This is a genomic window from Streptomyces sp. NPDC042371, from assembly GCF_056437465.1.
In genome coordinates this window covers 849,552-906,788 of record NZ_JBWKAP010000001.1, presented here as the reverse complement: position 1 = coordinate 906,788, position 57,237 = coordinate 849,552, and the positions used below count along the sequence as shown (strand labels likewise).

Below are 57,237 nucleotides of genomic sequence, written 5' to 3'. Positions count from 1 at the left end.
GGGCCAGGCGGAGTATCGGGGTGTCGGGGGACGGGTCCTTGGAATCGCGGATGGCCACAGTTCCGGGCACGTTGCAGGCGACTTCTACGCACTCGTGCGTGTCTGTGCTGTAGCTGGACTTTGCGAAGTCGAAATCGGGCACGGTTCACATTCCCTTACGGATGCTGTCGATAAGCGTGATGGAGTCGCGTGGGGCCAGGCCAAGCCGGGACGTACGGTCGAACAGGACGCTGAACGTGTTGCTCTCCACCTCGTCCTCCACCCAGGCCATCCCCGTGATGGTGTCACTTTGGACCACATCAAGGGCCTCGTCCTCCGCGAAGGAGATGATGCTGAACGGCCCCGCGATGCATGGGTGCGCGCCAGCACGGAACGGAAGCACTTGCAGGCGTACGTTCGGCAGTTCAACGAGTTCCAGAAGGCGCTCCAACTGGGCCTGCATGACAGCGGGGCCGCCGACCTGTTGGCGCAGGGCGGCCTCCCAGATGACCGCGTACAACTGGAGAGGCCGCTCGCCCAAAAGCCGTTCCTGACGTCTCTGTTTGACGACGGCCCGACGTTCGATGTCGTCTGGATCGACCCAGGATCCCTCGCTGACGCAGAGCGCGCGGGTGTACTCGGGGATCTGGAACAGGCCGGGAATCAACGATGACTGCCAACTGCGGACGCGGTTGGCGACGTCTTCCATCGCGATGTACTCGGCCATGACGTCGGTGTCGGGTGAGATGGTGCGCCACCACCCCTTGGCCTTCCGGCGCTCCCGATCGAGCTTTGCCAACTCCAGGAGTCGGGTTACGGACTTGGAGTCCTCCAACCCGTAGAACTCGCACAGCACGCGGATGTCTGGGTCCCGCATCGGCACCCAGCCTCGCTCCATCTTCACGATCTTCGTGCCGGTCGCATTGATGGACTCAGCGGCCTGCTGCTGGGTCTTTCCTGCGGCATCGCGCAGTCGGAGCAGTTCTCCACCGAGCCTGCGGGCCAGGACAGTTGAGACCTGTCCCTGTCGGGGCTGAGTTGATCGCATCACGGTCACAGTGTGTCCCACTGCCCTCGATGCGATGGCGACTTTCACTCGTTCAGGAAGAACTTCCTGAAGTTGATTGCTCTCAGAGTTTTATGACCGCTACGTTCAGTGCTCAACCGCTAACCCAGCGGCGCGATTTCGCGGAAGCGCACCGTCCTGCCCCCTGCAAGGGACCCGCGGGAACGGCAGAGCCACCGTCGCCCCCGACCGCACAAGGAGGTGCGCGTCACCATGGCCGAACCAGCCCGCTCGGACCCGGCGCCCCAGCCAGCCGTACTCCAGGAGGACCGTCTCGACTACACCCCGCAGGCCCGCAGCGTCGGCCTCGCCCGCCGCAGGGCCGCCCGCCTCGTCACGGAGTGGGGGCACTCCGCCCTCGCCGGTGACGCGGCCCTAGTCGTATCCGAGCTGATGACCAACGCCCTCCTCCACGGCAGCCTCCGCGACCGCCTCATCCGCGTACGGATCGCCCTCACCGCCGACGCCCTCCGCGTTGAGGTCACCGACCCGCGCGGCGAGCGCCTGCCGGAGCCGCGCGCGGCGGAGGGCGGGGACCAGTTCGGGCGCGGGCTGCTCCTGGTGGGCGCGCTGTCCGACCGCTGGCGGTGCGAGCCGTGCGCCGCCGGGAAGACGGTGTACGCGGAGTGGGACGTCCCGGGCGGCCGCGCGATTCGTGGCGTCGTGTGCGATCTGGCGATGGACACGAAGGGGCGACTGGAATGGCGCTAGCGTGGCCATGTGCCGCACGAGTGCTGGAAGAGCAGAAGGGACGGTCACCGATGACCATGCCGCATGTGGACGGGGACAGCCCGATCATCCCTGCGCCCGAGCTGACGCTGCCCGCGCTGCGACAGGCCGTCGCGATAGTTGCTCCTGCCCGGCTCCCCGAGTTCTTCGAAGACCTTCAGAAGGCATTCGTACGTGCTGGGGACGAGGACAGCGTCGTCCCGATCCGGATGTTCTACCGGCAGTGGGCCGTCGTGGTCGAGATCGAGCGGCACCCTGATACGGCCCGGCGCCTGCACACCGCCGAGCAGGCACTGAGCAGCCCTGACTCCGAGGAGCGCGACCGGGCGGTACGCGAAGCCGGTGACATCGTGCGCGCTGCACATCGCGAGGTCGAGGGTGGCTGAATGGAGTTGGGAGTACTACCAGGACGACCTGATGGACGGGCTGCCGCACATCGCACGCGGTGAAACCGAGCGGCTGGCCAACGAGATCGCCATCCGCGAATCCATGGTCTTCCTGGAGGGTGCCGCATACACCGGGCCCGGTCCAGGTCTGCGTACCGAAGCGCGAGGCAAGCTCATGCTCAGCTACCTGACCGATGTGCGGGGAGAGCGGGTCGTGGTGGTCTCCAGGTGAGCTGGTTCGGATGACAGGGCGATGAGATACATACGTGAAGGGGGCGCCCGGAAGAATTCTCCGGGTGCCCCCTTCACGTAAGGACGAGAAAGACCTCTACTTCGCCAGGTTCGGCGGCGGAGGCGGTATCGGGGACGCCGCCAGGGACTGCGGGGACGTCGCCGAGGCGTAGGCGGAGGGGGCCGAGACGCCTGCCGAGGGGTCGGGCGCCGCCTCCTCCGCCGCCAGCGGCAGGCCGCCCACGATGCGGATGCCCGCCTCGTCGAACGCCCGCTTGATGCGCCAGCGCAGCTCCCGCTCCACGCCCAGGGACTTGCCCGGCATCGTCTTCGCGGAGACGCGGACCACCATCGAGTCGAGGAGGACGCTGTCCAGGCCCAGGATCTCCACCGGGCCCCACAGCCGCTCGTTCCACGGCTCGTCCTTCGCGATGGCCTCGCCGACCTCCGCCAGGGTGGATTTGACCTTCTCCAGGTCCTCGTCAGGGCGGACCGTCACGTCGACGCCCGCCGTGGACCAGCCCTGGGAGAGGTTGCCGATGCGCTTGACCTCGCCGTTGCGGACGTACCAGATCTCGCCGTTGTCGCCGCGCAGCTTCGTGACGCGCAGGCCGACCTCTATGACCTCGCCGGAGGCCACGCCCGCGTCGATCGAGTCGCCCACGCCGTACTGGTCCTCGAGGATCATGAAGACGCCGGACAGGAAGTCGGTGACGAGGTTGCGCGCACCGAAACCGATCGCGACGCCCGCCACACCCGCGGAGGCGAGCAGCGGCGCCAGGTTGATCTCGAAGGTGCCGAGGATCATCAGCCCGGCCGTGCCGAGGATCAGGAACGAGGCCACCGAGCGCAGCACCGAGCCGATGGCCTGCGAGCGCTGGCGGCGGCGCTCCACGTTCACCAGGAGCCCGCCGAGCGCCGTGCCGTCCACGGCCTGCGCCGTGCGGTTCATGCGGTCTATGAGCTTGGTGATGGCGCGGCGCACCAGGACGCGCAGGACGACCGCTATCGCGACGATCAGCACGATGCGCAGACCGATGCCGAGCCACGTGGACCAGTTCTGCTCGACCCAGCTCGCCGCGTTCGTGGCGCTCTCCTGAGCGTCCTCGAGCGTGGGCGGCTTGGTCTTTTGCGGGTCGTCCGGGTCCGGTCCGGCTGCCGACAGGACGGACAGGAACACGGCAGGTACCTCCAGGTATCGCGGCCTGCCCGGCGAACGAAGAACCGCCATCTAAGCGGAACCGGGGGAACCGGGCAGACCCACCACACTAACGGGGCATCGTGTGTGGATCGTTGTCATGTTCTAGGGAGAGACGGTGCTCACCGGGGAAGAACGAGGAAGAACCGAGTGCTGTCCCCGTACCGCGTCCGCTGTGGTCGAAAACACTTCAAGGCCGTTACGGGCACATGCTGGCGCTACGACCAGGCATGAGGGGAGACTGACTGCAGATCGTCCCGGCGCGAGCCACGCGCCGCCGGCGTACAAGGAGGCATCCGTGCCGCATGTCCTGGTCCTCAACGCGTCGTACGAGCCCCTCGGCGTCGTACCGCTCCGCCGCGCGCTCGTCCTCGTCCTGGAGAACAAGGCTCTCTGCCTCGAGGAATCCGGCGCCTTCATGCACAGCGCAACGCGCACCGTCCCCGCACCCAGCGTGGTCCGCCTCAAGCGGTTCGTCCGGGTCCCTTACCGGGGGCCTGTTCCGCTGACCAGGCGGGCGCTGTTCGCCCGCGACGGCGGTCGGTGCATGTACTGCGGTGGCGTCGCAACCAGCGTCGACCACGTCATTCCGAAGAGCCGAGGCGGCCAGCACGCCTGGGACAACGTGGTGGCTTCCTGCCGCCGCTGCAACCACGTCAAGGCCGACCGGCACCTCATGGAGCTCGGCTGGCGGCTGAGGCACAAGCCCGCGCCGCCATCGGGCCTCGCGTGGCGCATCATCGGGACCGGACATAGGGATCCGCGCTGGCTGCCGTACTTGCAGCCGTTCGGCGCGGAGGACGCGATGGCCCGGATCGACGGCATTTCTGCCTAGCAATCGATCCGGGCTTTGTTGTACGTGAAGTGATGTACGTGAGGTGTCGTACGTGAAGTGGTGCATGTGAAGGCGTGCGGCGGACGCGTACGACGGGCGTGTGGCGGTCGCTATTTGTCGGCGACCGCGTACGCCTCCACGGACCAGAGCGAGTAGCCGAAACGCGTGGCCCGCCTGTCGCCCTGCACGCGGACGAAGCGGGTGTCGCGCGCGTCCATGCGGACCGCCTCACGGCCGCCCCCGCCGTCCCGCACGGTCGCCGCCGTGCGCCAGGTCCTGCCGTCGGCCGACGTCTGCACGCGGTAACCCGCCGCGTACGCGTCCTGCCAGCGCAGCACCACCTGGCCGAGCCTGACCGGCTCCGCGAGCTCCACCTGCCACCACGCGCCGTCCTCGGCCGGGGACGACCAGCGGGACTCCGGGTCCCCGTCGACCGCCGCCGACGCGGGGAAGTCCTTCGTCTCGTCACCCGACGACGACGCCTTCGCGCCGCGTGCCAGGTCGGGCCCGGCGGTGCGCGGGAAGGCACGGACCGAGACCGTGCGGGTCTCGTCGCCGAAGGTCACCGGGATGTCGTACGTTCCCGCGCGCGTGCCCGCGGGGACCGTGATGTCGAGGGGCACGTCGACCTCCGTGCCGCGCGGCAGCGTCGACTCCCCGGGGACCCGCACCTCGATGCCCCCGGGAGCCTTCGCCCGGAGTCGGCCGCGGACGTCGCCGGGGCGCAGCGAGCGCAGCTTCGCCGAGACGCGCAGCGGGCCCCCGCCGATCTCCGCGTCGGCCTCGGTGCGGGCCAGCGAGAGGCGGGCGTCGGGGGTGTCGGCGAACCAGGGGACCAGGTGGCGGACGGCGCCGACTGGGCTGTCTGGGCCGTCTGGGCTGTCTGTGCCGTCTGTGAGGGCGGTGCGGATCGCGTCGGCGCGCAGGTCCTTGTGGTGCTGCTTCGTGAGGTCCAGCTCGGTGAAGCCGCTCTCCGAGAGGGCGCCGACCCGCCGCCAGCCCTCGCCGGGGACGTGCGCCTCGACGGTGCCCTCGGTACCGGGGTCGGTCAGCGCCGTCACCGCGGTCAGCGGGCGGACGCGGCCGAACCGGGCCGTCGCGCCCTGCGAGGCCCGCTTCCCATCGGTCCCTGCCCAGGCGGCGTACGCCTTCTGCGTACGCGCGAGGAACGGGTCCAGGACGCCCTCGCCGACGGTGACGCCGCTGGTCCGCAGCTCCTTGCGGAGCTTCGTCAGGGCGCGCGAGCCCCGCCAGGCGGCCGCGCCGTCACCGGTGGACTGCGCGGCCAGCAGGTCGACCGCCCTCTCGCCCGCCTCGCCGTAGCGCGCCAACTGCTCGATCCAGGGGCGCACCTCGGCGTCGAGCTCGCTGTCGGCCAGGCGGCGCGGCGCCTCCCGCATCACGGTGAAGGCGGCCCGCAGGCTCTTCGCCGCACGCTCGTTCCGGGCCCGGTCCGTCGTCGTACGGGCGTCCCAGAAGTCGCGCATGAGCGGCCGCAGATACGCGGACTCGTCGGCGCCGAGCACGGACGAGGCGTCGTTGCCCGCCAGGGCCCGCAGCGCGCCCCGCGCCTTCGGGTCGCCGCCCGCGAGGTCGTCGATGGCGGCGAGCCAGGACTCGTGGGGGCGGTAGGCGCGCGGGTTCCAGGCGTAGTCGGCGGCCGTGAAGAGGGGGATGCGGGAGGCGGACGGCTGCTCCATGGCGTTGCCGAGGAGGGCGGCCGAGCCGGTGGCGACGGCGGGCTCGCGGCCGGTGTAGGGGCCGAGGAAGATGCGGTCCTGCGCGAAGTCGTTGACGGGATAGTTGTCCATCGTGACCAGCGGGTGCGGGCCGAACGCCCGGCGGGCGCCCGCGAGTTCGCGCCCCGTGATGGTCCTCGGCACCACGCCGACGCCCGTCCACGCCACCTCGACGCGGCGGTCCAGCGCGTGCGAGAGGGCCGCGCGGTACTCCGTCGTCCCGTCCTGGAAGTACTCCGTCGGCATCAGGGAGAGCGGCCCGGCGCCGGGGTGGCGCGCGGCCAGGTGCGCGGCGACCGCGTCGGCCACCCGGGCCTGCGCCTTCGCGGCGGCCTCCGGACCCGACCCGAAGGTCTCGGCGTCCTGCTCGCAGTGCCATTCGCTGTAGCTGACGTTCTGGAACTGCAGCTGGAAGGCGCGCACGCCGAGCGCCCACATGGCGTCGAGCTTGCGGGTGAGGTCCCTGACGTCCCGATCGGACGACAGGCACATGGCCTGGCCGGGCGAGACGGCCCAGGCGAGCGTGACGTGGTTGGCCTCGGCGCGCTTGGCCAGGGCACGGAAGTCGGCGCGCTGGTCCGCGGGGTAGGGCTCGCGCCAGCGGGCCTGGCGGTACGGGTCGTCGCCGGGGGCGTAGAGGTACCGGTTCTGCTTGGTGCGGCCCATGAAGTCGAGCTGGGCGAGGCGCTGCTCCCGGGTCCATGGGGTGCCGTAGAAACCCTCGGTGAGGCCGCGCACGGCGGTGCCCGGCCAGTCCCGGATCTGTACGCCGGGGAGGGTGCGGGGACGGGGGCGGTCCGCCGCGGGGCCGGTGAGCTGTCGCAGGGTCTGGACGCCGTGGAAGAGGCCGTCCTCGCCGGTGCCCGCGAGGGCGACGGTGTCCCGCCCGTCGACGCGTCCGACGGCGAGCCGGTATCCGCCCTTCGGCAGGTCGCCGAGCTCACGGGCGCCCAGCGAGCGCAGCGCCCGGTCGGCGCCTGCCCCTCCGGCCCGGACGACGAGGCCGCCCGCGGGCAGCGGGTCGCCGTCGCGCACCTCGGTGACGTGCCGGGCGCCGGAATCGCGGAGGAGGGCGCGGAGGGCCTCCAGGGCGTACGGGTCGATGGCGGGGCCGGAGTAGGAGGCGGCGCGGCCCGGCTCGGCGCGGGGGACGACGAGCACGACGTAGTCGCCGAGCGTGACGGCGCTGCCCGAGGCGCTCATCGACTGGGGGCGCGGCCAGACGGACGGCAGCCGGGAGTCGCTCCTGGGCGCGCCCCTGCTGGCGTCGTCCGGGGAGCCTGGGGAGCCTGGGGAGCCTGGGGAGCCTGGGGAGCCCGGGGAGTCCGGGGAGTCCGGAGAGGTGGCGGGGGCGCCGGGCCCGCCGGGTGCCCCCGGGCTCGCGAGGGCGCCGGGCGCGCCGCCGAGCGCGCCCGCGATCACGGCGACCGCGACGGCGGTCACGCCCTTCCTCCGCCGCACCTGCACGGGCCTTGCCCCTGTCTCTGCCCCTGGGGTCCTTGCGGTCCCTCGCGTCACATGTGGCAGCGAGCCCACCACTGCGGCGGCGGGGGTGTCAACGGGGCCGGGTACCGGGCGGGGGATTCTTCGCGGAACCTGCGCGAATCGGGGGGTGGAGGCCCTAGGGGGCCTACCGGGGACCGGCCGCCGACGGGGTCCGCCGTGACGGACATCTTCCCGGGAGCCGCAGGGCCGGAGCCCGTTCTTCCGGGGCGGGACGGCCCCCGTGAAACAACTTCCGTAGCAAGAAAGGTATGTGACCAGGGTCACGTTGTGGCACCGTATACGTCTGCGCGCCCGCGCACTGGGTAGGGCTGCCGAGACCTGCCCCCTGAGAAGGAGCTCCCACGTGGCCGCTTCCGCAAATCTTCTGCTGTCCGCGCTCTCCAAACAGGTCTCCCACCCCGACTCGGGCCTCGACGGCTCCTGCTCCTGCGGCTGCATCGAGCCGCCCCTCACCAGCGAGCCCCCGCTCGCCGACGCCGCGCCGCTCACCAGCGAGCCGCCCCTCGCCGACGCCGCCCCGCTGACCAGCGAGCCCACCTCCACCGGCATGGCCTCGGGCCTGGACTTCATGGGGGTCTGATGCCCCTTGCCCGGCTGGCCGCTTCGTACGGCGTGGCCACCTCCTACTCCCCGTCCCCGGGACGCACCGTCCCCGCCACCGAGTCCGCGGTGATCGCCGCCCTGGCCGCGCTGGGTGTGGACGCGAGCACTCCGCAAGCCGTCGAGGCGGCGCTGTCGGCGCGCGAGGCCGAGCAGGCCGCCCGGCTGCTGCCCCCGACGGTGGTGGCGTGGACGGACGGTCCGCTGCCCCCGTCCCTCGCGGGGCTGCCGCCAGGCACGCGGGTGCGGGTGGAACAGGAGGAGGGCGGAACGGTCGAGTGGGAGGTCCCTGCGGCGCGCACCCCGCGGCTCCCCGAGGCGCTGCCCACCGGCGTCCACCGGCTCCGCGTACGCCCCCCGGGCCCGGGGGAGGGCGCCGAGACCGGAGAGGCCGGAGAGGCCGGGGAGACAGCCCACCTCATCGTCGCTCCACGGCGGCTCGCAACCCCGGCGCGACGCACGCACGGCCTGCTCGTCCAGCTCTACTCGCTGCTGTCCCGGCACTCCTGGGGCATGGGGGACCTCGGTGACCTCGCCGAGCTCGCCGCCTGGTCCGGCCGCACGCTCGGTACGGGGTTCGTCCAGGTCAACCCGCTGCACGCGGCCGTGCCCGGACCCGTGCAGGGGCCGGGCAGCGATCCCTCCCCGTACCGCCCCTCCTCCCGCCGTTTCCCGGACCCCGTGCACCTGCGCGTCGAGGCGGTCCCCGAGTTCGCGTACCTGACGGGCGTGGCGCGGGACCGGGCCGACGAGCTGTGCCGCCGGGCCGCCGCGCTGCGCGAAGGGGTGCTTCGGCGGGGCGCGCTCATCGACCGCGACGCGGTCTGGGCCCTCAAGCGCGAAGCGCTCGAACTGCTCCACGCGGTCCCCCTCGGCCCCGGCCGCCGCGCCGCCTACAACGCCTTCCTCGCCGAGCAGGGCACCGCCCTGGAGGACCACGCCACCTGGAACGCCCTCGCCGAGACCTACGGCCCCGACTGGCACTCCTGGCCCGCCGCCCTCCGCGACCCGGCCTCCCCGGGCACGGCCCGCGCCCGGCGCGAGGCGATGGACCGCGTCGACTTCCACAGCCGCCTCGCCTGGCTCACCGACACCCAGCTGGCCGCCGCCCAGCGCACCGCGGCGGATGCGGGCATGGACATCGGTCTCGTGCACGACCTCGCGGTCGGCGTGCACCCCGGCGGCGCCGACGCCTGGGCCCAGCAGCGGCACTTCGCCCCGCGCATGTCCGTCGGCGCCCCGCCGGACGCCTTCAACGCGCGCGGCCAGGACTGGGGCCTGCCGCCCTGGCGCCCGGACCGCCTCGCCGAGTCCGGCTACGCCCCGTACCGGGCCCTCCTGCGTGGCCTGCTCAGAAACGCGGGCGCGCTCCGCATCGACCACGTCATGGGCCTGTTCCGCCTGTGGTGGATCCCCGAGGGCCGCGAACCCATCGAGGGGACGTACGTCCACTACGACGCCGAGGCGATGCTCGCCGTCCTCGTCCTGGAGGCGCACCGCGCGGACGCCCTCGTCATCGGCGAGGACCTCGGCACGGTCGAGCCCGGCGTCCGCGAGACCCTGCGCGAGCACGGCGTGCTCGGCACCTCCGTGCTCTGGTTCGAGCGGGACTGGGAGGGCACGGGGCGCCCGCTGCCCGCCGAGGCCTGGCGCGCCGACTGCGTGGCCACCGCCACCACGCACGACCTGCCCCCGACCGCCGCCCGCCTCACCGGCGAGCACGTCCAACTCCGCCACGACCTTGGGCTGTTGACCCGCCCGCTGGCGCAGGAGCGGGCCGAGGCCGCCGCGGACGTGCACGAGTGGCTGGGGCTGCTCTCACGGCTCGGACTGCTGCCCGGCGGCACCGGCTGCGAGGAGGACGAGATCCGTGCCGTGCACCGGTTCCTGCTCGCCACCCCGGCCCGCATGATCGGCATCTGGCTCCCCGACGCGGTCGGCGACCGCCGCCCGCAGAACCTCCCCGGCACCTGGGACGAGTACCCCAACTGGCGTCTGCCGGTCGCCGATGCCGCCGGACGCCCCGTCACCCTCGAAGAACTGGCCGCCTCCCCGCGTCTGCACGCCCTCATGGCGGTGTTCCGTGACGGCGAGTGCGCCCGTACGGCACCCCCGGGCGCGCACCCCGTTTAGGAGTTCGCTACGTTGGCACCGTGGACAAGAAGAACGCACTGCGCGCCGGCGCCCTGGCCTCCGGCACGACGCTGATGATGCTGCTCATGTCGTCCCCCGCGTTCGCGGCGCGAGACGACGGTGACGACCCGGGCCCCGGCCTGAGCGTCATCGACACGCTCGGCCTGTACGTCGCCGCGCCCATCGTGCTGTTCCTGGTGATCGCGGGCCTCGTGATGGTCGGCGACAAGTCCCGGAAGCAGCAGAAGCAGGGCTGACCGGCCCTCGCTCCGACGCACCACTTCACGCCGAGGGCACCCTGTCGCGTACGTAGGTACATACGTCGCCGCAGGGTGCCCTCGGCGTGCTCACGGCCGCTCGGCCGTCAGTTTCACGGTCGCTCGGCCGTCAGATAGCGCTGCAGCGTCGGCGCCAGCCACTCCGTGATCTCCTCGCCCGACAGCGCGGCCGACGGCGGGAAGCGCAGCACGTACCGCGTCAGGGCGACCCCCAGCAGCTGTGAGGCGCAGAGCGCGGCCCTTGCCGGAGCTTCGGCCGGGTCGGGGCAGACCTCGCGCGCCACCGGCAGCAGCTGCTCCGCGAAGACGGCCCGCATGCGCTCGGCCCCCGCGTCGTTGGTGATGCCCACGCGGAGCAGCGCGGTGAGCACCCCGTCGCCCTCCCAGACGGTGAGGAAGTGCCGCACGAGCACCCTTCCCACGTCCTCCCGCGGCACCCGGCCGACGTCCGGCAGCCGCAGGTCCACCGAGGTGGCCGCGGCGAAAAGCCCCTCCTTGTTGCCGTAGTAGCGCATCACCATCGACGGGTCGATGCGTGCGTCCTTGGCGATGGCGCGGATCGTCGCGCGTTCGTACCCGTCCGCGGCGAAGCGCTCGCGGGCCGCCGTGAGGATCCCGGCGCGGGTGGCGTCCGAGCGGCGGGGCGCTTCGGTGGTTCTCTCCGTCATGCCCACAAACGTAGGCCAACGGGCGTTGACAGTCCATGGGTGCGGTTCTATGTTGGCCAACAAGCGTTGACCAACAAGTGTTGGGACCATGAGCGCCGGAGGCGGCCATGAACGGTACGACGGACAGCGCACACACCACCGACCCCACCGACACCACCGGCACGGTCGTGGTCGTCGGCGCGGGCCCCACCGGCCTGCTCCTCGCCGGAGACCTGGCCGCCGCGGGCGTCCCCGTCACCCTCGTCGAGAAGCGGGCGCCGGGCATCAGCAACCTCTCGCGGGCGATGGTCGTGCACGCCCGCACCCTGGAGCAGTTGGACGCGCGCGGCCTCGCCGACGAGCTGGAGGCCAAGGGCGAGCCGCTCGACCGGCTGCGCCTCTTCGACCGCCTGTCGCTCGACCTCGCGCGGCTGCCCTCCCGCTTCCGGCACGTCCTGGTCCTCCCGCAGTATGAGGTCGAGCGCGTCCTGGAACGCCGGGCGGTCGACGCCGGGGTGCGCTTCGCGTACGAGACCGAGGTCGCCGGGCTCACCCAGGACCAGGACGGCGTCACGCTCGAAGTCCGCGGCCCCGGCGGCGGATCCGGCACCCTGCGCGCCACGTACGTCGTCGGGGCCGACGGCTTGCACAGCGGCGTACGAGCGGCGATTGGCCTGCCCTTCCCCGGCAGGTCCGTCATCCGCTCGCTCGTCCTCGCGGACGTCAAGCTCGCCGAGCGGCCGGACTCGCTGCTCACCGTCAACGCCGACGGCGACTCCTTCGCCTTCATCGCGCCCTTCGCCGACGGCTACCACCGCGTCATCGGCTGGGACCGCTCGCGCAACGTCCCCGACAGCGAGCCGCTCGACCTCGACGAGGTCAAGGGCATCGTCCGGCAGGCGCTCGGCCGGGACTTCGGGATGCACGACGCCCGCTGGATGTCCCGCTTCCACAGCGACGAGCGGCAGGCGCCCGCCTACCGCGTGGGCCGCGTCTTCCTCGCCGGGGACGCCGCGCACGTCCACTCCCCGGCGGGCGGCCAGGGCATGAACACCGGGCTGCAGGACGCCGCGAACCTGAGCTGGAAGCTGGCCGCCGCGGTCAACGGCCGCGCCCCGCAGGGCCTGCTGGACACGTACGAGGCCGAGCGGCACCCGGTCGGCAAGGCGGTGCTGCGCAGCAGCGGCGGGCTCGTCAGGCTCGCGATGGCCAAGCGCCCGTGGACGCGCGCGGCCCGCGCCGCCCTCGCCACCGCCGTCAGCCGGGTGCCCGCGGCGCGCGCCGGGGCGGCGGGTCAGATCACCGGCATCGGCATCGCGTACCCGGCCCCCAGGGGTGCCCACCGCCTCGTCGGGCGCAGGGTCCCGGATGTCGCGCTCAAGGAGGGGCGCCTCTACGAGGTCCTGCGGGCGGGCGAGTTCGTGCTGATCGCCCCCGAGGACGAGAAGTGCGAGACGGGCCACGCGATCCGGGCCCACTGGTCGAGCGGCCGCCGCACGACGGTCCTGGTCCGCCCCGACGGGTACGTGGCGTGGGCGGCGGAGGAGACGTGGGCGGAGGAGGTGGAGGCGCAACTGGGGAAGTGGACGCTGAACTAGAGCACCATCACCCATTCACCCAACCATTCTCTGCTGCTTAACATTAACCGCGAAAAGTTTCGATGGACGTGATGAATGATGGGGTGCGACGGTTGTCCCGAACATGACCGAGACGCCCCGCGGAGCCGGGGAGACAGGCAAGGGATACCTCGTGACCGTCCTCGACCGGACCAGCACCCGCACCGCGCAGACGCAGCCGACCGAGCCGGTCACCACGGCGGGAGCCGTGGGCCCCATCGGTGTCGGACTCGCCCTCGCGGCCCTCGCCACCGTCGTCTGGTCGGGCAGCTTCGTCACCTCCCGCGCCCTGCACGATGCCGTGCCGCCCGTCCAGCACGCGTTCTGGCGCTGGATCATCGCCATCGCCGCGGTGGCGCCGTTCGCGGCGCGGCAGACCTGGCGGCAGCGGAGACTGCTCCGCGAACACCTCAGGTTCCTGCTCCTCGCCTCCCTGCTGGGCGTCACCGTCTACAACACCCTGGTGAACCAGGCCGGTATGACGACCACCGCGGGCAACATGGGCATGATCATGGCCGCGTCGCCGGTCCTGATGGCGGTCTACGAACGGGTCGGCGGCGCCAGGCTCGGCGCGCGGCGGATCACCGGCATGCTCGTCGCCTGCGCCGGGGTCCTGCTCCTGGTCAGCAAGGGCTCGCTCACCATGGACTTCGCGGTCGGCGATCTCTGGATCATCGCGGCCGCGCTCTCCTTCGGCTCGTACAGCGCACTGCTCAAGCGCAAGCCCGCGGAGATCGGCGGGCTCCCCTTCCTGTTCTCGACGTTCGTGCTCGGCGCGCTGATGCTGCTCCCGGTGTTCGTGACCAGCTACGTACTGCAGGGCGGCTTCGAGCCGACCGCCGCCACGGTCTCCCCGCTCCTCTACGTCGGCGTGGTGTCGTCGGCGGTCGCGTTCTTCGCCTGGAACAGGGCGATCTCGGTCATCGGGGCGGCCCGCGCCGGGGTCGTCTACTACCTCCAGCCGGTCTGCGTCGCCCTGCTCTCCTTCGCGGTCCTCGGTGAGGCGATGGGGTGGCTGCAGGTGCTGTGCATGGGCCTGATCCTGGGCGGCGTCGTGCTCGGCGCGGCCCGCACGAAGTGAGCCAGGGGGCGCGGCCGGTGGGTTCCGCGCTTCTGACCAGTCGGTACGTTGGGCTCATGAGCGAGTGGGACATCAAGAAGCTGCAGATCCTGCGCACGCTGAGCGAGCGGGGCACGGTGACGGCGACGGCGCAGACGCTGCAGATGACGCCGTCGGCCGTCTCCCAGCAACTGTCCAACCTCGCCAAACAGCTGGGCGTACCGCTCCTTGAGGCGCACGGGCGCCGGGTCCGCCTCACCGACGCCGCGCATCTGGTGCTGCGGCACGCGGAGGCGGTCTTCGCTCAACTGGAGCGGGCGGATGCCGAGTTGACGGCGTATGTGCAGGGTGAGGCGGGGGAGGTGCGGGTCGGGGCGTTTTCGACCGCGGTGCCCGCGCTGGTCGTGCCCGCGGTGCGGGCGCTGCGGGCGGCGGCGCCCGGCATCTCCGTACGGGTACGGGAGAGCGAGGCGGCCCAGGCGTACGAGCTCCTCGCGGCCGGTGAGGTCGACATCGCGCTGTCCCTGGCGGTGCAGGCCCCGGCCGCGGTGGACGCGGACACGCGCTTCACCCGGGAGTCACTGCTCGCCGACCCGCTGGACGTGGCGCTGCCCGGCGACCACGGGCTGGCCTCGGAGGCGGGCCTGCGCCTCGCGGACCTGGCGGGGGAGCCGTGGATCTTCGGCGGGAGTGGTCCCTGGTCCGAGATCACGCGGGCGGCGTGCGAGAACGCGGGCTTCACTCCGGAGCAGGCCCACTCGGCGTCGGGCTGGACGTCGATCCTCGCGATGGTGGAGGCGGGGATGGGGGTGGCGCTGGTCCCGCGGATGGCGGCGGTACGCAGGGACGGCGTGGTGATGCGAGAACTCTCCGAGGACCACCCGACCCGCCACGTAATCGCCGCGGTCCGCCGCGGCGCCTCAACAGGCGCGGCAGTCTCCCGAGTCCTGACCTCCCTCAGAGAGGCAGTCCCCGAGAGACACATGTAGCTCGTGACCGCCAGCGGGCAGTTAAGGGGCGCGAGGAACGCCGCGAGCAACCACACACAACCCGCAGCCGACGCCCGACCGCAGGCGCCCCAGGGGCGCGGGGAACGGCGCGAACAACCACGAACGACCCGCAGCCGACGCCCGACCGCAGGCGCCCCAGGGGCGCGGGGAACGGCGCGAACAACCACGAACGACCCGCAGCCGACGCCCGACCGCAGGCGCCCCAGGGGCGCGGGGAACGGCGCGAACAACCCCCACGACCCGCAGCCGAAGAGCAACCGCGGACGGCCGCAGGCCGGAGATACCCCCAGCCCGCCGCCGCCCGCGGCACGTAGGGGCTAGACGTCCGCAGACCGCGCCCGCAGGGCCCGCTCAACCCCCGCCCGAGACTCCGTGACCAACCGCCGCAACGCAGCAGAAGGCTCCGCCGAAGCAAGCCACGCATCCGTCGCGTCCAGCGTCGCCCGGGAGATCTGCAGCGACGGATAGAGGCCGATGGCGATCTGCTGGGCCATCTCGTGGGAGCGGGAGTCCCACGCCCCCTTCACCGAGGCGAAGAACTTCTCCGCGTAGGGAGCGAGGAGTTCACGCTGCTCGGTCTGGACGAAGCCGCCGATCACCGCTTCCTGGATCGCGTTCGGCAGGGAGTCGGACTCGACGACCGAGGCCCACGCCTCCGCCTTCGCCTCCGCGGTCGGCCGCGCCGCCCGCGCCGACGCCGCGTGCCGCTCGCCCGCCGCCGTCTTGTCCCGCTCGAGCTCCGCCGCGATGCCCGCCTCGTCGAGGCGGCCGGTCGCCGCGAGCCGCGCCACGAACGCCCAGCGGAGCTCCGTGTCGACGGCGAGGCCGTCCACGGACTCCGAGCCGTCCAACAGCCCCTCCAGAAGGGCCAGGTCCGCGTCCGTGCGGGCCGTCGCCGCGAACGCGCGGGCCCAAGCCAGCTGGTGGTCGCTGCCCGGCTCCGCCGCCCGCAGGTGCTCCAGCGTCGCCTCCGTCCAGCGGGCCAGCGCCGCGTCACGGCCCGCCGGGGCCGCGTACAGGTCGAGGGCCAGCTTCACCTGGCGGTGCAGCGACTGCACGACGCCGATGTCGGACTCCTTGCCGATGCCGGACAGGACCAGGGAGAGGTACTCCCGCGTCGGGAGCTCCGCGTCCCGCGTCATGTCCCACGCCGACGCCCACGACAGCGCCCGCGGCAGCGACGCCTCGAAGTCGCCGATGTGGCCGGTGACGAAGGCCAGCGACTCCGTGTCCAGGCGGACCTTCGCGTACGACAGGTCGTCGTCGTTGAGGAGGATGACCGCCGGACGGCCCTTGCCCACCAGCGCGTCCACGGCCGTCAGTTCGCCGTCGACGTCCAGCTCCACGCGCTCCGTGCGGAGCAGCTTGCCGGACTCGTCGTCGAGGTCGTAGAAGCCGATCGCGATGCGGTGCGGGCGCAGGGTGGGCTCGCCCTTGGCGCCCTCGGGCAGCGCGGGGGCCTCCTGCTTGACCGCGAAGGACGTGATGACGCCCCGCGTGTCGACGTCCACGACCGGGCGCAGGACGTTGATGCCCGCCGTCTCCAGCCACTTCTTCGACCAGGTCTTCAGGTCGCGGCCGCTGGTCTCCTCCAGGGCGCCGAGCAGGTCGGACAGGCGCGTGTTGCCGAACGCGTGCCGCTTGAAGTAGGCCTGCACGCCCTGGAAGAACTCGTCCTCGCCGACGTAGGCGACGAGCTGCTTCAGGACGCTCGCCCCCTTCGCGTACGTGATGCCGTCGAAGTTGACCAGGACGTCGTCCAGGTCACGGATGTCCGCCATGATCGGGTGGGTGGAGGGCAGCTGGTCCTGGCGGTACGCCCACGTCTTCATGGAGTTGGCGAAGGTCGTCCAGGAGTGCGGCCACTTCGACCCCGGCGCGTACGCCTGGCAGGCGGCCTCGGCGTACGTGGCGAACGACTCGTTCAGCCACAGGTCGTTCCACCACTCCATGGTGACCAGGTCGCCGAACCACATGTGGGCCAGCTCGTGCAGGATCGTCGCGGCCCGCACCTCGTACGCGGCGTCCGTCACCTTCGAACGGAACACGTACTGGTCGCGGATGGTCACCGCGCCCGCGTTCTCCATCGCGCCCGCGTTGAACTCCGGCACGAAGAGCTGGTCGTACTTCGCGAAGGGGTACGCGTAGTCGAACTTCTCCTGGAACCAGTCGAAGCCCTGCCGCGTCACGTCGAAGATCGCGTCCGAGTCGAGGAACTCGGCGAGCGAGGGGCGGCAGTAGATGCCGAGCGGCACGGACTGCCCGCCGGGACCCTCGTACGACGAGTGCACCGAGTGGTACGGGCCGACGATCAGCGCCGTGACGTACGTCGACATGCGGGGCGTCGGCTCGAAGGACCAGATGTCGTCCTTCGGCTCCGGCGTGGGCGAGTTGGAGATCACCGTCCAGCCGCTCGGCGCCTTCACGGTGAACTGGAACGTCGCCTTCAGGTCGGGCTGCTCGAAGGAGGCGAAGACGCGGCGCGCGTCCGGCACCTCGAACTGCGTGTACAGATAGGCCTGCTGGTCGACCGGGTCGACGAAGCGGTGCAGGCCCTCACCGGTGTTGGTGAAGTCGCAGTCGGCGACGACCTTCAGCTCGTTCGTGCCTGCCTGCAGGTGCCGCAGCGCGATGCGCGAGTCGCGGAACACCGCGCCGACTTCCAGCGCGTGGCCGTTCAGGACGACCTCGTGGACCGCGGGGGCCACCAGGTCGATGAAGGTCTCGGCGCCCTCCTCCGCGGAGTCGAAGCGCACCGTGGTCACGGACCGGTAGGTGCCTCCCTCCTGCGCGCCGGACAGGTCGAGATCGACCTCGTACGAGTCAACGGTGAGCAGCTTCGCCCGCTGCTGCGCCTCTTCGCGGGTCAGATTGGTGCCGGGCACGCGGTCATCTCCTCGGGTACGACTTGTGGTCTTGTGGCTGAGAAATATCAGGTCGTCGGGGGTGCGACTTGTGGTGTTTCCGGCCATCCTTCCATGCCCCCGGGGATGGCCGCCCGGCCCATTGTTCTCCCGCTGCCGTGCGGTTACGCTCCGCGCGTTCGCACCCGTCCCGACAGGCCGCAGACCACGGCCGCAAGGGCGGGGCAGGGACCACAGGGGGATACGGGAGATGCTGGGGACCGAGAGGCCGGCCGACACCGGCCCGGCCGCACGACGGCCATGACCGACGTACTGGTGGCGGGCGCGGGCATCGGAGGGCTCACCGCCGCGCTCAGCCTGCACGAGGCGGGCATCGGGGTCCGGTTGGTGGACGCCGCGGAACAGCTGCGCCCCGTCGGCGTGGGCATCAACCTGCTGCCGTACGCGGTGCGGGAGCTGACCGAACTGGGGCTCGGCGACGAACTCGCGGCGACCGCCGTCGCCCCCGACGAGATGGTCCACTTCGACCGGCACGGCAACCGCATCTGGGCCGAGCCGCGCGGCCTCGCCCTCGGCTACCGCTGGCCCCAGTACTCCGTCCACCGCGGCGCCCTCCAACTGCTCCTGCTCGACGCGGTCCGCGACCGGCTCGGCGACCTCGCCGTGCGCACCGGCACCGCCTTCGTGCGCCTCGCCGAGCGCGAGGGCGGCGGACTGCGGGTGATCCTGCGGGACATCTCGCGGGCCAGGGAGTACGGCGTACGGGTGCGGGCCCTGGTCGGCGCGGACGGGCTGCACTCGACGGTGCGGGCCGTGCTGCACCCGGGCGAGGGGCCGCCGCTGTGGAACGGCATACGGATGTGGCGGGGGATGGCCGAGTGGCACCCCGTGCTGGGCGGGCGGACCGTCGCGGTGGCGGGCAGCAACGCCACCGCGAAACTCGTCGTCTACCCCGTCTCGCAGCCGTTCCAGGAGCGGGGCAGGGCGCTGCTCAACTGGGTGGCGGAGGTGCGGTTCCCGCCCACGCACCACCACGGGATGGCGGGGCCCGCCGACTGGAACCGCTCCGGGCGGCTCTCCGACGTCCTGCCGCACTACGCGGGATGGCGCATCGGCGGCCTGGACGTCCCCGCGCTGCTCGCCGCCACCCGGCACATCCTGGAGTACCCGATGGTCGACAGGGATCCGCTGCCCCGGTGGGGCCACGGCCCTGTCACCCTGCTCGGCGACGCGGCGCACCCGATGTACCCGGTGGGGTCCAACGGCGGCTCCCAGGCGATCCTCGACGCGCGCGTCCTCGCGCGCTGCCTCGTCCACACCGCGCCGGACCGGGAGGCGGGGCTGCGGGCGTACGAGGAGGTGCGGCGGGAGGCGGCCAACGCGGTCGTCCTCGCCAACCGCAACATGCCCGCGGACCGCATCCTGCACACCGTCGCCGAGCGCGCGCCCGACGGATTCGACCGTGTCGAGGACGTGCTGACGCCGGAGGAGCTGAGGGAGCTGGACGCGGCGTACCGCAGGACGACGGGCATGGACGTGGCGGAACTGAACGGGCGGGGTTCCTGGGGGGTTGCGTGAGGTGCGGTGCGGGAGACGGCCCCCGGGGTGGGTGATGCGCAGTGCGACGTCCGGAAACCGCCAGCCCCGCCCCGCCCCCACGCGCGAGGCTCGACCCATGACCACCACGTACCCGCGCACCACCTACACCCCGCTGCCCATCGCCCCCGAGGTCCTCGCCCAGCTCCGCGCCGCCGACGACGCCGGGCAGTCCTGCCTCCCCTTCGTCGACCAGGAGGGCGGCTCCCCGCTCCGCTGCTGCCTGCGGCCCGCCGCCCCCGGCGAGCGCATCGCCCTCGTCTCGTACGCGCCGCTGCGCCGCTGGGCCGCCGAGACGGCCGCGACGCCGGGTGCCTATGACGAGCAGGGGCCCGTCTTCATCCACGCCGACCCCTGCGCGGGGCCGTCGCCGGAGCGCGACGGCTACCCCTTCTCGCGTGCGGGCTCCCTGCGCACGGTCCGCCGGTACAGCGCCGAGGGGCACATCGTCGGCGGCCGCCTGCTCGAAATCCCCGCCGAGGAGGAGCAGGGCTTCGACGCCGCGCTCGCCGAGGCCTTCGCCGACCCGCAGGTCGCCCTCGTGCACGTCAGGGCCCTGGAGTACGGCTGCTTCCACTTCGAGGTGCGCCGACCGGCCTGACGGTCACTCCGCGTCGGCGGCCACGGCCCGCGCGAACTCCCGTACCCGCTCCGTCTCCCCGTCCCGGTGCCACACCATCCCGAGCACCGAGTCGGGGAGCCCCTCGACCGGCACGAAGACGACGTCCTCGCGGCCGTGGTACTCCGACGTCGGACGGCACAGCAGCATCGCCGCCCGGTCCGCCGCCACCAGCGTGAGGCCCTCCTGGAGCGTGCGGACCTCGGGGGCGGGCGGGCCCGAAGGGGCCTGCGCCGCCCGCCAGTACGCGGGCGCCGGGGCCTTCGCCGCGATCAGCGGTGTCCCCGCGAGCTCCGCGGCGGCGAGCGAGGAACGCCCCGCGAACGCGTGCCGCACCGACACGGCCACCGTCTGCCGCTCGCTGGAGAAGACGGGGCCGAGCACCAGATCCGGCTCGGCGACCGGGAGCAGCACGATCGCCGCGTCCACGTCGCGCTGCCGCACCGCCCCGAACGGATCGGCGAAGGGGATCTCCACGATCTCCGTCGCACAGGCCGGATGCCGCTCCTGGAAGGACTCGATGGCCCGCATCAGACGGGCGTCCGCGGTGCCCTGGAAGCCGAGCCGCAGCGTGCCCTCGACCCCCCGCGCCGACGCCTTCGCCCGGTCCACCACGGACACCAACTCGGTGTAGGAAGGCTTGAGTTCGGCCAGAAAATGCTCCCCGAGAGTGGTCAGGGCCACCCGTCGGCTCGTACGCTCCACCAGGCGCGCGCCGATCCGCCGTTCCAGGGCGGCGAGCAACTGGCTGACACGGCTCTGCGAAACGTACAGACGCTCGCCGGCCCGTCCGAAGTGCAGCTCTTCGGCAAGCACCAGGAAGCACTCCAGTTCCCGGATCTCCAGCCCGTTCCCGCTCATGGCGCGCGGTCCCTCCTCCTGCCGACATCGATGAACCCCGCTCATTCAAGGATGAGATCTTCCGCGTTGTTCCCCGGCGGGCGCCCAAACAGGGTGGATGCCATGTCACAGAGCACTCGAATACCCACGCAGTCCGTCGTGTTGCCGCCGCCGCACGGACGTCTCGCCGTCCTCTCCGTCGCCGCGGCCACCTTCTCCGTCGTCACCACGGAGATGCTCCCCGTCGGACTGCTCACCTCCATCGGCTCCGGTCTGCACGTCTCGGACGGCACCGCGGGCCTCACCGTCACCCTGCCCGGCCTCGTCGCCGCGCTCGCCGCCCTGCTGCTGCCCGTCGCGGTGCGCCGCGCGGACCGGCGCACGGTCCTGTACGTACTGATGACGCTGCTGGCCGCCGCCAACGTGGTCTCCGCGCTCGCGCCCGTCTTCGCCGTCCTGCTCGTCGCGCGCGTCCTCGTCGGCGTGTGCATCGGCGGCGTCTGGGCCATCGCGGCCGGTCTCGGCGTGCGGCTCGTCCGGGAGGAGGGTGCGGGCCGGGCCACGGCGGTGATCTTCAGCGGGATCGCGGTGGCCTCCGTGCTCGGCGTGCCCGCGGGCACCCTGCTTGGCGAACTGGCGGGCTGGCGCTGGGGGTTCGCGGCCCTCGCCGTGCTGGCCCTGGCCGTGGCGGGGCTGCTCGGCACCGTCCTGCCCAGGCTCCCCGCACAGGAGGGCATCAGCCTCGGCGCGTTCCCCGCACTCCTGCGCATAGGCCGACTGCGGGCCGGGCTCCTCGCCGTCACGCTCCTGGTCACCGGCCACTTCGCCGCGTACACGTACATCCGCCCCGTCCTGGAGCGGGTGCCCGGCATCGGCGCAGGCCTGATCAGCGGGCTGCTCCTCGCCTACGGGACCGCGGGCATCGTCGGCAACTTCGCGGGCGGCGCCGTCGCGTCCCGCGACCCGCGCCGGGCGCTGCTCGCGATCTGCGCGGGGCTCACCGCCGTGGTGCTGCTCATGGTGCCCGCGGGCGGCTCGCTCGCCGCATCGGTGGCGCTGCTCGTGGCGTGGGGTCTGGCGTACGGCGGGGTGTCGGTCTCCGCGCAGAACTGGGTGATGACCGCCGCCCCGCACGCCCGTGAGACGGCGTCGGCGCTCTTCGCGGGCGTGTTCAACGTGGCGATAGCCCTCGGCGCCTTCACGGGCGGCCGGGTCGCGGACGGCCACGGGGCCGGAGCCGTGCTCTGGCTGGGCGGCGGGCTCGCCGGGCTGGCGCTGGTGGCCGTGGCGTGCGCGAAGGGGGCGGCCACCGGGAAAAGGTGACCGCCCCCTTCGACGTACGGGCCCGGGATCAGCCCTTGAGCTCCGCGGCGACGAGCTCCGCGATCTGGACGGCGTTCAGCGCCGCGCCCTTGCGGAGGTTGTCGTCGGAGATGAAGAACGCCAGGCCGTTCTCGACCGTCTCGTCCTTGCGGATGCGGCCCACAAACGCGTCGTCCTTGCCCGCGGCGACCAGCGGCGTGGGCACCTCGGTGACGACGACGCCCTCGGCCGCCTCAAGGAGCTCGGTGGCGCGCTCGGGGCTCAGCGGACGCGCGAAGCGCGCGTTGACCTGGAGGGAGTGGCCGGTGAAGACGGGGACGCGCACGCACGTGCCCGAGACCTTCAGCTCCGGGATCTCCAGGATCTTGCGGGACTCGTGGCGGAGCTTCTGCTCCTCGTCCGTCTCGTTCAGGCCGTCGTCGACGACGGAGCCCGCCATCGGCAGGACGTTGTACGCGATCGGCGCGACGTACTTGTCCGGCTCGGGGAAGTCGACCGACGAGCCGTCGTGGGTGAGCTTGGGAGCCTCCTCGCCGACCTTCTTGACCTGCTCGAACAGCTCCTCGACACCGGCGAGGCCGGAGCCGGAGACCGCCTGGTAGGTGGCGACGACCAGCGCTTCGAGGCCCGCCTCGGCGTGCAGCGGCCGCAGGACGGGCATCGCGGCCATCGTCGTGCAGTTCGGGTTCGCGATGATGCCCTTGGGGCGGTTCTTGATCGCGTGCGGGTTCACCTCGGAGACCACGAGGGGGACCTCGGGGTGACGGCGCCAGGCGGAGGAGTTGTCGATCACGACGGCGCCCTGCGAGGCGACCTTCTCGGCGAGGGCCTTGGAGGTGGCGCCGCCCGCGGAGAACAGCACGATGTCCAGGCCCGTGTAGTCGGCCGTGGAGGCGTCCTCGACGGTCACGCCGTCGATGACCTTTCCGGCGCTGCGGGCCGAGGCGAAGAGGCGCAGCTCGTCGGCCGGGAACTTCCGCTCGGCGAGGATCTTGCGCATGACCTTGCCGACCTGACCGGTGGCTCCGACGATTCCGACCTTCACAGGGACTTCCTCCATATGTGCGTGCGGCCTCGTGACCTCGGCCGGTCTGTGGGGGTGGCTCCATGATGCGTCTGTCCAGGGCCGCGTTGTCCAATCCATTGTCCGAGGTGCGGGACGCCACATTCGTGCCGCGCCGCCGTGAACCTTTCGGGCGCCCCGGGCGTCGTAGGGGAAACGCGGGGACGGGAGGGGCACATTGCTGCGCAGGAAAGTGCGCCGCGCGCCACGGGGGGCCGGGGGCGGGCGGCAGGGGGCGGATCCGCTCGATCCGGCGCAGGAGGACCGGGTCCGGGCCGTACTCGCACTCGGCGGGGTGCCGCACGCCGATCTCCCTGACGGGGTGCAGCAGGTCCGCCTGAAGCTCCTGGAGCGGGCGGCGGACGGGCGCGAGGCGCCGCGTGACGTGTCCGCGTGGGCGGCCGTGGTCGCCTCCAACCTGGCCATGGACTGGCACCGGGCCCGGCGCAGGCAGGAGCGGCTCGGCGAGCGGCTCTCCGTGCTGTGGCGGGAGGCGACGGACGAGGACGGCGCGGAGCGGCGGGCCACCTCGATGGCCGTCGCCCAGGGGCTCGGCGAGCTGCCGGACGCCCAGCGGCAGGTGGTGATCCTGCGCTTCTACGCGGATCTGCCGGTCCGGGCGATAGCGGATGAACTGGGCATTCCGGAGGGCACGGTCAAGAGCAGACTGCACACGGCGGTACGGCTGCTGCGGGCGCGGCTGCACGAAGGGGAGGTGGTGTGACATGCGGGACGAGGACGTCGACGCGCTGATGGCGGCGATCACGGACGAACCCGTGCCGGACGAGGCGCTGCACGACCCCGACTTCGCGGCCGAGCACACGGCGGCCCTCGCGGACGTCGCCGCGCTGCGGGGACACCTCGCGGCCCTGGGGGAGACGCTCGCGGCGCCCGGACCGGCACGGGAGAAGCCCGTACCCGTACGAGCACCGCGCCCGGCCCCGCGCCGCATGGCCGTCGCGTTCGGCGTGGCCGCGGCGACGGCCGCCGCGGCCCTGGTCGGCGGGCTCGCCTGGCTCGTGGTGGACGCCGGGCAGGGGGCGGGGGACGCGGACGGCGGCGCCGACAAGGCGTCGGCCGCGAAGAGCAGGCCGGAGGACGGCGCGGACGCGGACCTCAGTGCCGAGGGGTTCGTGGCGTGCTCACGGCTCATCGTGGAGGGCACGGTCACGGCGGTCGACCCGGTGCCGGGCGGCCTGCAGGACCGGGTCACGGTCGACGTGACGCGCTACCTGAAGCCGAAGTCGGGGAGCCCCACGGTCAGGTTTCCCATGGACCGCGCCGTGGACCCGCGCCCGAAGAAGGGCGACCGCGTCCTGATCACCGTCGACGAGGGCTCCGCGGAGCCCGCGAACTGGGCCGTCGGCAAGGAGCGCGGCCGCCTCCGCAAGATGATCACCAAGGCCCTGCCCGCCTCGGAGGAGATCCGGTGCGACGACAGGCCGGGGGCGGATCGGTAGCGGTCGAACAAGTCAAACAAGTCAAACAAGTCAAACAAGCAGAAAGGCGCCGGACGGGCTCGGTCGAACCCGTCCGGCGCCTGGCGGTCACACCGTTACGGCGTGACCTTCTCGACCTTCACGCTGCCGCTGCCCGCGACCGTGCCGCCCGCGTTCAGCAGGGACACCTCGCCGAACAGCTCACGGCCCGCCGCGGCCGGGGCCTTCGCCTCGACCTTCGCGTCGATCTGCGCCGAGGCGCCGTTGGCGAGCTGCACCGCCTTCGACTCGTCGACGGTGACCTGGCCGAGCGCGTCCGAGAAGAAGACGTCACGGTAGTCGTACGCGGTCGATCCCGACGGCACCGAGTAGCCCGTCACCTCGATCGTGTACGTACCGGCCGCAGGCTTCTTCAGGCTGACCGACTCCTCCGAGTCGCCCTCCGCCGAGGAGCCCACGACCGCGCCGTCCTTCTTCACGGCGAGGTCCAGGTCGGCGGCGACGTCCGCGGTGGAGCCGATCGCGACGTCCAGACGCTCCGCGCCCGCGGGCACGACGACCTCGGTGGTCTGCGTCTCGCCCTGCTTGATGGCGGGCCGCGCCGACTTGGACGAGCCGAGCGAGCCGCCCTTCAGCTTGCCGTCGACGGCCGCGAAGCCGTTCGTGGCCTTCCAGGAGACGGGCGCGGGCGTGCCGACCTTCGCCTCGGGCACCGTCTGCACGGCCGGGTCGAAGTCGACGCCGAGCGCGGCGACGTTCAGCTTGTACGGGTTGTCGAGCAGCGGCGACGTGCGGCGCGACTCGACCTCGACCTCCCAGACGCCCGCCTGCGGCTCCGCGTACGCACGCAGGTCCGGGCGGCAGGTGTTGGCCGGGTTCTCGTAGTTCGGGTAGCAGACGATCGACGAGGTGGAGTCGACCGGGACGCCGTACGGGTGCACCGCGATGAAGCGCGTCTGGCTCTTGTCCTTCAGGCCGCCGAGGGAGACCTCCAGGGACTTGGCGCCCTTCGGCACGGTCACGAAGTACGACGTGGTGCTGTTGCGCTGCGTGGAGCCCGTGCCCGTGAAGGTGTACGCGGGCTTGGCGAGCGGCGCGGAGACGACGACCGTCGACATGATCTGCTGGTCGACGCCCTCGGTGCGCTCGTCGTCGACGGTGAGGATCGCGCTGTGCAGACCGGCCGACTTGGCCTTCGCGCGGACCTTGACGGTCACCGGCTTGTTCAGCGGCAGCGTCACCTCGTCGTCGCCGAGCAGCTTGAAGGTGCCCTCGTGGTTGTTGACCAGGTCGAGCTCGTGGCGGACGCCGCGGTCCGGGCCCGAGGTGCGGGTGATCGTCACGTCGTACGTCCGCTTCTGGCCGGTCTCCAGGCCGCCCTCGCGGTCGTAGATGCCGGTGCCGGGCTTCTTCAGCTCCTGCTCCAGGGCGGTGTCGACCGGGGCCTGCACCGTGTACGTGTGCGCCTTCGCGCCGTCCTCGATGGCGTCCCAAGCCTCGACGACGTCGATGAGGCCGGTGCCCTGGGCGTACGCCTGCTCGCCGCGGATGTGGCTCGCGGTCGAGGTCAGCGCGGTGCGCAGCTTCGCCGGGGTCAGGTCGATGTGCTCCTGCTTGGCGGCGGAGAGCAGCAGCGCCGAGGCGCCCGCGGCCTGCGGGGACGCCATCGAGGTGCCCTGCAGCATCGAGTAACCGGCGGGCAGCTGGTAGCCCGCCTCGGCGACCGGGGCGCCGGGCAGCCAGGTCTGCGTGGTGTTGATGGCGGAACCGGGCGCCGAGATGATCGGCGCGAAGCCGCCGTCCTCACGCGGACCGCGCGAGGAGAACGGCATCATCGCGTACTTCTTCTCCACCTGGGAGCCGTAGTTGGCGGCCCAGGTGTCCTTGGAGATCGCGGCACCGACCGAGATGACCCTGTCGGCGAGGCCGGGGTCGCCGATGGTGTTCGCGCCGGGGCCGCTGTTGCCCGCGGAGATCACCAGCTGGACGCCGTACTCGTCGATGAGGCGCTTGTAGAGCTCGGCGCGCGCGTTGTTGCCGTCGTTGAGCGCGGGCAGGCCGCCGATCGACATGTTCACGATGTCGACGCCGCGCTTCGTCACGAGGTCGATCATGCCCTCGGTGAGCGCGACGTTGGTGCAGCCGCCGGTCCAGGTGCAGGCGCGCGAGGAGACCAGCTTGGCGCCGGGCGCCGCGCCGTTCATCCTGCCGCCGAACAGGCCGTTGGCCGCGGTGATGCCCGCGACGTGCGTGCCGTGCTCGGACTCGATGACGCCGATGTTGACGAAGTCGGCCTTCTTGCCGACCCAGTCGCCGCCGTACGGGTCGGTGGGCACGTCCTTGCGGATCTCGACGACGAACGGGACGCGCTCGACGACGTCGGTCGCCGGGTCGTCCTTGCCGAAGTAGGCGACCTGGTGGTCGTCCTTGTACGGCTTCATCGGCTCGTCGTCGGTGAAGTCCTTGTTGTCGTTCAGGTCGACGCGGACCGTTCCGGCGGCCGGGTCGTAGAGCACGCCCCAGCTGTCGGTGGTGTCGCCGTCGCGGTTGATGTCGCCCTTGGCGTCGCCGCCGGTGGTGGCCGACTCCTGGAAGCGGTTGACCTGGAAGGAGCCCGCCGGGGCCTTCCACGTCTGGCCGTTCCAGGTGAAGACGGGGCCCGTGACCGGGTTGGTCATGCGGCGCCAGGTGCCGTCCGCGTCCACGATCGGGTCGGTCGCGGTCACCCAGTCGGTGATCTTGCGCTCGCCGGTGGTGGTCTTCTTCAGCGCCGGGTGGCCGAGGTCGACGCCGGAGTCCAGGATGCCGATGGTGATGCCCCGGCCGTCCGCCTTGCGGTGCTTCTGCACGAAGTCGACGGCGCCGGTCTCGGCGGACGGGTTGTACGGGTTGTCCGCCGGGGTCTTCTTGTCCGGACCCGGGTACGTGCCGCGCGCGGCGCGCTCCGCGCCCTTGGCGCGGTCGGCGGCGGGGGTCGGGTCGTCCAGCTCGATCTCGTGGCGCAGGTCGATGGCGTGCACGGACGACAGCTTCGAGGCCGACTTGATCGCCGCGTCGGCCTTGCCCGTCGGCACGGTCGCGCGGACGTAGCCGAGCTTGTCGTAGGTGCGGCCGACCGAGCCGCCCTTGACGCCGTCGAGCTGGTCGGCGACCTGCTCGGTGGCGCCGGGCTCGGTGGCGACCATCATCGTGACGGTCTTCTCGCCGTCCGCCTTGGCGTCGGCGAGCAGGTCGGCGTCGGCCGATCCGAGCTTGCCGCCCGCGGACTTGGGAGCGGGCGCGGGTGTCTCGTCCGCCGCGAAGGCGAGAGGGGCGGCCCCGGTCGCGCAGAGCGCGGCGGTGAGACCGACGGCTATCGCGAGACGGGGCGCGCGTCTGGCGCTGGAACTGGATCTGGGCATCGGCATCCCTGTGCGTGAAGGTCGGGAAGGAGGGTCCAACGGCCCGAATTCCGGGAAGGTCCGGAATCCGGGGCCGGATGACCGCTCAGCCTTACGCAAGTGACAGGTGTTTGGGGAGAGTTGTCCGAGCTGTGATCGGGGCGTGACGCAATTCCGCCATACGCCATGGCGGACAAGGCGTTCTATAAGGGGACTTGCCCCGGGAACTCTTTCCGGCCGGATCAGGTCTCGCGCGAGCGCGCGTAGTGCCGGGAGGCCTTCGCGCGGTTGCCGCAGGCCGCCATGGAGCACCAGCGGCGGGTGCCGTTCCGCGAGGTGTCGAAGAAGTGCAGGACGCACGACTCGTGGGCGCAGCCGCGGATCCGGTCCCGTGCGGCGGCCAGGAGGTGCAGGTAGTCGCGGGCCGCGAGCCAGGCGGGGCCCCAGGCCGGGTCCTTGAACTCGGGCTCTTCGCCCGGCCCTTCGGCGGTGAGCGTCGCGCGGATGCGGCCGTGCCGGAGGACCTTGTCGACGCGGGTGATGCCTGTGGGGTCGTCCGGGGTGTCCACGACGGAGGCGAGGGCGTCGCGGGCGTGCAGGAGGTGCTCCAGGGTCGGCCCGTCGGGGGCGAAGGCTCCAGCACCGGCACCGGCACCGGCACCGGCGCCGTCGAGCCCGTTCGCCGCGAGCCAGACCGCGAGCCCTTCGGTGCCGGTCAGCAGGTCCTGGCGGACGCCGTCGTGCATCCAGCGGGTGTTGAGCAGGTCGAGGGAGAGGGGTTCGCCGATGAGGGGGCGGGGGTCGTGCGGCATGGGCGGGCTCCCAATGGTTGCTAACCGTTCAAGAGTACGTGACCGGTTGACGGACTCACCCCTAACCCCTAACTTCTATTTCAACGGTTAGCCAATGGGTGGCCGACCGGCGGACTCAGGGGAGAGCCATGACCACATCCACCACATCCACCGCGTCCACGGCTCCGCGCACCGGCCACATCGGCCTGAACGTCAGGGACCTGGAGCGCTCGCTCGCCTTCTACCGGGACGTCATCGGGTACGGCGTGCTCGCGGAAGGCAAGGAGGAGGGCCGCCGTCATGCCTTCCTCGGGGAGGGCGGCCGCCCCGTGCTCACACTCTGGGAGCAGGCCGACGCCGCGTACTCCGCAGGGCACGCGGGGCTGCACCACCTCGCGCTCGAGGTCGACACGATCGAGCAGGTCAGGGAGTACGAGACCGCGCTGCGGGCGTACGGCGTGGAGTTCGCGTACGACGGCGTGGTGCCGCACGGCGAGGGCACGGCGTCCGGCGGGATCTTCTTCCACGACCCGGACGGGACGCGCCTGGAGATCTTCACGACGTCCGGCGCCGAAGAGGCGACGGCACCGGTGGAATCGGCCCCGACCTGCGGCTTCTTCTGAGCCCTCGGAGGAGCGCCCCGAAGGGGCGCGGGGAACTGCGCGCCCAGCCACGAAGCACCCGCAGCGAGGAGCCCACCGATGACACCACGAACCCCGGTCCAGACCCCGTACCACCAGGGCTCCCGCGCCGTGCAGGCCAAGGTCGGCGTCACGGACCTGGCCGACCACGTGGGCCGCTCAATAGGCCAGGGCATCCGCCCCGTTGCCGCCGCGTTCCTGGAGCTCCAGCCCACGCTGGTGATCGGCGGCGCGGACCCGGCAGGCGCCGTCTGGGCCTCGCAGCTCACCGGCGACCCCGGCTTCGTGCGCGCCACGGGCCCCCGCCAGATCTCGGTCACCGGCGCCCCGCCCACCGGTGACCCCCTCGCCACCGCGCTCACCCGCGAAGGCACCCCCGTCGGCACCATCGCCCTCGACCCCCGCACCCGGCGCCGCATGCGCCTCAACGGCACGTCCCGTCCCACGCCCCGCGGCCTGGCGATCGAGGCCGACCAGGTCTTCGCCAACTGCCCGAAGTACCTGCAGAAACGGGAGCTGTACGAGGGAAGGCGCCCGGAACGCCCGGGCGAGCCCCTGCGCCGCACCCGGCTCACGGACGACCAACGGGCGTTCGTCGCCGCAGCCGACACCTTCTTCCTCGCCACGGTCCACGCACACGGCGCCGACGCGAGCCACCGCGGCGGCAACCCCGGCTTCGTGCGCACCCCGTCCCCGTCCACGCTGGAGTGGGACGACTTCCCCGGCAACGCCATGTTCCTGAGCCTCGGCAACCTCACCGCCGACCCCCGCGCGGGCCTCCTCTTCCCCGACTGGACGACCGGCACGACCCTCCAGCTCACCGGCACCGCCCGCACCTCGTTCGACGGCGCGTCCCGCACGGTCCGCTTCACCCTCACCGAGACGCTGGAGACGCCCTCCGCGAGCCCCTGGCGCTGGACCGACCCCGAGTTCTCCCCTGCCAACCCGGGGAACGGCGACTAGCGTCGGTCTGTGCACAAAGAACTCCGGGTGGCGGCCTACGCCGTATGCGTACGCGACGGGCAGGTGCTGCTCGCCCGCTGGGTCGCCGGCGACGGCAGCAAACGCTGGACGCTGCCCGGCGGCGGCATGGACCACGGCGAGGACCCCTACGACACCGTGATCCGGGAGGCCGACGAGGAGACCGGATACGTCGTCGAGCCCGTCGCCCTGCTCGGCGTCGACTCCCTGCGCCGCCGCTATCCGCGCAGGCTCGGCGCCGTCGCCGACTTCCACGGGCTGCGGATCGTGTACGAGGGGCGCGTCACCGGCGGCGAACTGCGCCACGAGACCGAAGGGTCCACCGACCTCGCGGCCTGGCACCCCCTGGAGGACGTGCCGGACCTCGACCGCGTCGGGCTCGTCGACATCGCTCTGGAGCTGTGGCGCACCCGCCCGGCCGACGGACACAGCCGGGCCACGGGACCGGTGCACTGACCCCGCGTACCGCCCTCCCTTCCCCGAAAGGTGAACGTGGAGTGACCGCTTCCTCTCCGCCGGGGGAGGGGTGCGTGACCGCGCAGGGTGCCGGGTGATCCACGTACGGTGATCGGCGTTGCCCGTTGCCGTCTCGTTCACGCGCAGGCCACCCCCGATGCCAACGATCCAGTACGAGCGGGAAGTCCGCAGGCCGCAGTCGGGCCCGGGCCTCCCGCGACCACTGCCGAAGCGTTCGCACTCGGGGAGACCGCGCCATGCCGCGCATACGCTCTGTCGCCACCGCAACCGCCACGGGCGCCGCCGCCGTACTCGACCGCCGTGCCCTCCTCGCCGCCACCGGAGCGGTCACCCTCTCCGCCGGCATCGGCTACGCGCTGGGCCCCGGCGCGGGTTCGGGGAACGCCGCCCCCGCGGGCCGCTCCACCGTCCCGCACTCCCGCCCGGCGCCCGCCGCGCCCCTCATGCCCTACAAGAACGGCACCACCCTGCTCTCCGTCGCCGCCCCGCGGGGCGCCACCGGCTACCGGCGGCTCGGCGACGGACCCGCCTGGCCGCGCGTCGTCCGCGGCGACCTCGCGGCGGCCGGGGCGGGCCGCGAGGGGCGGCGGACCGCACTCGCCGCCTTCGTGCAATTCACCGACCTGCACCTCGTCGACGTACAGCACCCGCTGCGGTACGAGTACTTGCGGGCGCAGACCGCGAGCGCCTGGCGGCCCCACGAGTCCCTCTCCGTGGCCGGTGCCGTCGCCCTCGTCGAACGGGTCAACGCCCTGCGCGGCGCGCCCGCCACCGGCGCGCCCCTGCACTGCGTCGTGACGACCGGCGACAACACCGACAACAACTCCCGGGCCGAACTCGACTGGTTCCTCAAGGTGATGAGCGGCGGCCGCATCACCCCCAACACCGGCGACCCGCGCCGCTACGAAGGCGTGCAGGCCAGCGGCCTCGGCCTGTACTGGCACCCGGACGACGCCCTGCGCGACGCCGACAAACGGCTCGGCTTCCCGCGCCTGCACGGCTTCCTCGACGCCGCGATCCGTGAGGTCAACAGCCCGGGCCTCGGCCTGCCCTGGTACTCCACGGTCGGCAACCACGACGCCCTGCCCGGCGGCTGCTGGGCGCCCCGCGACCCGTACTTCACCGAGTTCGCCACGGGCGGCAAGAAGCTGATGTCCCTGGACGAGCAGCGCGGGGCGGCCCTCTGGAAGGCGGTCAAGAAGGGCCGCGACCCCAAGGGCGCGCACTTCAAGGAGCTCCTCAAGAGCGAGAAGCGCCGCATGCGGTCCGTCACCCCGGACGCGTCACGGGCCCCCTTCACCCCCGCCGAGTACCTCCAGGCGCACCTGGACCCCGCCCACGCGGGCCCCGGCCCCGTCGGCCACGGCTACACGCAGGAGAACCTCGCCGCCGCCACCCAGTACTACTCCTTCCGCATCAGCGACGACGTGCTCGGCATCAGCCTGGACAGCACCGACCCCGGCGGCCACTACGAGGGCTCACTCGGCACCGCCCAGCTCCGCTGGCTTGAGAGCGAGCTGAAGGCCAACGAGCGGCGCGACGGCGGACCCTCGTACGTCGTGGTCTTCAGCCACCACACCAGCAAGACCATGCGCAACCTCCGCCACGACCCGGCGCACCCCGGCGAGGCCCGGCACGGCGGCGACGAGATCGTGTCGGTGCTCGGCCGGTACCGCTCGGTTCTCGCCTGGGTCAACGGCCACAGCCACAAGAACGCCATCACCCCGCACCGCACGCCGCACGGCTCCTTCTGGGAGGTCTCCACCGCGTCGCACATCGACTATCCCCAGCTCGCGCGGGTGATCGAGCTCACCGACAACCACGACGGAACGATTTCCCTCTTCACCACGCTCATCGAATCGGCCGCCCCGCACCGCACGGATTTCGCCGATCTCTCCCAGACCGGCCTGGCCGCGCTCTACCGCGAACTGTCCTTCAACGCCCCCGGTGCGAAGCCCGCGCTGGGCGGGGAAGCGGGCGACCGGAACACGGAACTCGTGCTGCGAAAAGGCTGAATCGCACCCAACCCCGGTGCACCGCTCAACCTCCGGCATCGGGCCGCAGGTCCCCTCGCCCGACGACAGTGAGGAACCGGACGCCGGGAGGGGCAGAACATGGCGGCAGGTAGAGGAAGTGCAGGACAGACAGGCCGGACGGGTTGGACGGGGCGGACGGGACGGGCAGGGCGGGCAGGGCGGGCAGGGCGGGCAGGAGTGACGGTGGCGCTGGCCGTGACGGTGACGGCAGGGGCGCTCGTGGCCCCCGCGCTCGCCGCGACGCCCGGGGCGGGGAAGTCGGGGGACGGACACCGCGCGACGCTGCGCGCGATGAAGGCCGCCCTGAACGAGGACGCCCCCGGCGTCACCGTGCAGGCGAAGGACCGGCACGGCACCTGGAACGCCGCCGCGGGCATCGGCGACCTCGCCCGGCAGACCCCGCGCGGCGCCCACGATCACTTCCGGGTCGGCAGCATCACCAAGACCTTCGTCTCGACGGTGGTCCTCCAACTGGTGGCCGAGGGGCGGCTCGGCCTGGACGACAAGGTCGGGCGGTGGCTGCCCGGCGTCGTCGAGGGGAACGGCCACGACGGCAACCGGATCACCGTCCGCCAGCTCCTCAACCACACCAGCGGCATCTTCGACGTGATGTCCGACGAGGAGGTCCAGCGCAAGGTGTTCTCCGAGGAGTTCCTCGACCACCGCTACGACACCTGGACCCCCGAACAGCACATCGCCATCGCCATGCGCCACAAGCCGGACTTCGAGCCCGGCACCGGCTGGCACTACTCCAACACCAACTACGTCATCGCGGGCAAGCTCATCGAGCGGATCACCGGCAAGCCGTACGCGCAGGAGATCGAGCAGCGCATCATCGAGCCGCTGGGCCTGCGCGAAACCTCGGTCCCCGCCACCGGCCCGACCCTGCCGCAGCCCAGTTCGCGGGCGTACACCAAGCTCTCCGACGCCCCCGGCGCCAAGAACCACGACGTGACGGAGCTCAATCCGTCCGTCGCGGGAGCGGCGGGCGGGATGATCTCCGACTCGGCGGACCTGAACCGCTTCTACACGGCGCTGCTGCGGGGCAAGCTCCTGCCCCGGAAGCAGCTCGCCGAGATGAAGACCACCGTCCCGAAGGGCGAGAACAAGCCCGGCCAGCGGTACGGACTGGGTCTGGAGCCCTTCAAGACCGACTGCGGCAGGGTCGTCTGGGGCCACGGTGGTGACATCCACGGCTCGGCGAACGGCGCGGCCTCGACGGCGGACGGCCGCCATGCGGTGGCGCTCAACTTCAACGGGCCCGGGGGCGAGATGCGGGCGGTGCTCGACGCGGAGTTCTGCGGGAAGGGCTGAGGCGGCGGCGAGGAGGGACGGGCGGACGCGCTATCTGGGCAGCACCACGACATACGCCGCGGGCTCCCGGTCGTTCGACGCCATCAGCGCCGTCCGCACCACCGTGGCCTGCTGCTCCAGCGAGTCCCTGAGCTTGCGCGGGGTGATGTGGACGACGGTGATGCCAAGCCGCTCCAGGTGCTCACGCTTGCGGACGTACTCGGACCACAGCGCGTCGTCGTCCCCCTGCCGGAGGCCCTGCCTGGGCGCCCGGGTGTCCAGCTCCACGGCCACGGCCTGGTCGGGCCAGTAGGCGTCGACGCCGCCGAGGTGCGGGCCGCCGGGCAGGCGCAGGTCGACGTTCCACATCGGGTCGGGCAGGCCGTGCTCGGCGACCATCCGGTACAGCCGGTCCTCGGCGATGGCCCGCCCCTCGGCGATCAGCGAGTCGACGGCGTCCACCACGTGCGGGCGGGACAGCAGCCGGGCCTGGTTCAACTCCCGTACGACGGCGGCCGGTTCGCAGTGTCCGCCGCGCACCGCCTCGGTGAGCAGCCGCCGCACGGCACCCGCGTCGTCGAGCTGCGCCACGGCGTCGGCGAGCGCGCGGGGCACGGGGGCGACCGGCACCCCCGTGATCTGCTGGGGAGTCGGCATCGCGGCGCTGCGCACGAGCCGGGCGAAGCCCACGGAGCGCAGCCGCCGGGTGCGGGGCACCAGGACGTCGATGCGGTCCAGGGAGAGCAGTGGGGGAGCGGACGAGAAGCGGTGCAGGGCGAGCGCGGCGAGCCCCGTGATCATCGCGTCGGCGTAGGCGGCGTGCGGCTCGCCCGCGCGGGGCTGCGAGGGCACGGCCCTGGCCTGGCGGGCGGGCAGCCGTCCCGCGTACAACAGGGCGCCGTGCAGCCGCTCCTCGCTGGTCGGCGGGCCGGGGTGCAGCAGGCAGACGCCGGGCAGGAGCTGCTGCCAGGGGCCGCCCGGGCGGCAGTGCGCGCCCGCGTCCGCGGCGGAGACGCCGTGCTCGCCGAGCTGGGCCGTGCTCATGACGCGGGGGCGGGCGTCGGCGAGGTGCGTGAGGGGGAGGGGGGAGAGCGGGGCGTTGTGGTTCATGACCCGGTCGTTCCCGCGCCCCCTCGCCCCGCTAACCGCTGTTACACGCCCGTCGACAAACCAGGACAACCTCGCCCTAAAGCACGGGCGTTCGACAGCCGATGATCCCCAGCCCCGGGAACATCGCCTGACCTGCGCCGCCGCGAGACGGCGGCACAGGCCCTTCCCTCGCTCTGCGCTAGAGGGCCGCGCCCGCGTCGCACGCCTGTGCCCGCAGCGACCGCGCGAGGTCGTCGCGGGCCTCAAGGACCAGACGGCGCAGGGCAGGCGCGGACGCCTCGTGCGCGGTCAGCCACTCGTCCGCCGCCGCCAGCGTCGCCGCGTCGCCCTGCAGCTGCGGGAACAGGCCCCGCACCACGTCCATGCCGATCTGGATGGACCGCTCGGCCCACACCCGCTCGATCGCCGCGAAGTACTTGGACACGTAGGGCGCCGCGAGCTCTCGCTGCGAGGGCTGCGCGAATCCCGCGATCGTCGCCTCGACCAGCGCGTTGGACAGCTGGTCGGACTCCACCACGGAGGCCCACGCCTGCGCCTTGACCGCCGCCGAGGGCCGCGCGGCCAGGCACCGCACCTGGTGCCGCTTGCCGGAAGCCGTGTCGTCCCTGGCCAGCTCGGCGGCGAGCGCCTCCTCGTCGGCGGCGCCGTGCGCGGCCAGCGGGCTCAGGAACGCCCAGCGCAGCTCCTGGTCGACCTCCAGGCCGTCGATCTTGGCGTTGCCGTCGAGCAGGCCCTGCAGCAGCTGCAGGTCGGCCGCCGACGACGCCACCGCGGCGAAGAACCGCGCCCACGTCAGCTGGTGCTGGCTGCCCGGCGCCGCGATCCGCAGCTCCCGCAGCGCACCCTCGGCGAGCGCCCGTGCGCCCTCCTCGCGCCACTCGGGCGCGGCGTAGTGCGTGACGGCGGAGTTCGTCCACGCGTGCAGCATCTGCAGCACGCCGATGTCGCTCTCGCGCCCGGCGAAGCGCAGCACGAGCCCGATGAAGTCCCGCGCGGGCATGAGCCCGTCCCGCGTGAGGCTCCACAGCGCGGACCAGCACAGGGCGCGGGCCAGCGGGTCGGTGATGTCGCCGAGGTGGTCCCGCAGCGTGGCCAGCGAGTTCTCGTCGAAGCGGATCTTGCAGTACGTCAGGTCGTCGTCGTTGACCAGGACGAGCTCGGGTGCCGTCTCGCCGGCCAGCTCGGACACGACGGTGCGCGGTCCGTCGACGTCGACCTCCGCGCGTGCGTACCGCTCCAGGTCGCCGCCCGCCGCCCTGCGGTAGAGACCCACGGCCACGCGGTGCGGGCGCAGTTCGGGGTGGGACTCGGCGGCCTCCTGGAGGACGGAGAGCTCGGTGATCCGGCCCTCCGCGTTCAGGATGACCTGCGGGGTCAGGGAGTTGACCCCGGCCGTCTGGAGCCAGGCGCGCGACCAGGACGCCATGTCGCGCCCGGAGGTCTCCTCCAGGACCGACAGCAGGTCGCCGAGGGCCGTGTTGCCGTACGCATGCCGCTTGAAGTAGCGGCGGGCGCCTTCCAGGAACGCGTCCCGGCCGACGTACGCCACGAGTTGCTTGAGGACCGAGGCGCCCTTGGCGTACGTGATCCCGTCGAAGTTGAGCTTGGCGTCCTCCAGGTCGCGGATGTCGGCCGTGACCGGGTGCGTGGAGGGGAGCTGGTCGGCGCGGTAGGCCCACGCCTTGCGGTTGTTGGCGAAGGTGATCCAGCCGTTGGTGAAGCGGGTCGCCTCCACCATCGAGAAGGAGCCCATGAAGTCGGCGAAGGACTCCTTGAGCCACAGGTCGTCCCACCACCGCATGGTGACCAGGTCGCCGAACCACATGTGCGCCATCTCGTGGAGGATGACGTTGGCCCGGCGCTCGTACGACGCCTGGGTCACCTTGCCGCGGAAGATGAACTCCTCGCGGAAGGTCACCAGGCCCGGGTTCTCCATCGCGCCGAGGTTGTACTCCGGCACGAACGCCTGGTCGTACTTCCCGAAGGGGTACGGGTAGTCGAAGTTGTCGTGGAAGAAGTCCAGGCCCTGCTTGGTGACGAGGAAGACGTCGTCGGCGTCGAAGTGCGGGGCGAGGCCCTTGCGGCACATCGCGCCGAGCGGGATCTCCAGGCGGGAGCCGTCCTCCAGGACGCGGGTGTAGGAGTCCGTCACGTAGTGATACGGGCCTGCCACGACCGCCGTGATGTACGTCGAGATGGGCTTCGTCTCGGCGAACTTCCATACGCCGTCGGTCAGCTCGCCCTCGCCGTTGGACCACGCGGTCCATCCCTCGGGGGCCTGGACCGAGAAGCGGTAGGGCGCCTTGAGGTCGGGCTGCTCGAAGTTGGCGAAGACGCGGCGGGAGTCCGCGGGCTCGTACTGCGTGTAGAGATAGACCTCGCCGTCCTCCGGGTCGACGAAGCGGTGCATGCCCTCACCGGTGCGGCTGTAGGCGCACTGGGCGTCCACCACCAGTTCGTTCTCCTCGGCCAGGTCCTCCAGCGCGATCCTGGTGCCGTCGAAGACCTCGGAGGGGTCCAGGTCCTTGCCGTTGAGCGACACCGCCGTGACGCTCGGCGCGATCAGGTCGGCGAAGGTCGCGGCGCCCGGCTCGGCGCTGCGGAACCGGATCGTGGTGACCGAACGGAACGTGCGCGGCTCCTGACCGCTCTCGCCGATCGCCGAACGCAGGTCGAGGAAGACCTCGTAGCCCTCGACGGACAGCAGCGCGGCCCTCTCGTGGGCCTCGTCGCGGGACAGATTCTCACCGGGCACGGGCGGCACTCCCTTGTGACTCGCATGGACTGTGGCTCGCACGACGCACATGACGCGCGTCACTCGTACGAATGTCTACGATCCTCGCATGTGCGGTCAGCGGTCGACATCCGGGAATGCCCCGATGCGTCACGGACGTTTTCCCGGCCGGATGCGAACGGATTCCCTAGGGAGAGACATGTCCGAGAACGGCAGCAAGACCCCCGTCGATTTCTGGTTCGACCCGCTGTGCCCCTGGGCCTGGATGACGTCCCGGTGGATGCTCGAGGTCGAGAAGCTCCGCGACGTGGAGGTCCGCTGGCATGTGATGAGCCTCGCCGTCCTGAACGAGGACAAGCTCGACGACCTCCCCGCGGAGTACCGCGAGATGCTCGAGACGAAGGCCTGGGGCCCGGTCCGGGTGGTCATCGCCGCCCAGCAGAAGCACGGCGACGAGATCCTCGGCAAGCTCTACACCGCGCTCGGCACCCGTTTCCACAACCGTGGCGAGGGCGCCACGCGCGAGGCGGTCGTCGGGGCCCTCGAGGACGCCGGTCTGCCCGCCGACCTCGTCGACTACATGGACTCGGACGCGTACGACAAGGAACTGCGCGCCTCCCACCAGGAGGGCATCGACAAGGTCGGCCAGGAGGTCGGCACGCCGGTCATCGCCGTCCCCGGCGCCGACGGCTCGCAGGTCGCCTTCTTCGGCCCCGTCGTGACCCCGGCCCCCAAGGGCGAGGCGGCGGCCAGGCTCTGGGACGGCACCCTGCTGGTGGCCTCGACCCCGGGCTTCTACGAGATCAAGCGCACCCGCACCCAGGGCCCGATCTTCGACTGAGCACCCGGCATGCCGAAAGGCCCCCGTGAGTCACGTCCTCACGGGGGCCTTTCCTTCATCCGCCCGCCTCGGCGAAAGTTGAGAAGACGATCACGAGGCAGGACGTTCTTTACGGGAGCAGCCTCACGGGGCCAGCAGGAGGCTGTTCACGCGCTCCTTCGCGGCCGCGTAACGCTTGGCCACGTCCTGCCAGTTGACGACCTTCCACATGGCCTCGATGAAGTCGACCTTCTGGTTCTTGTACTGCAGGTAGAAGGCGTGCTCCCAGGCGTCGAAGACCAGGATCGGCGTCGAGCCCTGGCCGATGTTGCCCTGGTGGTCGTAGACCTGCTCGACGATGAGGCGGTTGCTGAGCGGCTCGTAGGCGAGCACGCCCCAGCCCGAGCCCTGCGTCGTCGCCGAGGCCTTGGTCAGCTGGGCCTTGAACTTGGCGAAGGAGCCGAACGACTCGGTGATCGCGTCGGCGAGGTCGCCCACGCCGTCCGCGGCCAGCGGCTCGCCGCCGCCACCGTCCTTCGGGCTGTTCATGTTGTGCCAGTAAATGCTGTGGAGGATGTGGCCGGAGAGGTGGAACGCGAGGTTCTTCTCCAGGCCGTTGATGGCGCCCCACGTCTCCTTGTCGCGCGCCTCCTCCAGCTGCTCAAGAGTGTCGTTCGCGCCCTTCACGTACGCCGCGTGGTGCTTGTCGTGGTGCAGCTCGATGATCTGCGGGTTGATGACAGGTTCGAGCGCCGCGTAGTCGTACGGAAGTTCAGGAAGCGTGTAAATGGCCATGATCCGAGCCCTCCGACTGCTGCTCTGCTGTGATTCTCAAGTTATTGCAAGTCTCTCGCAAGTGCAGGCTAGCAGCAGGTGGCTGGAGAAGTTGATCAGCCCTTCGTCCTAGGTCCGTACGGGAATATCCGCGCATGCGAAGAAGCCCCGGACCACCAGGTCCGGGGCTTCTCGGGGAGTCTGCGGCCAGGGCCCTAGGCGGCCGCCGCCGCCCGCTTCTCCGCTATCTTCTGCCGCACGATTCCGATCACCGCGAGCGCCAGCGTCAGCGCGCCCGTGGCGAGCAGCTGCTTGCGCGTGTCGGGCTGGTCGGTCATCAGATAGAAGACGTACGCCATGGCGGCCAGCGCCACCCAGGTCAGGAACGGGAACGCCCACATCTTGATGACCAGCTTCTCCGGCGCCTCGCGCTCGGTCCTGCGGCGCAGGATCAGCTGCGAGACGGCGATGAAGATCCAGACCATCAGGATCATCGCGCCGATCATGTTGAGCAGCCAGGGGAAGACGTCGTCCGGACGCCAGTAGCTGAGCAGCACACAGACGAAGCCGAAGACCGAGGAGGCGAGTACCGCGAGGCGCGGCACGCCACCCGAGACCTTGCCGAGCGCCTTGGGGCCCTGGCCGCGCTCGATCAGGGAGTACGACATGCGCGAGGCGCCGTAGATGTTGGCGTTCATCGCGGAGAGCAGGGCGACCAGGACGATGACGTTCATGATCTCGCCGGCGCCGGGGATGCCCAGGTGGTCGAGCGTGGCGACGTACGGGCCCTTGGCGACGACTTCCTTGTTGTCCCACGGCAGCAGCGTCACGACGACGAGCATCGAGCCGACGTAGAAGACGGCGATGCGCCACATCGCGGTGCGCACGGCCTTGGCGACGCTCCTGACCGGGTTCTCGGACTCGGCGGCGGCGATCGTGACGGTCTCCAGACCGCCGTACGCGAAGACGGAGGCGAGGAGGCCGATGATCAGCCCGTCCGTGCCGTTCGGCATGAAGCCGCCCTCGCCGGTGAGGTTCTCCAGGCCGGGGGCCGAGGTGTCCGAGCCGGGCAGGATGCCGAGGATCGCGAGGACGCCGATGCCGAGGAAGAGCGTGATGGCGCCGACCTTGAGAGCGGCGAACCAGAACTCAAACTCGCCGAAGTTCTTCACGGCCGTCAGGTTGGCGGCGCAGAACACCAGCATGAAGAGGGCGACCCACGCCCACTCCGGGCTGTCGGGGAACCAGCCGACCATGATCTTGGCGGCGCCGATGCCTTCGAGGCCGACGGCGACGCAGAGCAGGAACCAGAAGCCCCAGCCCGCGGTGAAGCCCGCCCAGGGGCCGATGGCCCGCTCGGCGTGGACCGAGAAGGAACCCGACGCGGGGTTCGCGGCCGACATCTCGCCCAGCATGCGCATCACGAGCATGACGAGCGCGCCGGATATGGCGTAGGCGAGGACGATCGAGGGACCGGCCGCGGCGATGCCCGCCCCGGAGCCCACGAAGAGACCGGCGCCGATCACGCCACCGAGGGCGATCATGGAGAGATGCCGCTGCTTGAGGCCGTGCACCAGCGGGGAGTCGGCCTTCGGTGCTTCGTCGGGTGCTGCGTCCTGGTGGGTGGACGTCCGAGACATGGGCGTGCCCTGTTCAGTAGCCGAGACGGGGGAGCGAGCGGCCCACAGTCTGAGGTCCGGTACCGCTGACAGGGAACACTTGACCGCTATACGGACACGACGCTCACACTTTGTGAAGGAATACGCACACCAGGTTCACCTGTTGTTCATGTTGCTTTCGCGCCACTCCCGCAGCCCCGCGACCACCAGGACCAGCGCCGTCGCCCCCGCCGACCACAGCAACTGCGGCCGCGCATCCTCGTCCGTCAGCATCAGGCCCAGCACGGCGACCATCGCGGCCAGCGCCGCCCACGTCAGATAAGGGAACGCCCACATCCGCAGCACGAGCCGCTCCGGTGCCTCGCGCTCGATGCGCCGGCGCAGCCGCAGCTGCGAGACCGCGATCAGCGCCCAGACGAAGAGGAGGACCGCCCCGACGGAGTTGAGCATGTAGAGGAAGACGGAGTCCGGCCACTTCAGATTGAGGACCACGGACACGAAGCCGAAGGCGACGGACGCGAGGACCGCGCGGCGCGGCACCCCGCCGCCGGACACCTTCAGGAGCGCCTTGGGCGCCTCACCGCGCTCGGCCAGCGAGAAGACCATCCGGGACGACCCGTAGAGGTTGGCGTTCAGGGCGGACAGCAGCGCCACGAACACCACGATGTTCATGATCGTCCCGGCGGACGGCACCCCGATCGAGTCGAGGACCGTCACATACGGACTCGCTCCCGCCTTCTGTGCCGTCCAGGGCAGCACCGTCACGATGACCAGCATCGACCCGACGTAGAAGAAGAGGATCCGGTAGACCGCGCTGCGCACCGCGCGGGCGACCGAGCGCACCGGGTCGTCCGACTCGGCGGCCGCGATCGTCACGACCTCCAGGCCGCCGAACGCGAAGACGACGGCGAGGACGCCCGAGACGACACCGTCCCAGCCGTGCGGCAGGAACCCGCCCTGTCCGGTCAGGTTCGTCAGGCCCACCGGATCCGTCTCCGGAAGCACCCCGAAGACCGCGAGCAGACCGAGGATCAGGAACGCGACGATCGCGAAGACCTTCAGCGTCGCGAACCAGAACTCGAACTCGCCGAAGTTCTTCACCGACGCCAGGTTGGCCGCGGTGAAGACCAGCATGAAGACCAGCACCCAGGCCCACTGCGGCACCGCGGGCGCCCAGCCGTTGGCGATCTGCGCGGCGCCGGTCGCCTCCACGGCGAGCACCACCACCAGCAGGAACCAGTAGAGCCAGCCGACGCTGAACCCCGCCCAGCGGCCGAGCGCGCGCTCCGCGTGCACGGAGAAGGAACCCGATGCGGGCATCGCGGCCGACATCTCGCCGAGCATCCGCATCACACACATCGCGAGCGCGCCCGCGATCAGATACGAGACGACGATGCCGGGCCCCGCCACCGAGATCCCGGCCCCCGACCCCACGAAGAGCCCGGCACCGATGACACCGCCCAGCCCCAGCATGGTGAGGTGACGCTGCTTGAGACCACCACCGAGGGGCTCCGGCCTCGACCCCGGCACGGGCGGGCTGTCCGATGGTGCGTCGTGCATGGTGCTCAGGCTGCTCTCGGGGGTCACAAGGCTTTGGTGGGACTCCACAGTCTCCCCGCGGGGCGGCCCCTCGCGCAAAACGGGGCACCCACCCGCCGACCTCAGTGACGAGCATCACGCCGCCCGAGGTGTACGCGGATCCCTTTGTACGGAGCCCACCAAGGCCCCGCCCCCGGGTTGTCGGCCGATGACCGTGTTGCCGCCGCGTCGCCTGGGATAGCGTCAACGCGTTCCCACCTGCCCACGTCCCCCGCGGAGTCCCGATGAGCATCGCCGCTGCCACCACCCGTCCCGGCCAGGTCCTCGCCGACCTGCTGCCCGCGTCCCGCGTGAAGGACGCGGCCCTCGTGCTCGGCGGCGCCGCGCTCACCGGCATCGCCGCCCAGATCGCGGTGCCCGTGCCGGGCTCCCCGGTGCCGGTGACCGGACAGACCTTCGCCGCGCTGCTCGTCGGCACGTCGCTGGGCGCCCGCCGCGGCTTCCTCTCGCTCGCCCTGTACGCCCTCGTGGGCATGGCGGGCATGCCGTGGTTCGCGCAGGCGGGATCCGGCGCCGCGGCCCCGTCCCTCGGCTACGTCCTCGGCATGCTGCTCGCCGCCACGGTGGTGGGCGCCCTGGCCCGCCGCGGTGGCGACCGCTCGGTGCTGCGCACGGCGGGCACGATGGTCCTCGGCTCCGCGATCATCTACGCGGTCGGCGTCCCGTACCTGGCCGCCGCCACCGGCATGTCGCTGACCCAGGCCGTCGCCGCCGGGCTCACGCCCTTCCTGATCGGTGACGCCCTGAAGGCCGCGCTCGCGATGGGCGCGCTGCCCACGGCGTGGAAGTTCCTGGACCGCTGACAGCGGGTCAGGGCCCTAACCGACGCTGTAGTTCCGCCTGAAGAGGTTCGCCGGGTCGTACGTGGCCTTCAACGCGGCGAGCCTCTTCCGCGTCTCCGCGTCGTACAGCCCGTCAGGACGGTCGCTGCCGCCGAAGACGAAGTTGAGCGACCGCCCCAGGGTCTGCGGCGCCACGAGCCCGAACGCCTCCGCGTGCACCTTCCGCTGGGCTTCGACGTCCGTCCCGTCCAGCGGCGACAGGAGCCGGAGCAGCCAGCCCGCCTCGCGGTAGGGGACGGCGTTGTGCGCGGGCCGCGCCAGCGCTCCGCCCAGGTGGTTGAGCTGCAGGATGTGCATCGTGGCCGCCTCGGGCCCGGCCAGCGTGAGGATGTCACCTGCCGCCTCGACGTCGAGGGTGCTCAGGACGGCGTTGTCGCCGTAGAAGGCGTGCGGGAAGTCCGGGTCGCCGTGGATGGAGGGGCTCTCGGCGTACGGCATCTCCCGCAGCGTGTCCGACACCGTGGGCCCGAGCTCGCGCAGCGGCGCCACGAGCCGCTCCCCCTCGGCCTCCTGGCCGGTGAACGCGACCCGGATCAGGACGAGATAGCTGCCCCGCAGGTGCGGCGGGAGGTGCGGCAGGTCCGGGTAGACGAGCGCGGCGAGCGACGACGTCACCTCGTCGGGCAGGGTCCGCGTCCACTCCTCGTAGCCGCGCAGCACCGCGGCCGGGTCGACCGCCCTGCCGTCGAACGTCAGCGCACCGCCGTACAGCCGCGCCACCGGCACCAGGCCGATCTCCAGCTCCGTGACCACGCCGAGGTGCGCGCCGCCGCCGAGCAGGCCCCAGAAGAGCTCCGGGTCGCTCTCCCGTGTGACGTGGCGCAGGACGCCGTCCGCGGTGACGACGTCGACCGAGCGGACGTGGTCGGCCGCGTACCCGAACTCACGGCCAAGGATGCCGAGTCCACCGCCGAGCGTGTAGCCGACGGCGCCCACGGACGGCGCCGTGCCGTTCAGCGGGGCGAGGCCGTGCTCCACGGAGGCCTCGACGACCTGGCCCCAGCGGGCGCCCGCGCCGAAGGTGGCGGTGCGGGCCTCGGGGTCGATGCGCACGGAGTCCATGCGCCGCGTGCTGATCAGGACGCCGCCCTCCGATGCCCCCGGCAGGCCGTGCCCGGTGGCCTGGACGCCGACGGGCAGTCCGGCTTCGGCCGCGTACGACACCGCGGCGACCACGTCGTCGGCACTTCCGGCGCCGAAGACGATGTCGGGCCGCGTCGCGAAACCGGTCTGCATTCCGGCGACCTCCTCGTCGTATCCGGCGTCGTCCGGCCGGAACACGAGTCGCTGTGCGGTGTAGTCCACGGGAGCCTCCGTTGTCGTGTCTGACACAGGAGAGCATTACTCACCGGCGGGCCGTCCCGCCGTCAACTCCTCCGTGGCTCCACCGGAATTCCGGTGAACGACGCCGCCCCCGCGGATGGCCCGCGGGGGCGGCGTCGGAGCGGGGGGAGGGGTCAGGCGTCGACCGCGTCCCTGGGCCTGACCTTCTCCCGTATCAGCGAGAAGGCGACCACGAAGGCGGCGGCGAGCAGCGAGAGCAGCACCTGCTTGCGGCCTGCCTCGTCGGTCAGCATGTAGACGAGGACGAACGAGATCATCGCGATCGTGACCCACGTCAGATACGGGAAGAGCCACATCTTCACGACGAGCTTCTCCGGCTCCTCGCGCAGGATGATCCCGCGCATCCGCAGCTGCGTGAAGGAGATCATCAGCCACACGAAGAGGGCCACCGCGCCCGAGGAGTTCAGCAGGAAGTCGAAGACGGTGTCCTTCCACTGGTAGTTGAACCAGACGGCGACGAAACCGAAGACGACCGAGCCGAGGATCGCGGCCTGCGGCACGCCCCGCTTGTTGGTGCGCGCGAAGGCCTTGGGCGCGTCGCCGCGCTGGCCGAGCGAGAAGGCCATGCGGGAGGCGGTGTACAGGCCGGAGTTGAGGCAGGAGAGCACGGCGGTGAGGACGATGACGTTCATGACCTGACCGGCGTGCGGGATGCCGATCGAGTTCAGCGCGGCGACGTAACTGCCGTCCTTGACGATCGACTTGTCGTTCCACGGAAGCAGGGTGATGACGACGAAGATCGAACCCAGGTAGAAGACGCCGATGCGCCAGATGACGCTGTTGGTCGCCTTGGTGACGGCGCGCTGCGGGTCCTCGGACTCACCGGCGGCCAGCGTGACGATCTCGCTGCCCATGAAGGAGAAGACGACCATCAGCACACCGGTGAGGATGGCGCCCGCGCCCTTGGGCATGAAGCCGCCCGCGTCGGTGAGGTGCGCGAATCCGGCGCCGGGGTTGTCGGAGCCGGGCAGCACGCCGAAGACGGCGAGCAGGCCGATGACCACGAAGCCGCCGATGGCGACGACCTTGATCCCGGCGAACCAGAACTCGAACTCGCCGTAGGAGCCCACCGATACGAGGTTCGTCGCGGTGAGCACGACCATCACGATGAGCGCCCAGCCCCACTGCGGTACGGCGGGTATCCAGCCGTTGAGGATGACGGCACCCGCGGTGGCCTCCACCGCGAGCACGACGACCCAGAAGAACCAGTACAGCCAGCCGATGGAGAACCCGGCCCAGCGGCCGAGCGCCTGGTCGGCGTAGGTGGAGAAGGAGCCGGAGGCGGGCCGTGCGGCGGCCATCTCGCCCAGCATCCGCATCACGAGGACGACCATCGTGCCGACGAGGGCGTACGAGACGAGGATGGCGGGCCCCGCGGCGGCGATGCCGGAGCTCGATCCGACGAAGAGGCCCGCGCCGATCACACCACCGATGGCGATCATGGAGAGGTGGCGGTTCTTGAGACCCGCCTTCAGGCCGTCACCGGTGTCACCACTGTCGCCAGACTGCGGATCCCCAGGGGAATTGGGGGTGCTGTCTGCCTTCGCAAGGGAGGGTTGCGAGGTCATGGACGAATCCTTAAGTTCTCGGGTCACGAGCCCCCGCATTCAAACTCAGGGGTGAACGGGACGGAAGTCCTGAATCCGGATCGTTGTATTCCGTGCTTAAGGCCTGGACCAAGGTCCCGACCAGGGAGATCAACATCCTGCCCGGTCGCGGCTACCCGCCCCACGGCGTGCCACACTCGGACCCATGCGCGTGTACCTCGGCTCGGATCATGCCGGCTACGAACTCAAGAACCACCTGGTCGAATGGCTCAAGAGCCACGGCCATGAGCCCGTCGACTGCGGGCCCCACATCTATGACGCCCAGGACGACTACCCGCCGTTCTGCCTGCGTGCCGCGGAGCGGACCGCCGCGGACCCGGAGGCACTCGGCATCGTCATCGGCGGCTCGGGCAACGGCGAGCAGATCGCCGCGAACAAGGTGAAGGGCGTGCGGGCGGCCCTGGCCTGGAGCGAGCAGACGGCGGCGCTCGGCCGCGAGCACAACGACGCGAACGTCGTATCGATCGGCGGCCGCATGCACACGCAGGAAGAGGCGACGAAGTTCGTCGAGATCTTCCTGGGTACGCCGTACTCGGGTGAGGAGCGTCACACGCGCCGCATCGAGATGCTGTCGGCGTACGAGGAGACGGGCGAGCTGCCCGCGATCCCCGCTCACCATCCCCAGCCGTAGCGAGGCCACGGGGCTCCGCCCCGGACCCCGCTCCTCAAACGCCGGAGGGGCTGATTCCAGGCTCCGCTCCTCGAAGTGCCGGGCGAGCCGATGTCAGCTCGTCCGGCGTTTGAGGACGAGCCCTTGAGGCGATCCGACCCGCACCACCCCGGAGGGACACCGTGCCGGAGGGGCACACGATTCACCGGCTCGCGCAGGACCACCGGGAGCGCTTCCAGGGCCGCCCCGTCCGCGCGACCAGCCCGCAGGGCAAGTTCTCCGACAGCGCCGCCCTCGTCACCGGCCAGGTGATGGACACCGCCGAGGCCCACGGCAAGCACCTCTTCCTCGGCTTCGAGGGCACCGGCTGGATCCACATCCACCTCGGCCTCTTCGGCAAGTACGCCCTGGGGGAGACCCCCGCCCCGCCCCCCACGGACACCGTCCGCCTCCGGCTCCTGAACGACGCGTACCACTCGGACCTCCGCGGCCCCACCACCTGCGCCCTCATCACGGACGGGGAGAAGCAGGCGATACACGACCGGCTCGGCCCCGACCCCCTGCGCCCCGCGGGCGCCCCCGAGAACGACCCGGCGAAGGCCTACCGCCGCATCTCCCGCAGCCGCACCACGATCGCCGCGCTCCTCATGGACCAGAAGGTCATCGCGGGCGTCGGCAACGTCTACCGCGCCGAGGTCCTCTTCCGGCACGGCATCGACCCGTACCTCCCGGGCAAGGACCTCACCGAGGCGCAGTGGACCGCGATCTGGGCGGACCTCGTGGAGCTGATGCACGAGGGCGTACGCCTCAACCGCATCGACACCGTCAGGCCCGAGCACACCCCGGAGGCGATGGGCCGCCCGCCGCGCGTCGACGACCACGGCGGCGAGGTCTACGTCTACCGAAGGGCGAACCAGCCCTGCCACCTCTGCGGCGGCGACATCCGCACCGCGGACCTGGCCGCCCGCAACCTCTTCTGGTGCCCCACCTGCCAACGGCCCGCCTGACCCCGGCCCCCGCCCCGCCTGAAGCCCCCGGCTAGAACCCGTGCGGCAGCCACGGCTCCGTGTCCGACCCAAACGCCACCGACGCCTCGGCCAGCGCCCCCCGGCGCAGCTCCCGCACCCGCCCCGCGCCCGCGAGTGACGTGAGCGAGGTGCCGCCGAGGTAGGCGGCGCCCAACTCCCGTACGGACAGGGCGAGGTCGGCCGCGTCGTCCGTACGCTCGCACGAGGCGCCCTTCGCGTCGCCGGTGAGCCGCCAGCGCCCCTCGTTCCAGGGGCAGAAGGCGTCCTCGACCTCGAACACCACGTCCAGGGGCGCCTGGTACGTCCGCGCCTCAAGGGCCGCGCCCACCTCGACGAGCCGCACGTGCAGCGAGTCCCGCACCGAGATGTCGCAGCGGCGGATGTCGGAGACCAGCTGCAGCAGCGCGTCGTCCGTCGGGCGGTTGCGCGAGACGACCGACGACGTCAGGTCGATGTCGAACAGGAACCGCCACAGCGCCGCGTACGCCGCCGGGTCCAGGGCCTCGATGTCGCGCAGCTGGACCGAACCCTTGGGGCCCTGCCAGTCCCAGTCGGGCTTCACCGCGAACCGCACGTACCCGACGAGCTCGCCCGCGCGCTCGGCGACCACGCACTGCAGCGGCGACGCGCCGTTCCGCTCGCTCTGCGGGTCGAGCAGCCCGAGCCGCTCCCAGCCGGGCTGCCGGGCCGTCATGCCCGGACGCGCGGTCACCCGTCGTGCGTACAGCGCCTCACAGTCCTCGTGGACGTCGGCGGGCCGCACGTACCGAAGACGTACGTCGTCCGTCCCGGGCGGGGCGGACAGCGACACCCGCGTCGTGTCGATGTCGACCTTCATCTGCCGGGTCGCCGCGCCGTACCCGAACCGGCCGTAGATGACCGGCTCGGAGGCGGTGAGCACGGCGAGCGGCTCGCCCCACGCACGCACGTCGTCCAGCTGCCGCCGCATCATCGACGTCAGGATCCCGCGCCGCCGGTGCGTGGCCGCGACGCCGACCATCGTCACGCCCGCCGCGTCCACCAGCGCGCCGCCCGGCACGGCAAGGCGGAAGGAGAAGGCCCCCGCCGTCCCCACGCACGCATCCCCGTCCCACACGCCCACCGAACGGTCGTGCTCGGTGAGCGTGCGCCACAGCTCGCGCTCCTCGGCCGACTCGGCGACCCCGCCGAACGCCACCTCCAGCGATCCGTACCACGCGTCCCAGTCGGCCTTCGCGAGCACCCGCATGTCTGTCGTTGTCATATGCCATGCGTACCAGGGCAATACCACCCGATGCGACAGGATTTTCATGCTCCGCGGCCCGGTCGCCGCCCGTCCGCGGCATGCCCCTGACGGGGGACAACCGGGACCTCCCGTGCGAAGTACGCGGCCCGCTGGATAGGGTCCACGAGCAATGGCAGAACGACGAGCACGGCTCGCACGTCGCGTACGGCGGGATCGACGCGAAGGGCGTGCAGAAGCCGATACGTTCACGGCCCGGATGAAGAAGCGGCTGCACCGGGCCCGCATCGCGCTGCGCAAATCCGGGGTCGACTACTTCCGCGGCGACGGCTCCGACTGGGTCGCCCTCGCCGGTCTGCTCCTGACCATCCCCGTGATCACCACCTGCACGATCATCAACAACGTGTGGTTCTCACCGGCCGCGCTCGTCCTGCCCATCGTCGCGGGCGGCCTGCTGCTGCGCCCGGCCAGCCTCCTCGGCCTGTACGCGGCGTCGGCGGTGGCCCTCATCGTGGAATCCGTCCGCCTCGGCCCGTACACGGAAGGGGCCTCCCGCGTCACACCGGGCACGGTCCTCGTGGTCGCCGCCTGTGGCTTCTTCGGGCTTCTCATCGCCCAGTTCCGCAGCCGGGTCGGCGTGCCCTGGCGCGGCGGCGGCACCATGCTCTTCGACCTGCGCGAGCGCATCCGCGTCCAGAGCAAGCTGCCGAAGCTGCCGCGCGGCTGGCACCGCGAGATGGCGCTGCGCCCGGCGGGCGGCCAGTCCTTCTCCGGCGACTTCGTGGTCGCGGCCCGTACGAACGGCGGCCGCACCCTGGAGGCCGTCCTCACCGACGTCTCGGGCAAGGGCATGGACGCCGGATCGCGCGCCCTGCTCCTGTCCGGCGCCTTCGGCGGCCTCCTCGGCTCGCTGCCCCCGCACGCCTTCCTGCCCGCCGCCAACGGCTATCTGCTCCGCCAGGACTGGGACGAGGGCTTCGCGACCTCCATCCACCTGGTCCTCGACCTGGAGACCGGCGACTACGAACTGTTCTCCGCGGGCCACCCGCCGGGCCTCCAGCTCAGCGCGGGCAGCGGCCGCTGGGAGGAGAAGACGGGCCAGGGCCCGCTCCTCGGCGTCTACGACGGCGCACAGTTCGACCCCGTCAAGGGAGTCCTGCGCCCCGGCGACGTCCTGATGCTCTTCACCGACGGCCTGGTCGAGACCTCCGACCGCGACATCGCCGAGGGCATGGACCGCCTGACGGGCGAGGCCGACCGCTATGTGGCCGGAGGCTTCCACGGCGCGGCCTGGCACCTGATCGAGGCGGTCGCAAAGGACGTGAACGACGACAGGGCACTGCTGCTGATCTGCCGGGAGGCGTGAGGTGGGTGGCGTGCGGACGCCGGTCAGCGGTCTGGTGAGCGTGGCGTACGGTCAGCTCTACGTGGAGAGCGACCCGGACGGTACGGGCCTGGGCTTCCACGACGCGTGCGCGGGCCAGGAGAACGGGCTCTGCGGCGCGGCGATACCCGGCTTCCTGTACCTGAACTCGGGCCTGCACACCGGGGAGCTCGATTTCACGGTGGAGGTCCACGAGAGCCCGCCGCTCCTGGAGGACCAGTGGGAGGAGATCGTCGAGGTCTCCTTCCGTCCCGTGGGGCCGGAGACGGCGCTCGCCCTGTGGGGCGGCATGGGGGCGTTCCGGCTCGGCCTCGAAGAGATCGACTACCGGGTCCGCTACTGCGGCAGCAGGCTGGACGAAGCCGTCGACAGGGAGGACGAGTTGATCGAGTCCCCCGGCATCGAGGAGCACCTCCTGCAGTTCTGGCCCGCGCCGCCGGAACGCGACCGGCTGGTCAAGCAGACCGGGAACTGCGCCGCGTACTGGCACCGAACGGCCCGCGACCTCCCGTCCGTCGAGCGGCGTGCCGAACAGCGGGCCGAGGCGGAGCGCCGCGAGCGGGAAGCGGCGGACCGGGCCGCCCGGGAGGCGCAGGAACGGGCCGAACGCCACACCTGGGGCGGGCAGCCGCCCAGTGACCGCCTACGGAACGTGGGCGGCAACATCTGGGGGGTCCTTGAGCTCGACTCCGAACTCGCCCATGCCCTGGACCGGTTGGCCCCCACGCAGCAGCGCGCCGTCGCCCGCTGGGCCATGCGCCGCGCCGTGGAGGAGGCCGGGCTCGACCGCGTCGACTGGATCGTTCCGGCCCTGGAGGCGGCCGAGCGCGGGCAGCCGCTGCCCGCGCCCTTCGACGACCAGGGCCAGGTGGTGCGCCGCATCCTCGACGATCCTGCCGTGCCGGACACGACCGTGGGCCCGGCCCGGCCGACGTACCCGGCGGCCGCCCGGCAGCAGCTCTCCGCGCTCCCCGCCCTGTACGCCGCGGTCGAGGACAACCCCCTGCGGGCCGCCCTCGATGCCGTCTTCGCCGCGGCCGTCACCGTCGGACGTGACTACGCCGTGCTGCTCGCGGAGCTCCGGGTCAGGTTCTCCGACGGGCTGGGGCCGCCGGACGCGCCGTCTCCGTAGCCGTCGTCGTCCTTGCCGCCCGGCAGGATCCGGGCCAGCCACTCCGAGCGTCCCGCGGCCAGCGGTCCGAGGACCGCGAGGAGCAGCACGTACCCCGCGATGAAGGGGGAGAGGCGCTCGTCGAGGCTCGCGCCCGCCGCCATCGTGGCGAGGATCAGGGCGAACTCGCCGCGGGCGAGCAGCGTCGTGGAGATGTTCGCCGCGGGGCCCGCCCCGAAGCCGTACACACGCGCCGCGCCGAGCCCGGCGAGGACGTTCATCAGGAGCGTCACCGCGACCGCGGCGAGGACCGGCCAGAGCACCACCGGCAGGTCGCCCGGGTCGATGGAGAGTCCGAAGGCGAAGAAGAAGATCGCGCCGAAGGCGTCCCGCAGCGGGTGCACGAGGGTGCGGATGCGGTCGCCGGACGCCGTGCTGCCGAGCATCAGGCCGACCATGAACGCGCCGATGGCGTCCGCGACACCGAACCACTCGGAGACACCGGCGACGAAGACGGCGACGCCGAGGAAGGAGATGACGAGCAGCTCGTCGTCCTTGGTGTCCATGAGGCGCCCGACGAGCTTGGTGCCGAAGCGGGCCGCGAGGGCGAGCAGGAGGAGGAAGCCGAAGGCCTTGCCGCCGTCCATCACGGCGGCGGCGAGACTGTCCGCGCCGGACAGGATGGGCTGCAGCGCCGCGAGGTACAGGGCCAGGAAGATGTCCTCGACGACGATGATGCCGAGGATCGGCTTCGTTTCCGGGTTGCCGAGCCTGCCGGTGTCGACGAGGACCTTCGTGACGATCGCCGAGGAGGAGATGCCGAGCACTCCGGCGAGGACCAGCGCTTCGGAGGTGCCCCAGCCGAGCGCGAATCCGAAGCCCAGGCCGGCGCCGACGTTCAGGGCGAGATAGGTGCCCCCGGCGATGGCCATCTTGCGGCCACCGGTCTTGAGGTCGTCCATGTGGAACTCGAGGCCCAGGTAGAAGAGCAGCAGGACCAGGCCGAGCGCCGAGAGCATTTCCAGGTCGTGGGGGTTGGAGACCAGGACCACACCGGGGGTGTGGGGGCCGAGGAGGATCCCGGCCAGGATGAAGAGCGGAATGGTGGGGAGTCCGATGCGGCCGCCGAGGCGGGCGAGGACTGCGGCGGCGAGAAAGGCGCCGCCCATGGCTATCAGGGTGTCTGCGTGTCCGATGGGCCCGTTCCTCCCGTAGGGGTGGCAAGTAAGGGAACAAAAGAAGATGGCAAAGGGAGCGTCAAGAACGCGTCAATATTTAGGTTACCAAACGATCGGTGAGGGTATCCCTGAACGCGCGTGGTGGGGTTCTCCCCACCCTGGGTTCGCCAGCCGTCCTCATGGTCCACACCACCCCCGTCTCCGTACGTTCAAGAGGTCGAATTCGTATGGAGAGGTGGACAGGGACATGGGGCTGCGGCGGAAGAAGAACCGAGTCGTCGAGGAGGACGTTCGCGTTCTCGGCGGGGCGCCCGGCGACTGGGCCGTCGAACTGCGCGGCGTCCGCCGCCAGTACGGCCGCGGCTCCGGCGCCGTGCACGCCCTCGCAGGCATCGACCTCGCCCTGCCCCGCGGCAGCTTCACCGCCGTCATGGGCCCCTCGGGCTCCGGCAAGTCCACGTTCCTGCAGTGCGCCGCGGGCCTGGACCGGCCGAGCGCGGGCACCGTCCGCCTCGGCGGCACCGAGATCACCGGCATGAGCGAGAACAAGCTCACCGCGCTCCGCCGCACCCGCCTCGGCTTCGTCTTCCAGGCCTTCAACCTGCTGCCGTCGCTGACCGTCGAACAGAACGTCGTGCTGCCGATGCGCCTCGCGGGCCACCGCCCCGACCGCCGCAAGGCCGCCGAGATGCTCACCCGCGTCGGCCTCGGCGACAAGGGCCGCCGCCGCCCCGGCCAGCTCTCCGGCGGCCAGCAGCAGCGCGTCGCCATCGCCCGCGCCCTCGTCACCGAGCCGGACGTGATCTTCGCCGACGAACCGACCGGCGCCCTCGACACCACCACCGCGAGCGAGATCCTCGGCCTGCTGCGCTCCGCCGTCGACGGCCTGAACGCCACCGTCGTCATGGTCACCCACGACCCGGCCGCCGCCGCCCACGCCGACCGCGTCCTCTTCCTCGCCGACGGCTCCCTCGTCGACCGCCTGGAGCGCGCGTCCGCCGCACAGATCGCCGCCCGGATGACCGCCCTGACCGCGCCTGCGTACGCGGGGGTGGCCGCGTAATGGCGTACGTCCCCAACGGCCTCGCCCGCGCGGCCGTCCGCTTCAAACCCGCCGCGTTCGCAGGCACCTTCGTCGCCCTGATGATGGCCTCGCTGATCGTGGCCGCCTGCGGAATCCTCCTGGAGACGGGGCTACGCGCCTCCGTGCCGCCCGAGCGCTACGCGGGCGCCCCCGTCGTGGCCGCCGCCGACCAGTCCGTCCGCTTCGTCACCGGCAGCGGCGAGGACAGGTCCGAGGAGGCCACGCCGCTGCCCGACCAGGCGCGCATCGACAACTCCCTGGTCGCCCAGGCCGGTTCGGTGCCCGGCGCCCGCACCGCCGTCCCCGACGTCACCTTCCCCGTCAAGTCCGGCGGCAAGGACGTCACCGCACACGGCTGGGGCTCCACCGCCTTCACCGGCGAGAAGCTGACCGCGGGCCGCGCCCCGCAGCCCGGCGAGGTCGTCCTCGCCGCGCCCGGCGGCCACGTCGGCGACCGCACCACGCTCACGACGGCCGACGGCCCCCGCGACTTCCGCGTCTCCGGCACCGTGCGGGCCGGACAGCCCGCCCCCACCGCCTGGTTCGCCGACTCCGAGGCCGTCCGCATCTCCGGGCACCCCGGACGCGTCGACGCCATCGCCGTCCTGCCCAAGAAGGGCGTGTCCGACGACACCCTCAAGTCCCAGGTCGCGCACGCCATCGGCAAGAAGGCCGACGTCCACACCGGCAACGACCGCAGCGCCGCCGAAGGCTCCTCGCTCGCCTACGCCAAGGAGATGCTCACCGGCCTCGGCGGCTCCTTCGGCGGCATCGCCGCCCTGACCGCCGTCTTCACCGCCGCGGGAACCGTCGCCCTCTCGGTGGGCCAGCGCGCCCGCGAGTACGCACTCCTGCGCGCCATCGGCACCACACCCCGCCAGATCCGCCGCACCATCGCCACCGAGACCCTGCTCGTCGCCCCGGCCGCCGCGGCCGTCGGCCTCCTGCCCGGCATCGCCCTGGCCACCTGGTGGTTCGGACAGCTGAAGGAGAAGGGCGCGATCCCCGAGGGCGTCGACCTCTCCATCTCCTTCATCCCGCTCGTCAGCGCAGCCGGAGTCGCCGTCCTCACCGCGCTCGGCGCCGGATACATGGCCGCCCGCCGCCCCTCCCGCATCAAGCCGGGACAGGCGCTCGGCGAGGCCTCCGTGGAGCGGGTGCCGCTCGGCTGGATCAGGACGCCGCTGGGCATCGCCGCCGCCGTCGGCGGTGCGATCTTCGCGGGCTTCGCCGCCCACAACACCGGGGAGGACGCGGCGAACGCGGCGCTCGGCGTCGTCATGCTCTTCATGCTCGCCGTCGCCCTGCTCGGCCCGCTGGTGGCCCGCGGCTGCGCCGCCCTGTTCGGCCTCCCGCTGCGCGGAGCCGGTGCGTCCGCCTCGCTCGCGGCCGCCAACTCCCGCTCGAACGCCCGCCGACTGGCCTCCGCGATCACCCCGATCGTGCTCGCCATGGCCTTCTCCTCCGTCCTCGTCTTCATGCACACCAGCGAGGAGCGGGTCGCCGCCGACCAGCAGCGCGCGGGCATCACCGCCGACCACATCGTCACCTCCGACGGAGGCCTCGCCCCGGCAACGCTGGCGAAGGCCGCCGACGCGAAGGGCGTCACCTCGGCCGTCGGCCTGCTCAAGTCCTCCCTGCTCGTGCCGGTCGGCTCGGGCGGCGACCGCTGGCTGGAGTCCGCTTCGGCCCAGGGCATCACGGGCACGGCCGCCGGGCTCGCCAAGGTCCAGGACCTCAAGGTGGAGACCGGCGCCCTGAAGCTCGGCAGGGGCCAGATCGCCGTCGACGCCGCCCTCGCCACCTCCGCACACGTGAAGACCGGCGACCGCCTCGACGTCCGCCTGCCCGACGGCACCAAGGCCTCGCCGACCATCGTCGCCACGTACGGCAGGGGCCTCGGCCTCTCCCAGGTGACCATGCCCGCGGCCGACCTCAAGCAGCACGTCACCTCGTCCTTCGCCACCGAGATCTGGACCAGGGGCGGCTCCGCGCAGGCCCTCTCCGGACTCGGCGAGCTCAAGGACCGCGACGGCTACGCCACCGCCCGCTCCATGGACAACGAACTCAACGCCTGGGCCAACACCACGATGGCGGCCGTCCTCGGCGGCTTCGCGGCCGTCGCCGCCGTCAACACCCTGGTGATGACGGTCCTGGACCGCCGTCGCGAACTCGGCACGCTGCGCCTGATCGGCTCCACCCGCCGCCAGGTCCTGCGGATGATCCGCTGGGAGGCGCTGCTCGTGGCCTGCGCGGGCATCGTCATCGGCTCGGCGATCGCGTTCGCCACCCTCGTCCCGATGATGAGGGGTCTGACCGGCGAATCCCCGTACGTCCCGCCGCTGGTGTACGGCTCCTTCGTGGGCGCGGTCCTGGTCCTCGGCCTGGCCTCGGCGACGATCCCGGCGAGGGCGGCGCTAAGGTCGGCCGCATGACATCCGTCGGCCGAGGCTGCCATCCGACTCTGTCCCTGCCGGAGGTGGAGGCCATCGCCCGCGAGGCCCACGCCGCCCAGCAGGACAAGGCGGGCCGCCCCTACGCCGAACACCTCCAGGCCGTGGCCGAGGGAGTGCGGCGGCGGGGCGGCGACGACGAGCAGATCGCGGCCGCCTGGCTGCACGACTCCGTCGAGGACGACGCCCTGTCCGAGCAGTGGCTCGGGGACGCCCCGCTGACCCGGCGCACCAAGGACATCGTCCTCGCCCTCACCAAGCGCGCGGGCGAGCCCAAGGAGGCGTACGCCGAGCGCATCCTCGCGACCCCGGGCGCCCGCCTCGTGAAGGAGGCGGACCTGGCGCACAACGCGGACCCGGCC

48 protein-coding genes (2 of these 48 running past the window's edge) are annotated in these 57,237 nt (G+C 71.8%); 29 read left to right on the top strand and 19 right to left on the bottom strand.

Going from position 1 to position 57,237, the window contains the following annotated elements:
• Together AC068B_RS04000 and AC068B_RS03995 are read right to left on the bottom strand one after the other, a co-directional pair.
• On the bottom strand, positions 1–142 hold the 5' portion of the coding sequence (locus AC068B_RS04000) for a DUF397 domain-containing protein (protein WP_478668820.1). The gene continues 38 nt to the left of window position 1, outside the view; 142 of the gene's 180 nt are visible here — the first part of the coding sequence; its start codon is at positions 140–142; its stop codon lies beyond the left edge, outside the window.
• 3 nt (positions 143–145) lie between these two features.
• On the bottom strand, positions 146–1,027 hold the full coding sequence (locus tag AC068B_RS03995) for a helix-turn-helix domain-containing protein (RefSeq protein WP_478669241.1): 882 nt from the start codon (positions 1,025–1,027) through the stop codon (positions 146–148).
• 231 nt (positions 1,028–1,258) lie between these two features.
• On the opposite strand from AC068B_RS03995, the gene AC068B_RS03990 reads away from it, so the two are divergent.
• Genes AC068B_RS03990 through AC068B_RS03980 form a run of 3 tightly spaced genes read left to right on the top strand, consistent with a single transcriptional unit; the run spans position 1,259 to position 2,392 of the window.
• Positions 1,259–1,756: an ATP-binding protein gene (locus tag AC068B_RS03990; protein ID WP_478668818.1), complete on the top strand. Its 498-nt coding sequence runs from the start codon at positions 1,259–1,261 to the stop codon at positions 1,754–1,756.
• Between the two features lie 50 nt (positions 1,757–1,806).
• Positions 1,807–2,160 carry a hypothetical protein gene (locus AC068B_RS03985; protein WP_478668817.1) on the top strand — a complete coding sequence of 118 codons (354 nt, stop codon included), beginning with the start codon at positions 1,807–1,809 and terminating at the stop codon, positions 2,158–2,160.
• Positions 2,153–2,392: a hypothetical protein gene (locus AC068B_RS03980; RefSeq protein WP_478668816.1), complete on the top strand. Its 240-nt coding sequence runs from the start codon at positions 2,153–2,155 to the stop codon at positions 2,390–2,392. The genes AC068B_RS03985 and AC068B_RS03980 overlap by 8 nt, the downstream gene beginning before the upstream one ends.
• Before the next feature lie 96 nt (positions 2,393–2,488).
• Here AC068B_RS03980 and AC068B_RS03975 read toward each other — a convergent pair whose 3' ends face one another.
• The gene (locus AC068B_RS03975; protein ID WP_478668814.1) at positions 2,489–3,622 is read right to left on the bottom strand and encodes a mechanosensitive ion channel family protein; all 1,134 of its coding nucleotides are present in this window, start codon (positions 3,620–3,622) and stop codon (positions 2,489–2,491) included.
• Positions 3,623–3,887: 265 nt separating this feature from the next.
• Here AC068B_RS03975 and AC068B_RS03970 point away from each other — a divergent pair, with 265 nt between their 5' ends.
• The gene (locus AC068B_RS03970) at positions 3,888–4,424 is read left to right on the top strand and encodes an HNH endonuclease (protein ID WP_306335859.1); all 537 of its coding nucleotides are present in this window, start codon (positions 3,888–3,890) and stop codon (positions 4,422–4,424) included.
• 110 nt (positions 4,425–4,534) lie between these two features.
• On the opposite strand, the gene AC068B_RS03965 is transcribed toward AC068B_RS03970, so the two are convergent.
• Entirely contained in the window at positions 4,535–7,606 is a 3,072-nt protein-coding gene (locus tag AC068B_RS03965; RefSeq protein WP_478668813.1) for a beta-N-acetylglucosaminidase domain-containing protein, read from the bottom strand.
• Between the two features lie 406 nt (positions 7,607–8,012).
• Here AC068B_RS03965 and AC068B_RS03960 point away from each other — a divergent pair, with 406 nt between their 5' ends.
• Genes AC068B_RS03960 through AC068B_RS03950 form a run of 3 tightly spaced genes read left to right on the top strand, consistent with a single transcriptional unit; the run spans position 8,013 to position 10,659 of the window.
• Positions 8,013–8,249 carry a hypothetical protein gene (locus AC068B_RS03960; protein WP_055569296.1) on the top strand — a complete coding sequence of 79 codons (237 nt, stop codon included), beginning with the start codon at positions 8,013–8,015 and terminating at the stop codon, positions 8,247–8,249.
• Positions 8,249–10,402, top strand: coding sequence for a 4-alpha-glucanotransferase (gene malQ, locus AC068B_RS03955; RefSeq protein WP_478668812.1), 2,154 nt, complete (start codon positions 8,249–8,251; stop codon positions 10,400–10,402). Before AC068B_RS03960 ends, malQ begins: the two co-directional genes overlap by 1 nt.
• A 20-nt stretch (positions 10,403–10,422) precedes the next feature.
• Positions 10,423–10,659, top strand: coding sequence for a hypothetical protein (locus AC068B_RS03950; RefSeq protein ID WP_055569298.1), 237 nt, complete (start codon positions 10,423–10,425; stop codon positions 10,657–10,659).
• Between the two features lie 113 nt (positions 10,660–10,772).
• Here AC068B_RS03950 and AC068B_RS03945 read toward each other — a convergent pair whose 3' ends face one another.
• Positions 10,773–11,348 carry a TetR/AcrR family transcriptional regulator gene (locus tag AC068B_RS03945; protein ID WP_468562506.1) on the bottom strand — a complete coding sequence of 192 codons (576 nt, stop codon included), beginning with the start codon at positions 11,346–11,348 and terminating at the stop codon, positions 10,773–10,775.
• 107 nt (positions 11,349–11,455) lie between these two features.
• On the opposite strand from AC068B_RS03945, the gene AC068B_RS03940 reads away from it, so the two are divergent.
• The 3 genes from AC068B_RS03940 to AC068B_RS03930 all read left to right on the top strand — a co-directional run bounded on the left by AC068B_RS03940 (position 11,456) and on the right by AC068B_RS03930 (position 14,992).
• Complete coding sequence (locus tag AC068B_RS03940; RefSeq protein WP_478668810.1) at positions 11,456–12,925, top strand: FAD-dependent monooxygenase; 1,470 nt, start codon at positions 11,456–11,458, stop codon at positions 12,923–12,925.
• 103 nt (positions 12,926–13,028) lie between these two features.
• On the top strand, positions 13,029–14,024 hold the full coding sequence (locus AC068B_RS03935; RefSeq protein WP_478668809.1) for a DMT family transporter: 996 nt from the start codon (positions 13,029–13,031) through the stop codon (positions 14,022–14,024).
• A gap of 56 nt (positions 14,025–14,080) precedes the next feature.
• On the top strand, positions 14,081–14,992 hold the full coding sequence (locus AC068B_RS03930; RefSeq protein WP_478668808.1) for a LysR family transcriptional regulator: 912 nt from the start codon (positions 14,081–14,083) through the stop codon (positions 14,990–14,992).
• Between the two features lie 338 nt (positions 14,993–15,330).
• Here the strand turns inward: AC068B_RS03930 and pepN (AC068B_RS03925) are convergent, their stop codons facing one another.
• A complete protein-coding gene (pepN, locus tag AC068B_RS03925) occupies positions 15,331–17,898 on the bottom strand; it encodes an aminopeptidase N (RefSeq protein WP_478668806.1) in 2,568 nt (855 codons plus the stop codon).
• A gap of 279 nt (positions 17,899–18,177) precedes the next feature.
• On the opposite strand from pepN (AC068B_RS03925), the gene AC068B_RS03920 reads away from it, so the two are divergent.
• Both AC068B_RS03920 and AC068B_RS03915 read left to right on the top strand, forming a co-directional pair.
• A complete protein-coding gene (locus AC068B_RS03920; protein ID WP_478668805.1) occupies positions 18,178–19,455 on the top strand; it encodes a flavin-dependent oxidoreductase in 1,278 nt (425 codons plus the stop codon).
• A 97-nt stretch (positions 19,456–19,552) separates the two neighbouring features.
• Positions 19,553–20,074 (top strand): DUF1203 domain-containing protein, encoded by a 522-nt coding sequence (locus AC068B_RS03915; protein WP_478668803.1) that lies wholly within the window; start codon positions 19,553–19,555, stop codon positions 20,072–20,074.
• A gap of 3 nt (positions 20,075–20,077) precedes the next feature.
• On the opposite strand, the gene AC068B_RS03910 is transcribed toward AC068B_RS03915, so the two are convergent.
• Positions 20,078–20,953 (bottom strand): LysR family transcriptional regulator, encoded by an 876-nt coding sequence (locus AC068B_RS03910; protein WP_478668802.1) that lies wholly within the window; start codon positions 20,951–20,953, stop codon positions 20,078–20,080.
• A 102-nt stretch (positions 20,954–21,055) separates the two neighbouring features.
• Here AC068B_RS03910 and AC068B_RS03905 point away from each other — a divergent pair, with 102 nt between their 5' ends.
• Entirely contained in the window at positions 21,056–22,255 is a 1,200-nt protein-coding gene (locus tag AC068B_RS03905) for an MFS transporter (RefSeq protein ID WP_478668801.1), read from the top strand.
• Positions 22,256–22,283: 28 nt separating this feature from the next.
• On the opposite strand, the gene AC068B_RS03900 is transcribed toward AC068B_RS03905, so the two are convergent.
• Entirely contained in the window at positions 22,284–23,300 is a 1,017-nt protein-coding gene (locus AC068B_RS03900; protein ID WP_478668799.1) for an aspartate-semialdehyde dehydrogenase, read from the bottom strand.
• A 196-nt stretch (positions 23,301–23,496) separates the two neighbouring features.
• Here AC068B_RS03900 and AC068B_RS03895 point away from each other — a divergent pair, with 196 nt between their 5' ends.
• Positions 23,497–24,042 carry an RNA polymerase sigma factor gene (locus AC068B_RS03895; RefSeq protein ID WP_478668798.1) on the top strand — a complete coding sequence of 182 codons (546 nt, stop codon included), beginning with the start codon at positions 23,497–23,499 and terminating at the stop codon, positions 24,040–24,042.
• Between the two features lies 1 nt (position 24,043).
• Complete coding sequence (locus tag AC068B_RS03890) at positions 24,044–24,778, top strand: hypothetical protein (RefSeq protein ID WP_478668796.1); 735 nt, start codon at positions 24,044–24,046, stop codon at positions 24,776–24,778.
• Positions 24,779–24,873: 95 nt separating this feature from the next.
• On the opposite strand, the gene AC068B_RS03885 is transcribed toward AC068B_RS03890, so the two are convergent.
• Complete coding sequence (locus AC068B_RS03885) at positions 24,874–28,158, bottom strand: S8 family serine peptidase (protein ID WP_478668795.1); 3,285 nt, start codon at positions 28,156–28,158, stop codon at positions 24,874–24,876.
• Positions 28,159–28,379: 221 nt separating this feature from the next.
• Positions 28,380–28,949: a CGNR zinc finger domain-containing protein gene (locus AC068B_RS03880; RefSeq protein ID WP_478668794.1), complete on the bottom strand. Its 570-nt coding sequence runs from the start codon at positions 28,947–28,949 to the stop codon at positions 28,380–28,382.
• Between the two features lie 128 nt (positions 28,950–29,077).
• On the opposite strand from AC068B_RS03880, the gene AC068B_RS03875 reads away from it, so the two are divergent.
• The 5 genes from AC068B_RS03875 (at position 29,078) to AC068B_RS03855 (ending at position 34,377) form a co-directional block, all read left to right on the top strand.
• The gene (locus tag AC068B_RS03875; RefSeq protein ID WP_478668793.1) at positions 29,078–29,551 is read left to right on the top strand and encodes a VOC family protein; all 474 of its coding nucleotides are present in this window, start codon (positions 29,078–29,080) and stop codon (positions 29,549–29,551) included.
• A gap of 78 nt (positions 29,552–29,629) precedes the next feature.
• Positions 29,630–30,532 (top strand): pyridoxamine 5'-phosphate oxidase family protein, encoded by a 903-nt coding sequence (locus tag AC068B_RS03870; protein WP_478668791.1) that lies wholly within the window; start codon positions 29,630–29,632, stop codon positions 30,530–30,532.
• A 9-nt stretch (positions 30,533–30,541) separates the two neighbouring features.
• A complete protein-coding gene (locus AC068B_RS03865) occupies positions 30,542–31,006 on the top strand; it encodes an NUDIX hydrolase (RefSeq protein ID WP_478668790.1) in 465 nt (154 codons plus the stop codon).
• A 257-nt stretch (positions 31,007–31,263) separates the two neighbouring features.
• Complete coding sequence (locus AC068B_RS03860) at positions 31,264–33,042, top strand: TIGR03767 family metallophosphoesterase (protein WP_478668788.1); 1,779 nt, start codon at positions 31,264–31,266, stop codon at positions 33,040–33,042.
• A 204-nt stretch (positions 33,043–33,246) separates the two neighbouring features.
• On the top strand, positions 33,247–34,377 hold the full coding sequence (locus AC068B_RS03855) for a serine hydrolase domain-containing protein (protein WP_478668786.1): 1,131 nt from the start codon (positions 33,247–33,249) through the stop codon (positions 34,375–34,377).
• A 30-nt stretch (positions 34,378–34,407) separates the two neighbouring features.
• Here the strand turns inward: AC068B_RS03855 and AC068B_RS03850 are convergent, their stop codons facing one another.
• Together AC068B_RS03850 and pepN (AC068B_RS03845) are read right to left on the bottom strand one after the other, a co-directional pair.
• Complete coding sequence (locus AC068B_RS03850) at positions 34,408–35,466, bottom strand: hypothetical protein (protein ID WP_478668784.1); 1,059 nt, start codon at positions 35,464–35,466, stop codon at positions 34,408–34,410.
• A 178-nt stretch (positions 35,467–35,644) separates the two neighbouring features.
• Positions 35,645–38,221: an aminopeptidase N gene (gene pepN / locus AC068B_RS03845; protein WP_478668783.1), complete on the bottom strand. Its 2,577-nt coding sequence runs from the start codon at positions 38,219–38,221 to the stop codon at positions 35,645–35,647.
• Positions 38,222–38,399: 178 nt separating this feature from the next.
• Here pepN (AC068B_RS03845) and AC068B_RS03840 point away from each other — a divergent pair, with 178 nt between their 5' ends.
• Positions 38,400–39,041: a mycothiol-dependent nitroreductase Rv2466c family protein gene (locus AC068B_RS03840; RefSeq protein WP_478668782.1), complete on the top strand. Its 642-nt coding sequence runs from the start codon at positions 38,400–38,402 to the stop codon at positions 39,039–39,041.
• 123 nt (positions 39,042–39,164) lie between these two features.
• On the opposite strand, the gene AC068B_RS03835 is transcribed toward AC068B_RS03840, so the two are convergent.
• From AC068B_RS03835 to AC068B_RS03825, 3 genes are all read right to left on the bottom strand, one after another.
• Positions 39,165–39,815, bottom strand: coding sequence for a superoxide dismutase (locus AC068B_RS03835; RefSeq protein WP_478668781.1), 651 nt, complete (start codon positions 39,813–39,815; stop codon positions 39,165–39,167).
• A gap of 194 nt (positions 39,816–40,009) precedes the next feature.
• On the bottom strand, positions 40,010–41,434 hold the full coding sequence (locus AC068B_RS03830; protein WP_356262596.1) for an amino acid permease: 1,425 nt from the start codon (positions 41,432–41,434) through the stop codon (positions 40,010–40,012).
• A gap of 135 nt (positions 41,435–41,569) precedes the next feature.
• A complete protein-coding gene (locus tag AC068B_RS03825) occupies positions 41,570–42,973 on the bottom strand; it encodes an amino acid permease (RefSeq protein ID WP_478668779.1) in 1,404 nt (467 codons plus the stop codon).
• A 263-nt stretch (positions 42,974–43,236) separates the two neighbouring features.
• Here AC068B_RS03825 and AC068B_RS03820 point away from each other — a divergent pair, with 263 nt between their 5' ends.
• Positions 43,237–43,815, top strand: coding sequence for a biotin transporter BioY (locus tag AC068B_RS03820; protein WP_478668778.1), 579 nt, complete (start codon positions 43,237–43,239; stop codon positions 43,813–43,815).
• Between the two features lie 15 nt (positions 43,816–43,830).
• On the opposite strand, the gene AC068B_RS03815 is transcribed toward AC068B_RS03820, so the two are convergent.
• Both AC068B_RS03815 and AC068B_RS03810 read right to left on the bottom strand, forming a co-directional pair.
• Positions 43,831–45,090, bottom strand: a complete 1,260-nt coding sequence (locus AC068B_RS03815) for an FAD-binding oxidoreductase (protein ID WP_478669240.1) — start codon at positions 45,088–45,090, stop codon at positions 43,831–43,833.
• 221 nt (positions 45,091–45,311) lie between these two features.
• Positions 45,312–46,766: an amino acid permease gene (locus tag AC068B_RS03810; RefSeq protein WP_478668776.1), complete on the bottom strand. Its 1,455-nt coding sequence runs from the start codon at positions 46,764–46,766 to the stop codon at positions 45,312–45,314.
• A gap of 184 nt (positions 46,767–46,950) precedes the next feature.
• Between AC068B_RS03810 and AC068B_RS03805 the strand changes: the two genes are divergently transcribed.
• A complete protein-coding gene (locus AC068B_RS03805) occupies positions 46,951–47,436 on the top strand; it encodes a ribose-5-phosphate isomerase (protein ID WP_478668774.1) in 486 nt (161 codons plus the stop codon).
• A 161-nt stretch (positions 47,437–47,597) separates the two neighbouring features.
• On the top strand, positions 47,598–48,422 hold the full coding sequence (locus AC068B_RS03800; protein WP_478668772.1) for an Fpg/Nei family DNA glycosylase: 825 nt from the start codon (positions 47,598–47,600) through the stop codon (positions 48,420–48,422).
• 31 nt (positions 48,423–48,453) lie between these two features.
• Here the strand turns inward: AC068B_RS03800 and AC068B_RS03795 are convergent, their stop codons facing one another.
• On the bottom strand, positions 48,454–49,686 hold the full coding sequence (locus tag AC068B_RS03795) for a GNAT family N-acetyltransferase (protein WP_478668770.1): 1,233 nt from the start codon (positions 49,684–49,686) through the stop codon (positions 48,454–48,456).
• A 238-nt stretch (positions 49,687–49,924) separates the two neighbouring features.
• Between AC068B_RS03795 and AC068B_RS03790 the strand changes: the two genes are divergently transcribed.
• Together AC068B_RS03790 and AC068B_RS03785 are read left to right on the top strand one after the other, a co-directional pair.
• Positions 49,925–51,031, top strand: a complete 1,107-nt coding sequence (locus AC068B_RS03790) for a PP2C family protein-serine/threonine phosphatase (protein ID WP_478668768.1) — start codon at positions 49,925–49,927, stop codon at positions 51,029–51,031.
• Positions 51,032–51,041: 10 nt separating this feature from the next.
• Complete coding sequence (locus AC068B_RS03785; RefSeq protein ID WP_478668766.1) at positions 51,042–52,181, top strand: hypothetical protein; 1,140 nt, start codon at positions 51,042–51,044, stop codon at positions 52,179–52,181.
• Here AC068B_RS03785 and AC068B_RS03780 read toward each other — a convergent pair.
• The gene (locus tag AC068B_RS03780; RefSeq protein WP_478668764.1) at positions 52,106–53,329 is read right to left on the bottom strand and encodes a cation:proton antiporter; all 1,224 of its coding nucleotides are present in this window, start codon (positions 53,327–53,329) and stop codon (positions 52,106–52,108) included. The two genes, AC068B_RS03785 and AC068B_RS03780, sit on opposite strands and share 76 nt — an antisense overlap.
• 256 nt (positions 53,330–53,585) lie before the next feature.
• Here AC068B_RS03780 and AC068B_RS03775 point away from each other — a divergent pair, with 256 nt between their 5' ends.
• The 3 genes in view from AC068B_RS03775 to AC068B_RS03765 are tightly spaced (each overlapping or abutting the next) and all read left to right on the top strand, a layout consistent with a single transcriptional unit that may run on beyond the window.
• A complete protein-coding gene (locus AC068B_RS03775; protein WP_478668762.1) occupies positions 53,586–54,401 on the top strand; it encodes an ABC transporter ATP-binding protein in 816 nt (271 codons plus the stop codon).
• Positions 54,401–56,857: an FtsX-like permease family protein gene (locus AC068B_RS03770; RefSeq protein WP_478668760.1), complete on the top strand. Its 2,457-nt coding sequence runs from the start codon at positions 54,401–54,403 to the stop codon at positions 56,855–56,857. The genes AC068B_RS03775 and AC068B_RS03770 overlap by 1 nt, the downstream gene beginning before the upstream one ends.
• Positions 56,854–57,237 carry the 5' portion of an HD domain-containing protein gene (locus tag AC068B_RS03765; RefSeq protein WP_478668759.1) on the top strand. Its footprint extends 84 nt past the window's final position, so 384 of the gene's 468 nt are visible here — the first part of the coding sequence; it begins with the start codon at positions 56,854–56,856; its stop codon lies off the right edge, out of view. Before AC068B_RS03770 ends, AC068B_RS03765 begins: the two co-directional genes overlap by 4 nt.

Excerpts from the sequence above, each read along its gene's own strand:
- AC068B_RS03990 (WP_478668818.1), top strand. The coding sequence starts at position 1,259 with ATGGCCGAACCAGCCCGCTCGGACCCGGCGCCCCAGCCAGCCGTACTC.
- AC068B_RS03985 (WP_478668817.1), top strand. The coding sequence starts at position 1,807 with ATGACCATGCCGCATGTGGACGGGGACAGCCCGATCATCCCTGCGCCC.
- AC068B_RS03820 (WP_478668778.1), top strand. The coding sequence starts at position 43,237 with ATGAGCATCGCCGCTGCCACCACCCGTCCCGGCCAGGTCCTCGCCGAC.
- AC068B_RS03830 (WP_356262596.1), bottom strand. The coding sequence starts at position 41,434 with ATGTCTCGGACGTCCACCCACCAGGACGCAGCACCCGACGAAGCACCG.
- AC068B_RS03770 (WP_478668760.1), top strand. The coding sequence starts at position 54,401 with ATGGCGTACGTCCCCAACGGCCTCGCCCGCGCGGCCGTCCGCTTCAAA.
- AC068B_RS03790 (WP_478668768.1), top strand. The coding sequence starts at position 49,925 with ATGAAGAAGCGGCTGCACCGGGCCCGCATCGCGCTGCGCAAATCCGGG.
- AC068B_RS03840 (WP_478668782.1), top strand. The coding sequence starts at position 38,400 with ATGTCCGAGAACGGCAGCAAGACCCCCGTCGATTTCTGGTTCGACCCG.
- AC068B_RS03920 (WP_478668805.1), top strand. The coding sequence starts at position 18,178 with ATGACCGACGTACTGGTGGCGGGCGCGGGCATCGGAGGGCTCACCGCC.
- AC068B_RS03930 (WP_478668808.1), top strand. The coding sequence starts at position 14,081 with ATGAGCGAGTGGGACATCAAGAAGCTGCAGATCCTGCGCACGCTGAGC.
- AC068B_RS03810 (WP_478668776.1), bottom strand. The coding sequence starts at position 46,766 with ATGACCTCGCAACCCTCCCTTGCGAAGGCAGACAGCACCCCCAATTCC.
- AC068B_RS03795 (WP_478668770.1), bottom strand. The coding sequence starts at position 49,686 with ATGACAACGACAGACATGCGGGTGCTCGCGAAGGCCGACTGGGACGCG.
- AC068B_RS03935 (WP_478668809.1), top strand. The coding sequence starts at position 13,029 with ATGACCGAGACGCCCCGCGGAGCCGGGGAGACAGGCAAGGGATACCTC.
- AC068B_RS03825 (WP_478668779.1), bottom strand. The coding sequence starts at position 42,973 with ATGCACGACGCACCATCGGACAGCCCGCCCGTGCCGGGGTCGAGGCCG.
- AC068B_RS03905 (WP_478668801.1), top strand. The coding sequence starts at position 21,056 with ATGTCACAGAGCACTCGAATACCCACGCAGTCCGTCGTGTTGCCGCCG.
- AC068B_RS03875 (WP_478668793.1), top strand. The coding sequence starts at position 29,078 with ATGACCACATCCACCACATCCACCGCGTCCACGGCTCCGCGCACCGGC.
- AC068B_RS03995 (WP_478669241.1), bottom strand. The coding sequence starts at position 1,027 with ATGCGATCAACTCAGCCCCGACAGGGACAGGTCTCAACTGTCCTGGCC.
- AC068B_RS03890 (WP_478668796.1), top strand. The coding sequence starts at position 24,044 with ATGCGGGACGAGGACGTCGACGCGCTGATGGCGGCGATCACGGACGAA.
- AC068B_RS03880 (WP_478668794.1), bottom strand. The coding sequence starts at position 28,949 with ATGCCGCACGACCCCCGCCCCCTCATCGGCGAACCCCTCTCCCTCGAC.
- malQ (WP_478668812.1), top strand. The coding sequence starts at position 8,249 with ATGCCCCTTGCCCGGCTGGCCGCTTCGTACGGCGTGGCCACCTCCTAC.
- AC068B_RS03775 (WP_478668762.1), top strand. The coding sequence starts at position 53,586 with ATGGGGCTGCGGCGGAAGAAGAACCGAGTCGTCGAGGAGGACGTTCGC.
- AC068B_RS03805 (WP_478668774.1), top strand. The coding sequence starts at position 46,951 with ATGCGCGTGTACCTCGGCTCGGATCATGCCGGCTACGAACTCAAGAAC.
- AC068B_RS03870 (WP_478668791.1), top strand. The coding sequence starts at position 29,630 with ATGACACCACGAACCCCGGTCCAGACCCCGTACCACCAGGGCTCCCGC.
- AC068B_RS03780 (WP_478668764.1), bottom strand. The coding sequence starts at position 53,329 with ATGGGCGGCGCCTTTCTCGCCGCCGCAGTCCTCGCCCGCCTCGGCGGC.
- AC068B_RS03975 (WP_478668814.1), bottom strand. The coding sequence starts at position 3,622 with ATGGCGGTTCTTCGTTCGCCGGGCAGGCCGCGATACCTGGAGGTACCT.
- AC068B_RS03940 (WP_478668810.1), top strand. The coding sequence starts at position 11,456 with ATGAACGGTACGACGGACAGCGCACACACCACCGACCCCACCGACACC.
- AC068B_RS03850 (WP_478668784.1), bottom strand. The coding sequence starts at position 35,466 with ATGAACCACAACGCCCCGCTCTCCCCCCTCCCCCTCACGCACCTCGCC.
- AC068B_RS03885 (WP_478668795.1), bottom strand. The coding sequence starts at position 28,158 with ATGCCCAGATCCAGTTCCAGCGCCAGACGCGCGCCCCGTCTCGCGATA.
- AC068B_RS03815 (WP_478669240.1), bottom strand. The coding sequence starts at position 45,090 with ATGCAGACCGGTTTCGCGACGCGGCCCGACATCGTCTTCGGCGCCGGA.
- AC068B_RS03910 (WP_478668802.1), bottom strand. The coding sequence starts at position 20,953 with ATGAGCGGGAACGGGCTGGAGATCCGGGAACTGGAGTGCTTCCTGGTG.
- AC068B_RS03835 (WP_478668781.1), bottom strand. The coding sequence starts at position 39,815 with ATGGCCATTTACACGCTTCCTGAACTTCCGTACGACTACGCGGCGCTC.
- AC068B_RS03860 (WP_478668788.1), top strand. The coding sequence starts at position 31,264 with ATGCCGCGCATACGCTCTGTCGCCACCGCAACCGCCACGGGCGCCGCC.
- AC068B_RS03945 (WP_468562506.1), bottom strand. The coding sequence starts at position 11,348 with ATGACGGAGAGAACCACCGAAGCGCCCCGCCGCTCGGACGCCACCCGC.
- AC068B_RS03915 (WP_478668803.1), top strand. The coding sequence starts at position 19,553 with ATGACCACCACGTACCCGCGCACCACCTACACCCCGCTGCCCATCGCC.